52 protein-coding genes and 1 pseudogene (2 of these 53 only partly in view) are annotated in these 56,905 nt (G+C 66.1%); 29 read left to right on the forward strand and 24 right to left on the reverse strand.

Going from position 1 to position 56,905, the window contains the following annotated elements; translation table 11 throughout:
* The 4 genes from EKH81_RS09625 to EKH81_RS09640 all read right to left on the reverse strand — a co-directional run.
* Nucleotides 1-500: the 5' portion of an ornithine cyclodeaminase family protein gene (locus tag EKH81_RS09625; RefSeq protein WP_132058331.1), read on the reverse strand. Its footprint begins 499 nt before the window's first position; 500 of the gene's 999 nt are visible here — the first part of the coding sequence; it begins with the start codon at nt 498-500; its stop codon lies beyond the left edge, outside the window.
* 451 nt (nt 501-951) lie between these two features.
* Nucleotides 952-1,185, reverse strand: a complete 234-nt coding sequence (locus EKH81_RS09630; protein ID WP_132058332.1) for a DUF8015 family protein — start codon at nt 1,183-1,185, stop codon at nt 952-954.
* Nucleotides 1,186-1,563: 378 nt separating this feature from the next.
* Complete coding sequence (locus EKH81_RS09635) at nt 1,564-1,983, reverse strand: DUF3054 domain-containing protein (RefSeq protein ID WP_132058333.1); 420 nt, start codon at nt 1,981-1,983, stop codon at nt 1,564-1,566.
* Between the two features lie 23 nt (nt 1,984-2,006).
* The gene (locus EKH81_RS09640) at nt 2,007-2,591 is read right to left on the reverse strand and encodes a class I SAM-dependent methyltransferase (RefSeq protein ID WP_132058334.1); all 585 of its coding nucleotides are present in this window, start codon (nt 2,589-2,591) and stop codon (nt 2,007-2,009) included.
* Between the two features lie 68 nt (nt 2,592-2,659).
* On the opposite strand from EKH81_RS09640, the gene EKH81_RS09645 reads away from it, so the two are divergent.
* From EKH81_RS09645 to EKH81_RS09680, 8 genes are all read left to right on the forward strand, one after another.
* Entirely contained in the window at nt 2,660-3,223 is a 564-nt protein-coding gene (locus EKH81_RS09645; RefSeq protein WP_132058335.1) for a GNAT family N-acetyltransferase, read from the forward strand.
* 211 nt (nt 3,224-3,434) lie between these two features.
* Entirely contained in the window at nt 3,435-4,964 is a 1,530-nt protein-coding gene (locus tag EKH81_RS09650; RefSeq protein WP_132058336.1) for an FAD-dependent oxidoreductase, read from the forward strand.
* A 287-nt stretch (nt 4,965-5,251) separates the two neighbouring features.
* The gene (gene fen / locus EKH81_RS09655; RefSeq protein ID WP_132058337.1) at nt 5,252-6,235 is read left to right on the forward strand and encodes a flap endonuclease-1; all 984 of its coding nucleotides are present in this window, start codon (nt 5,252-5,254) and stop codon (nt 6,233-6,235) included.
* 103 nt (nt 6,236-6,338) lie between these two features.
* A complete protein-coding gene (locus tag EKH81_RS09660; RefSeq protein ID WP_132058338.1) occupies nt 6,339-7,898 on the forward strand; it encodes an alkaline phosphatase family protein in 1,560 nt (519 codons plus the stop codon).
* 45 nt (nt 7,899-7,943) lie between these two features.
* Nucleotides 7,944-9,479, forward strand: coding sequence for an alkaline phosphatase family protein (locus EKH81_RS09665; RefSeq protein ID WP_202935104.1), 1,536 nt, complete (start codon nt 7,944-7,946; stop codon nt 9,477-9,479).
* Nucleotides 9,476-10,936, forward strand: a complete 1,461-nt coding sequence (locus EKH81_RS09670; protein WP_132058340.1) for an oligosaccharide flippase family protein — start codon at nt 9,476-9,478, stop codon at nt 10,934-10,936. The genes EKH81_RS09665 and EKH81_RS09670 overlap by 4 nt, the downstream gene beginning before the upstream one ends.
* Before the next feature lie 82 nt (nt 10,937-11,018).
* Entirely contained in the window at nt 11,019-14,153 is a 3,135-nt protein-coding gene (locus EKH81_RS09675; RefSeq protein ID WP_132058341.1) for an oligosaccharyl transferase, archaeosortase A system-associated, read from the forward strand.
* Between the two features lie 68 nt (nt 14,154-14,221).
* Complete coding sequence (locus EKH81_RS09680) at nt 14,222-15,196, forward strand: DUF368 domain-containing protein (RefSeq protein ID WP_132058342.1); 975 nt, start codon at nt 14,222-14,224, stop codon at nt 15,194-15,196.
* A gap of 620 nt (nt 15,197-15,816) precedes the next feature.
* On the opposite strand, the gene EKH81_RS09685 is transcribed toward EKH81_RS09680, so the two are convergent.
* Genes EKH81_RS09685 through glpA form a run of 3 tightly spaced genes read right to left on the reverse strand, consistent with a single transcriptional unit; the run spans nt 15,817 to nt 20,281 of the window.
* The gene (locus EKH81_RS09685) at nt 15,817-17,208 is read right to left on the reverse strand and encodes an anaerobic glycerol-3-phosphate dehydrogenase subunit C (RefSeq protein WP_132058343.1); all 1,392 of its coding nucleotides are present in this window, start codon (nt 17,206-17,208) and stop codon (nt 15,817-15,819) included.
* A gap of 3 nt (nt 17,209-17,211) precedes the next feature.
* Nucleotides 17,212-18,594, reverse strand: a complete 1,383-nt coding sequence (gene glpB, locus EKH81_RS09690) for a glycerol-3-phosphate dehydrogenase subunit GlpB (RefSeq protein WP_132058344.1) — start codon at nt 18,592-18,594, stop codon at nt 17,212-17,214.
* Nucleotides 18,584-20,281, reverse strand: a complete 1,698-nt coding sequence (gene glpA / locus EKH81_RS09695) for an anaerobic glycerol-3-phosphate dehydrogenase subunit GlpA (protein WP_132058345.1) — start codon at nt 20,279-20,281, stop codon at nt 18,584-18,586. The genes glpB and glpA overlap by 11 nt, the downstream gene beginning before the upstream one ends.
* Before the next feature lie 230 nt (nt 20,282-20,511).
* Between glpA and glpK the strand changes: the two genes are divergently transcribed.
* From glpK to EKH81_RS09720, 5 genes are all read left to right on the forward strand, one after another.
* Nucleotides 20,512-22,044 carry a glycerol kinase GlpK gene (gene glpK / locus EKH81_RS09700; protein ID WP_132058346.1) on the forward strand — a complete coding sequence of 511 codons (1,533 nt, stop codon included), beginning with the start codon at nt 20,512-20,514 and terminating at the stop codon, nt 22,042-22,044.
* A gap of 3 nt (nt 22,045-22,047) precedes the next feature.
* A complete protein-coding gene (locus EKH81_RS09705) occupies nt 22,048-23,121 on the forward strand; it encodes a DUF7973 family transport facilitator (RefSeq protein ID WP_132058347.1) in 1,074 nt (357 codons plus the stop codon).
* 70 nt (nt 23,122-23,191) lie between these two features.
* Entirely contained in the window at nt 23,192-24,367 is a 1,176-nt protein-coding gene (locus EKH81_RS09710) for a Cdc6/Cdc18 family protein (protein WP_132058348.1), read from the forward strand.
* A 129-nt stretch (nt 24,368-24,496) separates the two neighbouring features.
* Nucleotides 24,497-24,892 (forward strand): ArsR/SmtB family transcription factor, encoded by a 396-nt coding sequence (locus tag EKH81_RS09715; RefSeq protein WP_132058349.1) that lies wholly within the window; start codon nt 24,497-24,499, stop codon nt 24,890-24,892.
* A gap of 80 nt (nt 24,893-24,972) precedes the next feature.
* Entirely contained in the window at nt 24,973-25,647 is a 675-nt protein-coding gene (locus EKH81_RS09720; RefSeq protein WP_132058350.1) for an HAD-IIB family hydrolase, read from the forward strand.
* A 251-nt stretch (nt 25,648-25,898) separates the two neighbouring features.
* Here EKH81_RS09720 and cutA read toward each other — a convergent pair whose 3' ends face one another.
* On the reverse strand, nt 25,899-26,201 hold the full coding sequence (cutA, locus tag EKH81_RS09725; protein WP_132058351.1) for a divalent-cation tolerance protein CutA: 303 nt from the start codon (nt 26,199-26,201) through the stop codon (nt 25,899-25,901).
* A 257-nt stretch (nt 26,202-26,458) separates the two neighbouring features.
* Between cutA and pyrB the strand changes: the two genes are divergently transcribed.
* From pyrB to EKH81_RS09745, 4 genes are all read left to right on the forward strand, one after another.
* Nucleotides 26,459-27,373 (forward strand): aspartate carbamoyltransferase, encoded by a 915-nt coding sequence (gene pyrB, locus EKH81_RS09730; RefSeq protein WP_132058352.1) that lies wholly within the window; start codon nt 26,459-26,461, stop codon nt 27,371-27,373.
* Nucleotides 27,370-27,831: an aspartate carbamoyltransferase regulatory subunit gene (pyrI, locus tag EKH81_RS09735; protein WP_132058353.1), complete on the forward strand. Its 462-nt coding sequence runs from the start codon at nt 27,370-27,372 to the stop codon at nt 27,829-27,831. The genes pyrB and pyrI overlap by 4 nt, the downstream gene beginning before the upstream one ends.
* 107 nt (nt 27,832-27,938) lie before the next feature.
* Nucleotides 27,939-28,709, forward strand: a complete 771-nt coding sequence (locus EKH81_RS09740; RefSeq protein WP_132058354.1) for a hypothetical protein — start codon at nt 27,939-27,941, stop codon at nt 28,707-28,709.
* Between the two features lie 39 nt (nt 28,710-28,748).
* The gene (locus tag EKH81_RS09745; protein WP_132058355.1) at nt 28,749-29,570 is read left to right on the forward strand and encodes a hypothetical protein; all 822 of its coding nucleotides are present in this window, start codon (nt 28,749-28,751) and stop codon (nt 29,568-29,570) included.
* 9 nt (nt 29,571-29,579) lie between these two features.
* Here EKH81_RS09745 and EKH81_RS09750 read toward each other — a convergent pair whose 3' ends face one another.
* The 3 genes from EKH81_RS09750 to EKH81_RS09760 all read right to left on the reverse strand — a co-directional run bounded on the left by EKH81_RS09750 (nt 29,580) and on the right by EKH81_RS09760 (nt 31,294).
* Nucleotides 29,580-29,900 (reverse strand): HalOD1 output domain-containing protein, encoded by a 321-nt coding sequence (locus EKH81_RS09750; RefSeq protein ID WP_132058356.1) that lies wholly within the window; start codon nt 29,898-29,900, stop codon nt 29,580-29,582.
* A 236-nt stretch (nt 29,901-30,136) separates the two neighbouring features.
* Complete coding sequence (locus tag EKH81_RS09755; protein ID WP_132058357.1) at nt 30,137-30,697, reverse strand: NUDIX domain-containing protein; 561 nt, start codon at nt 30,695-30,697, stop codon at nt 30,137-30,139.
* A 162-nt stretch (nt 30,698-30,859) separates the two neighbouring features.
* A complete protein-coding gene (locus tag EKH81_RS09760) occupies nt 30,860-31,294 on the reverse strand; it encodes a helix-turn-helix domain-containing protein (RefSeq protein ID WP_202935105.1) in 435 nt (144 codons plus the stop codon).
* A 4-nt stretch (nt 31,295-31,298) separates the two neighbouring features.
* On the opposite strand from EKH81_RS09760, the gene EKH81_RS19325 reads away from it, so the two are divergent.
* Nucleotides 31,299-31,475 (forward strand): hypothetical protein, encoded by a 177-nt coding sequence (locus tag EKH81_RS19325; protein ID WP_202935106.1) that lies wholly within the window; start codon nt 31,299-31,301, stop codon nt 31,473-31,475.
* A 131-nt stretch (nt 31,476-31,606) separates the two neighbouring features.
* The gene (locus EKH81_RS09765; RefSeq protein ID WP_132058358.1) at nt 31,607-33,061 is read left to right on the forward strand and encodes a cytochrome P450; all 1,455 of its coding nucleotides are present in this window, start codon (nt 31,607-31,609) and stop codon (nt 33,059-33,061) included.
* Nucleotides 33,062-33,065: 4 nt separating this feature from the next.
* Here EKH81_RS09765 and EKH81_RS09770 read toward each other — a convergent pair.
* The 4 genes and pseudogenes from EKH81_RS09770 to EKH81_RS09785 form a co-directional block, all read right to left on the reverse strand.
* Nucleotides 33,066-33,305 (reverse strand): annotated as a pseudogene (locus tag EKH81_RS09770) (hypothetical protein); the annotation flags it as partial.
* Nucleotides 33,306-33,327: 22 nt separating this feature from the next.
* The gene (locus EKH81_RS09775) at nt 33,328-34,872 is read right to left on the reverse strand and encodes an acyl-CoA carboxylase subunit beta (protein ID WP_132058549.1); all 1,545 of its coding nucleotides are present in this window, start codon (nt 34,870-34,872) and stop codon (nt 33,328-33,330) included.
* 173 nt (nt 34,873-35,045) lie between these two features.
* The gene (locus EKH81_RS09780; RefSeq protein WP_132058359.1) at nt 35,046-36,380 is read right to left on the reverse strand and encodes a sodium-dependent transporter; all 1,335 of its coding nucleotides are present in this window, start codon (nt 36,378-36,380) and stop codon (nt 35,046-35,048) included.
* A gap of 139 nt (nt 36,381-36,519) precedes the next feature.
* Nucleotides 36,520-37,863, reverse strand: coding sequence for a sodium-dependent transporter (locus EKH81_RS09785; RefSeq protein WP_132058360.1), 1,344 nt, complete (start codon nt 37,861-37,863; stop codon nt 36,520-36,522).
* 362 nt (nt 37,864-38,225) lie between these two features.
* On the opposite strand from EKH81_RS09785, the gene EKH81_RS09790 reads away from it, so the two are divergent.
* The 3 genes from EKH81_RS09790 (at nt 38,226) to EKH81_RS09800 (ending at nt 40,737) form a co-directional block, all read left to right on the forward strand.
* Nucleotides 38,226-39,521, forward strand: coding sequence for an ABC transporter substrate-binding protein (locus EKH81_RS09790; RefSeq protein ID WP_132058361.1), 1,296 nt, complete (start codon nt 38,226-38,228; stop codon nt 39,519-39,521).
* 176 nt (nt 39,522-39,697) lie between these two features.
* On the forward strand, nt 39,698-40,207 hold the full coding sequence (locus EKH81_RS09795) for an Lrp/AsnC family transcriptional regulator (RefSeq protein ID WP_132058362.1): 510 nt from the start codon (nt 39,698-39,700) through the stop codon (nt 40,205-40,207).
* A 236-nt stretch (nt 40,208-40,443) separates the two neighbouring features.
* Nucleotides 40,444-40,737, forward strand: coding sequence for a DUF7344 domain-containing protein (locus EKH81_RS09800; protein ID WP_132058363.1), 294 nt, complete (start codon nt 40,444-40,446; stop codon nt 40,735-40,737).
* A 114-nt stretch (nt 40,738-40,851) separates the two neighbouring features.
* On the opposite strand, the gene EKH81_RS09805 is transcribed toward EKH81_RS09800, so the two are convergent.
* From EKH81_RS09805 to EKH81_RS09830, 6 genes are all read right to left on the reverse strand, one after another.
* Complete coding sequence (locus EKH81_RS09805; protein ID WP_132058364.1) at nt 40,852-41,685, reverse strand: ABC transporter ATP-binding protein; 834 nt, start codon at nt 41,683-41,685, stop codon at nt 40,852-40,854.
* On the reverse strand, nt 41,682-43,004 hold the full coding sequence (locus EKH81_RS09810) for a branched-chain amino acid ABC transporter permease (protein WP_132058365.1): 1,323 nt from the start codon (nt 43,002-43,004) through the stop codon (nt 41,682-41,684). The genes EKH81_RS09805 and EKH81_RS09810 overlap by 4 nt, the downstream gene beginning before the upstream one ends.
* Nucleotides 43,001-44,113 carry a branched-chain amino acid ABC transporter permease gene (locus tag EKH81_RS09815; RefSeq protein ID WP_132058551.1) on the reverse strand — a complete coding sequence of 371 codons (1,113 nt, stop codon included), beginning with the start codon at nt 44,111-44,113 and terminating at the stop codon, nt 43,001-43,003. Before EKH81_RS09815 ends, EKH81_RS09810 begins: the two co-directional genes overlap by 4 nt.
* Before the next feature lie 96 nt (nt 44,114-44,209).
* Nucleotides 44,210-44,920: an SDR family oxidoreductase gene (locus tag EKH81_RS09820; protein WP_132058366.1), complete on the reverse strand. Its 711-nt coding sequence runs from the start codon at nt 44,918-44,920 to the stop codon at nt 44,210-44,212.
* Between the two features lie 77 nt (nt 44,921-44,997).
* Nucleotides 44,998-45,954 (reverse strand): NADPH:quinone reductase, encoded by a 957-nt coding sequence (locus tag EKH81_RS09825; RefSeq protein WP_132058367.1) that lies wholly within the window; start codon nt 45,952-45,954, stop codon nt 44,998-45,000.
* Nucleotides 45,955-46,026: 72 nt separating this feature from the next.
* On the reverse strand, nt 46,027-47,418 hold the full coding sequence (locus EKH81_RS09830; protein WP_132058368.1) for a cytochrome P450: 1,392 nt from the start codon (nt 47,416-47,418) through the stop codon (nt 46,027-46,029).
* Nucleotides 47,419-47,524: 106 nt separating this feature from the next.
* Here EKH81_RS09830 and yciH point away from each other — a divergent pair, with 106 nt between their 5' ends.
* Entirely contained in the window at nt 47,525-47,824 is a 300-nt protein-coding gene (gene yciH / locus EKH81_RS09835; RefSeq protein WP_132058369.1) for a stress response translation initiation inhibitor YciH, read from the forward strand.
* Nucleotides 47,825-47,952: 128 nt separating this feature from the next.
* Here the strand turns inward: yciH and EKH81_RS09840 are convergent, their stop codons facing one another.
* The 3 genes from EKH81_RS09840 to EKH81_RS09850 form a co-directional block, all read right to left on the reverse strand.
* Entirely contained in the window at nt 47,953-49,614 is a 1,662-nt protein-coding gene (locus tag EKH81_RS09840) for an acetate--CoA ligase (RefSeq protein WP_132058370.1), read from the reverse strand.
* Nucleotides 49,615-49,658: 44 nt separating this feature from the next.
* Nucleotides 49,659-49,841 (reverse strand): hypothetical protein, encoded by a 183-nt coding sequence (locus EKH81_RS09845; protein ID WP_132058371.1) that lies wholly within the window; start codon nt 49,839-49,841, stop codon nt 49,659-49,661.
* A gap of 80 nt (nt 49,842-49,921) precedes the next feature.
* Nucleotides 49,922-50,104 (reverse strand): hypothetical protein, encoded by a 183-nt coding sequence (locus EKH81_RS09850; RefSeq protein ID WP_132058372.1) that lies wholly within the window; start codon nt 50,102-50,104, stop codon nt 49,922-49,924.
* Nucleotides 50,105-50,231: 127 nt separating this feature from the next.
* Between EKH81_RS09850 and EKH81_RS09855 the strand changes: the two genes are divergently transcribed.
* The 6 genes in view from EKH81_RS09855 to EKH81_RS19850 are tightly spaced (at most 50 nt apart) and all read left to right on the forward strand, a layout consistent with a single transcriptional unit that may run on beyond the window.
* Nucleotides 50,232-51,392, forward strand: coding sequence for an alpha-1 4-glucan-protein synthase (locus EKH81_RS09855; protein WP_132058373.1), 1,161 nt, complete (start codon nt 50,232-50,234; stop codon nt 51,390-51,392).
* A 50-nt stretch (nt 51,393-51,442) separates the two neighbouring features.
* Nucleotides 51,443-52,600, forward strand: a complete 1,158-nt coding sequence (locus tag EKH81_RS09860) for an extracellular solute-binding protein (RefSeq protein WP_132058374.1) — start codon at nt 51,443-51,445, stop codon at nt 52,598-52,600.
* Nucleotides 52,601-54,235, forward strand: a complete 1,635-nt coding sequence (locus tag EKH81_RS09865) for an ABC transporter permease (RefSeq protein WP_132058375.1) — start codon at nt 52,601-52,603, stop codon at nt 54,233-54,235.
* Entirely contained in the window at nt 54,228-55,427 is a 1,200-nt protein-coding gene (locus EKH81_RS09870) for an ABC transporter ATP-binding protein (protein ID WP_394352039.1), read from the forward strand. Before EKH81_RS09865 ends, EKH81_RS09870 begins: the two co-directional genes overlap by 8 nt.
* Nucleotides 55,424-56,203, forward strand: coding sequence for an ArnT family glycosyltransferase (locus EKH81_RS19845; protein WP_368407707.1), 780 nt, complete (start codon nt 55,424-55,426; stop codon nt 56,201-56,203). The genes EKH81_RS09870 and EKH81_RS19845 overlap by 4 nt, the downstream gene beginning before the upstream one ends.
* Nucleotides 56,200-56,905 carry the 5' portion of a DUF7846 domain-containing protein gene (locus EKH81_RS19850; protein ID WP_368407708.1) on the forward strand. The gene runs 629 nt beyond the window's last position, so the window shows 706 of its 1,335 coding nt (coding positions 1-706); it begins with the start codon at nt 56,200-56,202; the stop codon falls past the right edge of the window. The genes EKH81_RS19845 and EKH81_RS19850 overlap by 4 nt, the downstream gene beginning before the upstream one ends.

Below are 56,905 nucleotides of genomic sequence, written 5' to 3' on the forward strand. Positions count from 1 at the left end.
CCGGCGAACGACTCGCGGGACTCCTTGGTCGGCGAGTACACCCAGACGCTTTGGAGGTCGCGGACGGCCGCGGCCGCCCGGAGTTGGCCCCGTGCCTGCGGACCGCTTCCGACGAGTCCGACCGTCTTGGCGTCGTCGCGGGCGAGCGCGTCGATGCCGACCGCGCCCGCCGCGCCGGTTTTGAAGGGGTTCATGCTCGCGCCGTCGAGGAGCGCGAGGGGTTCGCCGCTCTCGGCGTCGAACAGCGGCGTCATGAACCACGCGTCCTGTGCGCCGAATCCGGCGGCGTACATGTACCCGCCCATCGCGCCCGTGTCGGGCAGGAGCGTCGAGTAGGTGGTGAGCATCCCCGGCGGGTCGGGGTTGGTGAGTCGCGTTCGCGGGTAGGCGGGCGCGCCCTCGCCGCGCTGGCGGTAGCCCTCGCGGACCGCATCGACGTACTCGGCTGGCGTCGCGAGTCCGGCCACGTCCTCGCTGGTCAGAAACAGCGCATCGGTCATAAACGGCACAACACAGTCCAGCCTCAAATTTGTTGAGGCAGGGGCGAACGAGGGGTTCGGTCGCCGAGCGCGTCTCGGTGGAAAACCGACGCTTCGCCGGTGGCTGGTCCACTAGTCGAAGCTCGGTGGACCAATCTACTCGGCGCGCGCTGGCGCGGCGTGCGGTTTGCGCCGCGCCAAGGCGCGCGAGGGATGAGGACCACAAGGAAAGAGCGACCGAAGGGAGCGACTGACTGAGGACCGCAGTCGGTTGGGGAGGCGTGTGGCACTCATTTGTGACGTGCGAGAAGCCGTGATATCTGAAGAATCAGTGCTGTTGCACTCGGGGAAGTAACCGTCGTGGCGCTCGAAAAACGGAATCGAAGCAGTCGAGAGAGCAGAGCCGGGGAGTTCGAAAAATCAGAAGAGAGCGGAAAACCGAGAAAGTAGTCCAGAAAACAGAAAAACCGATTCAGTCGGCGGCTTCGAAGCCGGGCGATTCGGTCGCCGACTGGGTCGCGGGAGCCGCGGGCGTGTCGTCGACCGGACCGTTCACGAACAGCGCGTGGCCGATGAGACCGACTGGGACGGTTGCAGCGACCGGAATCGCCGTGGTCATCGAAAAGCCGACAGCACTCAGCGCGGCGGCGATACCTATCAGCGAAAGCGGGATGAGTCCGAGGATGAGGTCGTAGTACCCAGTCATAATCTATTACATTATATGCGGCATGGGTATATAATTCTTTCCCGTACCTGAAACACTCGTTTTTGATAGGCGAATTAGATGCATCTGATACCGTCTCTATAAGTTATGGGTACGGCACCAATGGGGTTTCGGAGGTACGAGGCCTACAAATAACTGTTAGCGGCGTTTCAGGCGTTCCGGAGTATTACTAATAGTAATTCGGTACTCGCGCCGAACGACGGCCACTTCGCCATTCGAGTCGGTGATTTGGCGTTTCGACCGCGACTGTCGCCCGTCGGATACGAACGGTCGGCTGACCACCTGACTCTGAATGTCTGTCTGATGCACGGCAGGAATGCGAGCCAGCAGGGCGACTCCCGCCGAACTGCTCGTCGTCGCCTACCGGAGGCCAGCGACCGCGCCGCGCCACGTCGAGAAGGAGAGGACGCCGACGCCGGTCACGACGAGCGCGAACGTCCACGGCGAACTCCCGTGGAAGTACGCGGTCGAGCGGAGCGCGAGACCGATTGGCGCGGCGACCAACCACGCGCCGACCGCCCGGAGAATCGACGTTCGAGCCGTGCGCGTCGCGCCCGGCGCGTACGCGCCGAGCGCGAGCGCCCCGACGACCCACCCCACGAGGAACGGCGCGATGGTGCCTGCGACCCGGCCCGGCATCGTAATCGGGTCCACCCCGTGGTTCAGCGACCCGAGAATGAGGAACCCGGCGAGTACCAGCAGGTCGCCGAGCGCGAGGCGGGCGGTCCCCGGCGAGCGGTCGAACCGCGACCCCAACAGCGTGGTGACGGCGTTGCTCATGCGTCGGTGTAGGGACCGGTTCGTTATGTGTTCCGCGGTACGCGCCCGACCACGGTGTACTCGTAGCCCTGCGCTCGGAATCGGGCGTCGAGTCCGGCCGCGCCCGCCCGACGCGCGAGGTCGTCGGGCGCGAAGAACGTCGAGTCGAATCCCCAGAGGTGTTCCCCGATTTCTCCGATTCGTCCCACCAGCGTCGTGGGGTCGATTTCCCGAATCACCAGCACGCCACCGGGTCGGAGGACGCGGGCGGCCTCCCGGATGGCTTCGTCGGGGTCGCCGAAGTGGTGGAGCGCGTCCATGATGAGAATCGCGTCTACGCTCTCGGGGTCGAACGGGAGGCGCGCGGCGTCGGCCCGGACCGCCTCGAACCCCTTTCGGCGAGCCTCGCGGGCCATTCCGGGCGCGGCGTCCACCACGATTCGGTCGGCGTCCTCGACGACGCCCGCGCCGCGCCCGGTGCCGCCGCCCACGTCGAGGACGCGCTCGATATCGCGCTCGGCGAACGCCAGTCCGGCCCGGATTTCCGTGGCGTCGGGCGTCGGTGCGAACCAGTCGTAGCGCCGTGCGAGTCGGTCGAACCACGCGGTGTCGCCGAGTGGGTGGCTCATGTTCGGAGCCACGGCCCGAAGCCAGAAAAAGCCGAAGGGCAGTTGTCGGCCGGGACCCAAGCCCGGGCATGGAGTACGCGCTGCTCGGGTGGCCCGACGACGGTCCACAGCTCAGGCTTGACCACCGGGAGTTCAGCTACGCCGGGAAGTTCGTGATGTCGAACACCGGGAAGGCGGTCGTCCGAGGCGACGAGCGCGACGGCGAACGTGACGGCGAATACGACGACCTCCTCGGCGCAATCGCGTTCAACGAGGACCGAACCGACTCGGCGACCGCGTGGCTCCGGTACGTCACGGTCCGGCGCGACCGCCGGGGGGAGGGCATCGGTGCGCGACTCGCCGGGTTCGCGGCCGACCGCCTCGAATCTCGGGGCTACGACCGCGTGAAAATCGCGGTCAACAACCCCTTCGCGTACCACGCGCTCCACAAGGCGGGCTTCGGCTACACGGGCGAACAGACCGGTCTCGCGGAACTGGTCCTCGCGCGACCGGCCGACCGGTCGCGCGAGGATTATCAATCGGGTCTCAACGTGTACCGAGGACGGGGCGACGACCTCGCGCCCGAGGAGCGCGATTTTCTGGACGCGAAAGCGGGCGCGGGACCGCCCGACGTGATTTCCGTGCCGAAGTAGGGAGGAGAGCGCGGTCGCCACCCAATTTGTCACCGTCAGAGCCTGACTGACGCCCGGCGCGCTCGCGGTCTCAGACCCGAGCGCGTCGGGCCTTCGAGGGGAGTAGTACCGCGAATCTCGAACGTGTCGCCGATAGTCGCGTTTCGCACCGCGGCCGACGCCGATAAGACGAGCGCGACCGAATCACGCTCACCTTCTGGGGGTTTCGAGCATGAGCCAAGGGGAAATTCCGGGCCGACACGAATCGCTGTGGACCGCCACGACGCCGCGAACGAATTTTCCGGCGCTCGACGGCGATTTACGAGTCGATACGGCGGTGGTCGGCGGCGGCATCGTGGGTGTGACTGCGGCGCTCCACTGTGCGGAGGCCGGGCGAGAGGTCGCGCTCCTCGAATCGGGTCGAATCGTCGAGGGCGTGACCGGCAAGACGACCGCGAAGGTCACCGCCCAGCACGGCCTGCGATACGCCGACCTGCTCGACCAGCACGGTCGCGGGGCGGCCCGCGACTACGCCGACGCCAATTCGGCGGCCATCGAGGAGGTCGCTCGCCGGGTCGAGGACCACGACATCGACTGCGATTTCGAGCGACTCCCGGCGTACACCTACGCCGCCGACGAGGACCAGCGCGAGCAGGTCGAGCGCGAGGCCGAGGTGGCCGAGAGTCTGGGGCTTCCGGCGTCGTTCGTGGAGGATCCGCCGTTCCCCCGGGATGCGCCCAGCGCGGTGAAGTTCGCGGAGCAGGCCCAGTTTCATCCCCGAAAGTACCTGCTCGACCTCGCCGACCGGATTCCGGGCGAGCGGTCGCACGTCTTCGAGGAAACGAAGGTGACGGGCGTCGAGGACGGCGGCGATGATGCTCCCTGCGAGGTCGAAACCGAGCGCGGGACCGTGACAGCCGAGAACGTCGTGGTGGCGACTCACTTCCCCATCGAGGACCCGGCGTTCTACTTCGCGCGCCAGCACCCCAAGCGGTCGTACGTCCTCGCGGTCCGACTCGCCGAGGAACCCCCTCGGGGAATGTTCTATCGGGACGCCGAACCGTACTTCTCGGTTCGGCCGCATCCGACCGACGACGGCACCCTGACCCTGATTGGTGGGCAGAACCACAAGACCGGGAAGGGCGGTTCGACCGCCGAGCGGTACCGAAAGTTGGTCGAGCAGGCCCGCGACCACTTCGAGGTGGAATCGGTCGAACACCGGTGGTCCACGCAGGACTACGTGACCGCCGACAAGATTCCGTTCGTCGGGGAACTCGGACCGGGCTACGAGAACGTCTACGGGGCCACTGGATTCGCCGGATGGGGCATGACCAACGGAACTGCGGCGGGGATGCTCCTCGCGGACCTCGCCAGCGACGGGACCCGACCGTGGGCCGAGACGTTCGACCCCCAGCGATTCGACCCGGGTGCGTCGGGCGCGAAACTGGTCTCGGAGAACGCCGACGCGGGCGCGCAGTTCGCCCGCGACTGGGCCACGGTCGCGCTCTCGGCGGACACCGACGAACTCGCGCCCGGCGAGGGGGAGGTCGTCCGGCGCGGCGGCAAGCCCCTCGCCGTCTCGCGCGACGAGGACGGCGAGATTCACGCGGTGTCGGCGGTCTGCACCCACATGAAGTGTCTCGTCCGGTGGAACGACGGCGAGGAGTCGTGGGACTGTCCGTGTCACGGCTCGCGGTTCTCGGTCGATGGGGAGGTGCTGGACGGGCCTGCTGTGGAGGACCTTCCGGGACGTGGGGGGTGAGACGTTCGATTTCTCGAACTTGACTTCCCGACAGTCGGCGCGCGCTGGCGCGGCGTGCGGTTTGCGCCGCGCCCAAGCGCGCGAGGGATGAAGTGAGTGAGCGGAGCGAACGAGCGAATCGGCTGGGGAGGGTGTGGCCTGCGGTCGCGGTGCGGTCTCATAGGTATCGGGAGTAGCTAGCTCCTGCTCGAATCGTCAGACCCGCTTCTCTCCGTTACGCAATTTCCCAATTCCGACCCACCCGAGACCAGTAGCTTTCAAACCCTCACACCACCTACCACCACATAATGGGAAACACCGACCTGCGCCAACTCGCGGTCATCTCCGAAGTTCCCTTCGAGGAACTCGACGGCGACACAGTCGCCGTAGACGCCCACAACTGGCTTTATAAGTACCTCACGACCACCGTCAAGTGGACGCGCGACGAGATTTACACCACCGACGACGGCACCGAAGTCGCCAACCTCGTCGGTATCGTGCAGGGACTCCCGAAGTTCTTCGAGAACGACCTCACGCCCGTCTTCGTCTTCGACGGCGCCGTCACCGACCACAAGGCCGCCGAAATCGAACAGCGCCGCGAAGACCGAAAGAAGCGCGAAGAGCAGTTAGAACGGGCCCGCGAGGAGGGCGATGCCATCGAAATCGCGCGACTCGACGCCCACACCCAGCGACTCACCGACACGATTCAGCGCACGACCCGCGACCTGCTCGACCTGCTCGACGTGCCCTACATCGAGGCTCCCGGCGAGGGCGAGTCCCAAGCCGCCTACATGAACCGGACCGGCGCAGTCGATTACTGCGGCACCGAGGACTACGACGCCCTGTTGCTCGGGGCACCCCTCACCCTCCGCCAACTGACGAGCAAGGGCGACCCCGAACTCATGGACTTCGAGGCCACCCTCGAAGAACACGACGTGACGTGGGAGCAGTTGGTGGACATCGGCATCCTCTGCGGTACGGACTTCAACGAGGGCGTCCCCGGCGTCGGCCCGAAGACCGCCTTGAAGGAGGTCAAGGAGTACGGCGACATCTGGGGCGTCCTCGAAGCTCGCAGTGCGAGCATCGACAAGGACGTGGACATCATCCGCGAACTGTTTCTCGACCCCACGGTCTCGGACGACTACGAGTTCGACGCCGAGATGGACCCCGACATCGACGCGGCCCGCGAGTACGTGGTCGGCGAGTGGAGCGTCCACGAGGACGAAGTCGAGCGCGGCTTCGAGCGCATCGAGGAGTCGGTCGTCCAGACCGGTCTCGACAAGTGGACCTGAGAAGGGGTGTTTGGCGTGAGAAGTCCGCGCGGGCGCGACCGGCCGCGGCCGGTCGCGCCCGCAGACCAAACACCTTTTCTCGGTGCCACTCGTCCCCGCGAGTATGATTATCCTCGGACTCGACGGCGCGACGTTCTCGCTCATCGAGCCGTGGGTGGCGTCCGGCGACCTCCCCAACTTCGAGCGCCTGCTGGACGAGAGCGTCCACGGCGACCTCGAAAGCACGGTGCCCGAAATCACGGTGCCCGCGTGGCCCGCGTTCGCGACGGGTCGGGACCCCACCGAACTCGACATGTACGGGTTCACCCACTTCAACCGCGAGACGCGCGAAAACGACCTGAGCCACGACGAGTTCGTCCCCGGAAAGATGTGGGACGCGGTGGACGACCAGGGCGGTTCGGCGGTCGTGTTCAACATCCCCGGGTCGTACCCGTGGCAGGCCATCGACGGCACGATAATCGCGGCGGCCCCCGAGTACAAGGAGGAGTACGCTCACCCGCCCGAGCGGTGGGACGAGGTGAACGACCTCGTGGACGGTTACAAGCTTCGAAACGACGAACGGCCCGGCTCTCGGGCCTACGTGGACCTGAGCCTCGAACTGGTGGACAAGCGGTTCGAGGCGTTCGAACACTTCATCGAGACGGAAGACCCCGACCTCGCGGTCGGTCTCGTACGCGCGACCGACCGCGTGGCTCACCACTACTGGGGCGCAGATAGCACTCCACCGGCCTCGACCGACAACGCCATCCTCGAGGTGTACCGGCGCGTGGACGACCGCCTCGGGGATTTCCTCGACGCCCACGACGACGAGGACCTCGTGGTGATGAGCGACCACGGCTTCGAGAAGGTCCGGAAGAACTTCGCGGCGAACGTCGCGCTCGAACGCGCCGGACTCGTCTCGCTGACCGACTCGGGCGACTCGACCAAGGCCGCGATGGGAACTGCCCGCGACCTCGCCAGCGACGCGCTCGGCAAGGTTGGACTGCTCACGCTCGCCCGGAAAGTCGTTCCCGAGAGCGCGCTGACCGGCGTACCGACTGGCGACCACCTCGGTCTCGACAACGCCCTGAGCACGGGCCGAATCGACTGGGACGAGACGGCCGCGCTCGCCGACGTGGGCCAGAAGACCGCGCTGGTGTACGCGCTCGCCGACGACCCCGCGGAAATCGAGCGAATCTGCGAACGCGCGGAGACGGCACTCCGAGACGGCGCCGAAGGCGAAGGTCTCGCGGTCCGATTCGAGCGACTCGACAGAGGCGGCCCCCACACGCCGGACCTCGCCATGGTAATCGAGACGCCTGAGGTCCACACGTCCTCGCGGTTCGACGCCGAGGACCTCCTGTTCGATGTCGATACGAGCGGGCACGCCCGCGAGGGGATTTTCCTCGCGCGGGGGCCGTCGTTCCGCGAGGGCCGTATCGAGGGAGCGCACATCACCGACATCGCGCCGACAGTCCTCCACGCGCTCGGCTACCGCCTGCCCGCGTCGATGACCGGTGACGTGCTCGACGTGTTCGCCGAGGGAACCGGACCCGCGGGCCGCGACCCCGAACGCTACGACTTCGTGGGCGGCGACGCCACCGCGACCGGCGGGGTCTCGGGCGACGACGAGAAGGAGGACGAGGTGAAGGGTCGCCTGCGCGAACTCGGGTATCTGGAGTGACCAAACCGATAGCTTGATACGTTTTTTAACGATTCGATGCTAACGATGGAACTGCTCGTCATCGGTCTCGACGGCCTCTCGACCAACATGCTGGACCGGTTCGGTATCGAACCGGAGTACATCTCCGGCGTCTTGGACGAAGGCGTCTCGGGTGACCTCGTGAGCGTGGACACGCCGACGACCCTCCCGGCGTGGACCTCCTTCGCGACCGGGAAAGACCCCGGTTCGCACGGTCTCACAAACATGATTCAGCAGTCGCCCGACTACGAGACGACCCCGCTGAAGACGAACACGACCGACGCCGCGGCGTACGACCTCATCGACGACGCGATGTTCGTCAATCTCCCCGCGTCGGTCGCGCGGGAGGCGACCGCCGAGAACACCCACCTCGTCTCGGCGATGCTCGCCGAAGACGAACACGACGCCGTCCCCGAACACCTCCAGGAACTCGACGCCTTCGACGGCTACCTCCTCGACCACGACAAGGCGCTCAAGAAGCGCCCGAGCGTCTACTTCGACCACGTCTGCGACATCACGCGCGCCCGCCGCGACTTCGCGAAAGAAGCGTTCGAGACGTACGACCCGAGATTCGGCTTCGTCCTCTTTTCGACGCCCGACTGGGCGGGCCACCTCCTCTCGAACTTCTCGGACGACGAGACGCGCGGCGGCTACTACCGTCAACTCCTCGATGTGGTGGACGAGTGCACCGCCGACCTCGCCGCGATGGCGGACAACGTCGTGCTGATGAGCGACCACGGCTTCGAGCGCAAGCACACCAACGTCCACGTCAACGACTACCTCCGCGACGAAGGGTATCTCCGCGAGGAGAGCGCCGACCTCTCGGCGACCCAACTCGCGGTCCAACTCGCGAAATCGGTCGGCAAGCGCTCTGACTTCCTCTACGAGCGAATCCGACAGGTGTACAACTACATCATCGCGACCGACGTGGGACAGAGCCTGCAGGAGGCCGCCGAACCCGACATCGACTACCCCGCGTCCGATGCGTGGCAGATACGATACGGCTGTCTGTACGTCAACGACGACCGGTTCGACCACCCGACGGTCGAGAACCCCGACGCGCTCCGCCGCCAACTTCGTGACGAACTCGCTGGCCTGACCGACGACGAGGGACGACCGCTGTTCCGTGACGTGCTGCTGGCCGACGAAGCCTACGCCGACCCCGGCGAGTGGGCACCCGACGTAATCGCCCGACCCGCGCAGGGCTGTTACCCGACGATGCTCGCATCGCCGACCGGCGGCTACGCCAGCCACACCAACAACTACAACCACCGGTACCGGGGTCTGTTCGCCGCGACCGGTCCCCTGTTCGCCGACGAGTCGAGCGTCGAGGCTTCTATCGTGGACGTGCTCCCGACCGTGATGGCGGCGCTCGAACTCCCGCTCTCGCCGGAGTTCGACGGTGAGGTGATTCGAGACGCGTTCGCCGACGACGTGACCGTCGCGTACCGTGACGCGAGCGACGTTCCCGAACCCCGGACGCGAACCGCCTCCGAAAGCGACCAGGCGGCCCGCGACGACGCCGTCGAGGACCGCCTCGAAGACCTCGGGTATCTCGAATGAGCGGTCAGGACGACACCACCGACCTCAGCCTCGGCCGCGAGACCGCCGTGGCAGTCGTCGCCAAACTCGTCCTCGCGGCGATGGGGTTCGTCGGCGTCGTCGTGTTCGCCCGCGTCCTCGGCACCGAGGGAGTCGGCAAGTACTACTTCCTGCTGGCGATGGCAAAGGTCACGACCCAGATTCCGGGCGGGGTCAGCAACGCCATCAAAAAGCGGGTCAGCGAGGTCGGCGTCGACCCGGCCGAGTTCTTCGGTCTCGGACTCGTCGTCAACGCCGCGTTCACGAGCGTCGTCCTCGCGGTCGCGGTCGTCGGCTACCCCTTCTTGAAGTCGCAGGTCGGCCCGTTCGCGTTCGCGCTCGGCGTGGTCGCCATCGTCGCCTCGCTCGGTCTGTTCTCGCTCGTCAATCGGCTGTACGCGGGTATCGGCCACCCCGGGGCCTCGTTCTGGACCGACACGATTCGGAGCGTCCTGACGCTGGTGGCGCAGGTCGCGTTCCTCGTCGCGGGGCTGAACGTCCTCGGTCTCATGGGTGGTCTCGTCCTCGCGACCCTCGTGACGACGGTGGGCGTGGCGGTACTGACGAACGTCCGACCTCGAATCCCGACGCGCGAGACCGCAGAGCGAGTCTCGACGTTCGCCAAGTGGAGCGTTCCGAACGCCCTGTTTCAGAACCTCTACATGCGCCTGGACGTGCTCATCCTCGGCTTCGTCGTGAGTAACGCCGCGGTCGGTCTGTACGAACCCGCGATGCGACTGACCGTTCCGGCGGCGTTCATCGCGACCGGCATCGGCGACTCGCTCACGGTGAAAGCGAGCGGCCTGAGTTCGCTCGACCGCGACGTGGGCGAAGACCTCCGAAACGCGCTCTCGTACGCCTGTCTGTTCGCGATACCGATTTTCTTCGGGGCGCTCGCGATTCCGGAGGCGCTGATGGTGGTCATCTACGGCGAGGAGTTCCGCGCGGGCTGGGTCGCGCTCGTCGGTCTCGCGCTGTTCCAATTGTTCAACACGTATCGGCTCCCGTTCGACAACGTCGTGAGCGGAATGAACCGCCCCGACCTCCGGTTCCGAGTCAGCGTCTTCACGCTCGCCATCAACGCGCCGCTCGCGATTCTGCTCGGCCTCGAATACGGTCTCGTCGGTGTCGTGGTCGCGACTGTCATCGCAGAGACGGTCAGAGTCGTCACCTACCTGCTCATCGCTCGCCGACTGTTCGACGACGTGTTGCTCCCGCGCCCGCTGTTCGAGCAGTTCGCCGCTGGCGCGGTCATGTTCGGGGTCGTCTACGGAGCGTCCGAAGCGGTCGCGATAACCGACGCGATAACGCTCGCCGCTGTCGTCGGTCTCGGCGCGGTCACGTACTTCGGCGTCCTGCTCGCGGTTAGCTCCCACTTCCGCGTGACGATTCGAGGCGTCCTCGCGGACTTCGGTATCGAGCGCGCGCCCGGCCTGTAGTGTAACGAGTCGGACACGCGGGCGAGTTCGCCCGTCCCGAGATGACAAGGCTTATGCGCGTTTTGCCAGTTCTTTCGAGTCAATGAGCCAGCAGACTGAGCAGGTCGAAGACTCGACGGACTCCGTCGAGTCGTTCCTCGACGCAGTCGAGGACTGGTATCACGTCCCCGTGCTGGTCGCCGCGTTCGCGTTCATGCTCTGGGTACGTCTCCAGTCGTACGACCGATTTATCCAGAACGGCGAGGTGTTTCTCGCCGGAAACGACGCGTGGTATCACCTCCGTCAAGTGACCTACACCGTGGCGAACTGGCCACAGACGATGCCGTTCGACCCGTGGACCTACTTCCCGTTCGGGACGAGCGTCGGACAGTACGGGACGCTGTACGACCAGCTCATGGCGACGGCCGCGCTCGTGGTCGGTCTCGGAAGCCCCTCCGAGCAGACCGTCGAGATGACTGTCTTGGTCGCGCCCGCCGTGTTCGGCGCGCTCGTTTTGATTCCGACGTATCTCATCGGCAAGCGCCTCGCCGGTCGTCTCGGCGGGGTGTTCGGCGTGGTCGTGCTCGCGCTCCTGCCGGGCACGTTCCTCCGGCGCGGCCTCGTCGGATTCGCCGACCACCACGTCGCGGAGGTCCTCTTCCAGGTAATCGCGGTTCTCGCGATGATGGTCGCGCTGACCGTCGCCGAGCGCGAGAAACCGGTGTACGAACTCCTCGTGGACCGCGACTTCGAGGCGCTTCGCAGACCGGTCGGCTACAGCGCGCTCGCGGGTCTCGCGACCGCGTTCTACCTCTGGACGTGGCCGCCGGGCGTCCTCATCGTCGGCATCTTCGGCGCGTTCTTCGCGGTCAAACTCAGCGCCGACTACGTCCGCGGGGTCAGCCCCGACCACCTCGCGCTCGTCGGCGCGGTCAGCATGGGCGTGACCGGCTTCCTCCTGCTGGTCCCGCTCGGAACGCTCGAATTCAGCCCGACGAAGTTCTCGCTGCTTCAGCCACTGCTGGCGTTCGCTGTCGCTGGCGGCTGTGTGTTCATGGCGTGGCTCGCCCGCGAGTGGGACGACCGTGACCTCGCGAAAACGCTCTATCCCGCCACTATCGGCGGTATCATCGTCGCCGTCGTGGGCGCGGTCGCGGTCGCGCTCCCGAACGTCTTCGACCTGATTCGGAACAACGTCATCCGGGTCGTCGGGTTCAGCACCGGCGCGCGAACCCGGACCATCGGCGAGGCCCAACCGTTCCTCTCCAACGCCCGGCCGCAGTGGGGAATCGAGTGGTACGACGTGATTCTGCAGGAGTACGGGCTGATGCTGTTCACCGCGATTATCGGCGCAGTCTGGCTCGTGTGGCGCACCTACCGCACCGGCGACCACCGCGCCGAGAACTTCCTCGTGTTGGTGTGGGCCGCGTTCATCTTCGCCGCGGCGTTCACCCAGGTCCGATTCAACTACTACCTCGCGGTGCCGGTCGCGGTGCTGAACGCGTATCTGGTCAGTCGGACGTTCGGCCTAGTGGACCTCACCGACCGGAAATCGGTGACTGATATCGAGGGGTACCAGGTGATGGTCGTCGTAGTGGTCGTACTGCTCGTCCTCCCGGTCCTCGTCTTCCCCGCGACGTTGGGGACGACCGGCAATCCGCAAATCGACGAGACCCGAACCGCGATGGTGGAAGGCCAGACCACCCCCGGTGCCGTGACCCAGTGGGACGGGACGCTCGACTGGATGGCGAACGAGACGCCCGAGGAAGGAACGTACGGCGGTGCAGACAACGAGATGGAGTACTACGGCACCTACGGTCCCGACGAGGGCGACGACTTCGAGTATCCTGAGGGAGCCTACGGCGTGATGTCGTGGTGGGACTACGGCCACTGGATTACCACGCAGGGCGAGCGCATTCCGAACGCGAACCCGTTCCAGGAGGGCGCGACGAGCGCCGCGAATTACCTCCTCGCGCCGAGCGAGGCCGAGGCGAATCAGGTCCTCGACAGGCGCGGCGAGGACCACGAGGAGACCCGATACGTGATGACCGACTGGCAGATGGCCGAGCCGAGTTCGAAGTTCTCGGCTCCCACGGTGTTCAACGACAACGTGAGCCAGACCGACTTCACGACCCAGATGTACCAAGAGGGTCAGAACGGGTATCAGCCCCTGTTCCAGGTGAAAGACCAGCGCTACTACGACAGTCAGGTGGCGCGACTCTACCTCTACCACGGGAGCGCGGTCGAACCGAGCCCCGTCGTGGTGGACTACGAGCGACTCGGTCAGTACTCGACCGACGAGCTAGTTAGCGCGCCGACCGGCGAGAACGCGAGTCCCGTCCAGCAGTTCGAGTCGATGGAGGAGGCCCGGGCGTACGTCGAGAACGACACGACCGGCACCGCCCAAATCGGCGGTATCGGCCCGTTCCCGAGCGAGCGCGTGCCCGCGCTCGAACACTACCGCCTCGTCAAGCAGAGCGAGGCCTCGGGCACCAACTCCCAGGACTACGTTCAGACGCTCCAGACCGAGATGCAACTCCTCCAGCAGGCTGGCATCAACCCGAACGCGCTGTTCCGCACGTCGCCGTCGTGGGTCAAGACGTTCGAGCGCGTGCCCGGCGCGACGGTCGAAGGAACCGGTCCCGCGAATACGACCGTGACCGCGACGGTCGAGATGGCACCCGCCGGAGCCAACTCGACGTTCCCCTACACCCAGCAGGCCGAGACCGACGAGAACGGTGAGTTCACGATGACCCTGCCGTACTCCTCGACCGGCTACGACGAGTGGGGCACCGACGAGGGCTACACGAACACCAGCGTCCGCGCGACCGGCCCGTATCAGTTCAACACGCCCCAGTCGTTCGAGGACGGGAACGTCACCTTCTCGAACGCCACCGCGCACGTGAGCGAGGGGCAGGTCGTCGGCGAGAACGAGTCCGCCACGCAGGTCGAACTGACCGAGCAGTCCGTGGAACTCGGACAGGACGAGAACAACTCGACCGCCGACGCGAACGAAACCGACGTGACGGACGGCAACGAGACGGCCGACGCGAACGAGACGCAGGCCGACTCGACGAACGACTCCGAGAACGCCTCCGCGCTCGACTCGCCCGAGTCGTCGGGCGTCGAGTCGGTGTCTCCCGACGAGGCGCTTCCGCCCCGCGAGCAGACGACCGCCGCGCGCGCCGGACTCGTCGGTGCGTTCGCGCTCGCGGCCGTCGGCATGAAACGAGACTGAGAACGAGCGCCCCGACGCCGAACCCAAAAGCCGAACTGTTTTCCGCGCGGTCGGTGTACGTCACATTAATGCGAGCGTGGCTCTCCGTCTACCTCAAGGGCATCTTCATGGGTGCCGCCGACGCCGTACCCGGCGTCTCCGGCGGGACCATCGCGCTGATAACCGGCATCTACGAGCGACTCGTCGGCGCTATTGCGGCGTTCGACCCGCGAGTGCTGGCCGACCTCCCGCGGGCGTACGACCCCGACGCCCGTGCCCGCGTGGTCGGCCTGCTTCGGGAGATGGACGTGGCGTTTCTCGCGGTCCTCGGCGCGGGCGTCATGACTGCGATTATCGGGGTTACGGGGGTCGTCTCCGCGCTCGAAGCGTCGAACCCCGCGGTGCTGTTCGCGTTCTTCTTCGGTCTCATCGCGGCGTCGGCGGTCGTCCTCTGGAGCGAGGTCCGACTCGACACCCACGCCGAGCGCGCGGCGGCAGTGGTCGGATTCACCGTCGCGTTCGCGCTCTCGGGCGAGGCGGCGGGGGCCGCGATTTCCCACGCGCCTCCGGTCCTCTTCGTTGCGGGGGCGATAGCCATCTGTGCGATGATTCTCCCCGGCGTGTCGGGGTCGCTTCTGCTCGTCCTGTTCGGCCAGTACGTCTTCATGTCGAACACCCTCCACGCGTTCATCGACGGCGCGGTCGGCGTGGCCCGGGGCGAATCGCTCAGCTCGCTGGTCGGGCCGGGCGTCTCGATAGTCTCGTTCGTCGCGGGTGCGGCGGTCGGCATCCTCACGTTCGCCCGCGTCGTGAAGTGGGCGCTCGCGAATCACCGCGAGGTGACGCTCACCTTCCTGGTCGCGCTGATGGTCGGCGCGCTGAGGCTCCCGGTCGAGCGCGTCGTCGGCTCGGGCGGCGCGTGGCCGTCCGAGCGCGTGGCAGCGGTGTTGGTCGCAGGCCTCGTCGGAGCGTTCGCGGTCCTGCTCATCGACTACTACACCGACGACTTGGAGTACATCGAGGACGAGTCCTCCGGGGCGTCTGTGGCGGCTCGGAACGACTAGTCGACGGCGAGAACAGTACTAATATTTGATATAACAGCACTACTGCCGGACCGTGTTCTCCTCCGTCAAATGGAGTTTCCAGTCTTCCCCGACGAGAACAGCACTACTGCCGGCACATATGAGAACCGCACAGCACCGCGACCGCGGGCCACACCCTCCCCAACCGACTGCGTTTCTCAGTCAGTCGCTCCCGTCGGTCGCTCCTTCCCTGCGATACTCATCCACTGGAAGACAAACCGCGTCTTCCAAGCCTGCGCTCGCTTCGCTCGCGCAGACCTCGCGCGATTGTGTCGCGCCACAAGAGCGCGACCGCACGCGCCACGGATTTAGTCGAATTTCGCGAAATCCGATCTTGGGTCACGGCGCGCGCTGGCGCGGCTTTATGCCGCGCCGTCGTTCGCGCGAGGGATGAGCAAACGAGCGACCGCAGGGAGCGAGTGAGCGAATCGGCTGGGGAGGGTGTGGCCTGCGGTCGCGGTGCGGTTTCATAGGTGACGTGCGAGCAGGTAGCTCACGAACTAAACAAAACAGATAGGCGGAACGCTTCACGAACCAAACAAAACGATGCCGGAGCAGGGACAGTCACAAAAACAGAGCACTCCACAAACCGCGTTCTATCTCTAATCCACCAACGCCTCTTCCAGCACCTCGAGCGGGTGGCGAATCTCGTAGCCCGTGCCGTGTTCCATCTGCATCGCGCAGGTCGGGCATTCGGTCAGTCCCGTCTCGCCCTCGACAGACTCCATGTGGTCGAACATCTCCGCGCCGATTTGCATCGAGGTATCGTACTTCTCGTCCTTCCAGCCGTAGGTGCCCGAGATTCCCGAACAGGAATCGCCAACGTCCTCGGCGTTCGCGCCCTCAAGCCGGTCGAGGAGTTCGACCGCCTGTCCCGCGAGACCCTGATTTCGGGCGTGACACGGCGCGTGGTACGCGAAGTTCTCGCTCTCGGCGTCGCCCTCACCGTCGATTTCGGCGTCGTCCAGCGCGCCTTCGAGGTCCTCGTGGACGCGGAGGTATTCGAGCGCCTCGTAGGTCCGGGCCGCCACGCTCGCGGTCCCCTCGAAGTCGAACAGTTCGGGGTACTCCTGGCGGAGCGACATCGAACAGGAGGTACACGAGGCGACGATATCAGCGCCGTCCTCGATGGCGGCCGCGAGTTCCCGGACGTTGACTTCGGCGGCGCGCTCGGCGTCGTCGAGCATCCCGTTGGCGAACATCGGCGTGCCCGAACACCGCTGTGGCGGGACCATCACCTCGTAGCCGAACCGCTCGAACACCCGGACCATCGCCTTGCCGACCGCGGGGGTGTTGTAGTTCGAGTAACACCCGTGGAAGTACGCCACGCGCTTGTCGTCGCTCTCGACGTTCGCGCCGTCTCGCTCTGCTCGCGCATCCTGCGCTCGCTTTTTCGAGGCGGCAACGCCGCCTCGCCTCTTCCACCACGTCCGAAACGTCTCGTCGGCGAACGCCGGAAAGTCGCGCTCGCTCGTGATTCCGAGGAGTTTCTCGTTGAATTTCTGGACGACCGAGTTGCCCATCACGAAGTTAGTGAGTCGGGGGACTTTGCTCCCAAGTCGGGCGAGCGCGCCGTAGTTCGCCAGAATCCGGTTCCGGACGTACTCGCGCGAGAGTTTGTCCATCTGATTCTCGACGAACGACCCCCGAGCCGTGTTGTGCATCTGCGAGAGCGGAACGTCAGAGGGGCAGGCGTCGTCACACCGCATGCAGTTCGAGCAGGACATCACCGAGTCGTCGATGTCGTGGTCGTCCTTGCGCTTGAGTCGCCACTGTTCGGGTCCTTGGAACTTCGGGCCGGGGAACTCGTCGTCCACCGCGGCGACCGGGCAGTTGGTGTCGCACGTCGAGCACTTGTAGCAGTCGTCGCTCCCCGGCCGGAGGTCCATCTCCTCGCTCTCGGGGAACACCTGTATCGGCTCGAACTCGTCGGCTTCGACGGTGTTCTCGGTCCGTACCTCGCTCGCGGTCTCGGGATTCTCTGTGTCGCTCATGAATCAGTCTCGAACCTCCTTCGCCGCGGTCCGCCCCGCAAATCGTCCCGTCGCCAGCGAGACGCCCGCGCCCGACTTCTCGGCCGCGAAATCGTGGCCGCCCAACACCGCTCCGGCCGCCCGCAGATTCGGGAACTCGGAGCCCCCGCGAGCGTCGAGCGGTCGCAACTCCCCATCAACTTCGACGCCGAATCGGGCGAACGCGTGGTCGCCGAAGGCGTCGTCTTCGAACCAGTCGTACCGGTCGCTCGGGTGGGCTACTCGGCAGTCGAAAATCGGTTCTCGGACCCCCTCGCGGTCGGAGTCGATTCCCTTCCCGACGAGGCCGCCGGTCGCCAGCACGAACTGGTCGGCGTGGAACGGAATCGCCGCGCCGTTTCGCTCGACTCGGACCGCCCGGACGCGCCCGGACGAGTCGGTCTCGTAGCCGACCGCGGGATTCCCGGTCGTGAATCGCACGCCCGCCTCGCGACAGGCCGCCACGAGCGCGCCTTCGAGTCGCATCCCCGGCAGACTCGGCGGTCCCATCGGCACCTCGAAGACGGCCGCGCCGAGTTCGGCTTCGAGGTCCGCGCGCACTTCCGCGGGCGCGTGCTGGCCGAGGAGCGCCGGGAAGCCGACGCGCTCGGCGTCCCCGAGGTGGTCTTTCACGGTCTCGGCGAGCGCCTCCCGGGCCGGAAGCGTCTCGGTGTATCCCGCCCCGCCGACGCGTTCGACGCGCTCGTTCGCGTCGAGCGCGTCGGCGAACCGCGTGAGTTTCGCGTCGGCCCGGAAGCCGCCGGGGAACCGGAGGGTGACGCCCTCCGCGTCGAAGGGCACCCCCACCGATTCGAGGTGGTCGGCGACCAGCGGCGCGTCGAAGTCCGTGACGGTCTCGAAGCCGACGAGGAGCGCGTCCCGGTCGTCGCTCGCCAGTCCGGCCGCGGCGCTCGCGGGGTAGCGGGCGGTGGGCTTGACGCGCCCGCCGTGAGTCGGGACGAGCGCGTTCCGGTCGGTGTGACCGCCGCGATACAGGTCGCCGGTCGCGTCGTCGAACAGCGCGAGGCCTTCGCGAACACCCGCCTCGCCCACGATTCTGTAGGGGTGCGAATCGGGGAGGTCGGGGATGGCGTCGAAGGGGTTCGAGAGGGGCGTCTCCGGCGCTCGATTTTCCGCGTCGTCCGCGCCGTGACTTTGGCCATCGCCAGCGCCGCGACCCGCGGCCGAAGCCGCGGGTCGCGGCGCGTACCCCAGCACGTCTATCAGTCCGCTCGCGCTCTTGAGCGTCGAGTCCTTGTGCGAGAGCACGCGGACGCGGCCGCCCGCGCCCTCGCGGGCTGCCGCGAGCGCCGCGGTCATCCCGGCGATGCCGCCGCCCACGACGAGCACGTCGTCCTCAATCGCCATGGTTCACCTCCTCGTGAAGGTCGTCCGCGCCGGAATCGAACGCCCCGAAATCCACGGTCGCGTCTCCGGGGTCGCGGTCGCGGTTCATCGTGGTCGCGTGGAGCGCGTAGTTCAAGGCGGCCTGCGAGAGCTGTTCGCCCCAGAGCGCGTGGCGCTCGCCCTTCCACCGCTCCTCGAACAGTTCGTCGAGCGCGGCGTCGGCCTGCGGCGCGTCGTACTCGGGGTGAAGTTCGGACGCCATTCGATGACAGCAGAAGCCGCCCTGACAGTTGCCCATCGAGGCTCGCGTCCGGATGCGGACCGCGTTGAGGTCGGTGCCAGACTGGTCGATTGCGTCCCGGATTTCGGCGCGGGTGACGGCCTCGCAGTCACAAAGGACGGGGTTCGGCTCGCCGGTCTTCAGCACGTCGTCGGCGCGCGAGCCGAGCCGCTGGACGCTCCGGCGACCGATTGGCGACCGGAGACCGAACTCCTCCATGTAGTCTCTGAGGACCGAGAAGTCCTCGCTCCCCGGCAGGGGTTCGTCTGCGGTCCGGCACGTCGCCGAGACGCCGAACTTCTCGCAGACGTGGTCGGAAATCTCCTCGGCCATCATCCGGTAGGTGGTGAACTTCCCGCCGACGATGCTCGTGAACCCCGCGAGGTCGTCGCGGTCGTCGTGGTCGAGCAGGAAGTAGTCGCGGGTGATGTCGGTCGGGTCGGCGGTTCCGGTCCCCGGCGGTTCGTACAGCGGGCGCACGCCCCAGAACGACCGGACGGTGCGGGCCTCCCGGAGGATGGGCACCAGCTTCGAGAGTTCGTCTATCATCAGGTCCACCTCCCACTGTTCCTCGGGGTAGTCCTCGGGGTCCTCGACCTCCACGTCGGTCGTCCCCAAAATCGCGGTCGTCTCGTGGGGAACCACGATGTCGGCGTCACCTTTCGGGACGCATCGGTTCACGACCGTATCGACCTGCCGACAGTTCATCACGACCATCGCGCCCTTCGAGGGTCGGACCGCCACGTCCACGCCCGCCATCGCACCGATTTGCCCGGCCCACGCGCCCGCGGCGTTTATCACGTAGTCGGCGTCGATTCGCTCGCGCTCGCCCGGCGTGACGTGTTCGCGCTTGCCCGGTCCGGAGTCGTGGCGCACCTCGACGCCCGTCACCTCGGTTCCGTCGGTCAGCACGTCCACGACCTCGGCGTGGGTCTCGATGCGCGCGCCGTGGCGCTGCGCGTCGGCGGCGTTCGCCACGCAGAGTCGGAAGGGGTCCACGGCACCGTCCGGCACGCGAATCGCGCGCTTCACGTCCTTCGTCAGGTACGGCTCTTCCTCGCGGGCCTCCTCCGCGGAGAGGACCTCTGCCGGGATGTCGCAGTCTCGACAGCCCTGAAGCTTCTCCTCGAAGTATTCGTCGGGGTCGTCCTCCAACTGGACGAACTGGCCGCCGGTCAGCTCGACGCAGTGGGAGGCGATGTCCCGGAGGACGCGGTTCTCCTCGATGCACTCTCTGGCGCTCGCCTGGTCGGAGACCGCGTACCGACCCCCGCTGTGGAGCAGCCCGTGCATCCGACCCGTCGTGCCGTGGGTGAGGTTTCCCTTCTCGACGAGCGACACGTCTACGCCGCGCATCGCGAGGTCGCGCGCGATACCGCAGCCGGTCGAGCCGCCCCCGACGACGACGGTGTGGGGTGTCGATGCCATCTACGCGTCCTTCGGAGTCGACGCACTTTACTTCATCGACAGGGTCGTGTCGAGAGTAAACTTCCATCGCGTTCCGGCATTGATTCCGTCGTCCGTCGTCTATCGGATTTCTCGCCGGTATATCGGCGGTATTTATCGAACCGGGGAGCAACATTTATAATGATTCACCATATTGTTTATTAGTAGGTCGGTGGCAACAGTAAACTGCCGTCACACGAACCTACAGAACAATGGTAGACAGCTATATTGGGGCGATAGACCAGGGGACGACTGGCACTCGGTTCATGGTGTTCGACCACGGCGGGCAGGTCGTCGCGAACGCGTACGAGCGTCACGAACAGATATACCCCGAACCGGGGTGGGTCGAACACGACCCGCTCGAAATTTGGGAGAACACGAAAGCGGTGGTCACGCGCGGTCTCGCCGACGCCGATTTGGACGCCGAACAGCTCGAAGCGCTCGGCATCACGAACCAACGCGAGACGACCGTCGTCTGGGACGCCGACACCGGCAGACCGGTCCACAACGCGCTCGTCTGGCAGGACCGCCGGACCACCGACCGGGTCGAGGAACTCGAAGCCGCCGACAAGGTCGAGTGGATACGCGAGACCACCGGTCTCGAAGCCGACGCCTACTTCGCGGCCACCAAGGTCGAGTGGATACTCGACAACGCCGAACCGCTGAAGCTCTCGTCGTCCCGGACCGAGAACCTCCGCGACCGCGCCCGCGACGGCGAACTCATGATGGGCACCATCGACGCGTGGCTCATCTACAATCTGACGGGCAACCACATCACCGACGTGACGAACGCCTCGCGGACGATGCTGTACGACATCGAGGACCTCTCGTGGGACGACGACCTCTTGGAGGAGTTCGGCGTCCCCGAGAGCATGCTCCCGGAGGTCCGGCCCTCCTCGGACGAGGAGACCTACGGAACGACCGACCCCGACGGCTTCCTCGGTGCTGAGGTGCCGGTCGCGGGCGCGCTCGGCGACCAGCAGGCCGCGCTGTTCGGCCAGACCTGCTTCGACGAGGGCGACGCCAAGAACACCTACGGGACCGGGTCGTTCTACCTCATGAACACCGGGTCGGAGGCCGTGAGTTCGGACCACGGTCTGCTGACGACCATCGGTTTCCAGCTCTCGGGCGAACCCGTCCAGTACGCGCTCGAAGGTTCGATATTCATCACCGGGGCTGCCATCGAGTGGCTGGAGGACGTGGACCTCATCAACAACGCGGCCCAGACCGCGGAGCTGGCCCGGTCGGTCGATTCGACCGACGGCGTCTACATGGTCCCCGCATTTACCGGACTGGGCGCGCCCCACTGGGACGGCCGCGCGCGCGGCACCATCGTCGGAATGACCCGCGGCACGAGAAAGGAACACATCGTCCGGGCCACCCTCGAATCCATCGCGTACCAGACCCGCGACATCGCCGAAGCCATGGAGGCCGATTCGGGCGTCGAGACGACGAGCCTCCGCGTCGACGGCGGGGCCGTCAAGAACAACTTCCTCTGTCAGCTTCAGTCCGACATCATCCAGACCGAAATCGTCCGCCCGCAGGTGGACGAGACGACCGCGCTCGGGTCGGCGTACGCCGCCGGTCTGGCGGTCGGCTACTGGGACACGGTGGACGAACTCCGGTCGAACTGGCAGGTAGACCGGGAGTTCGCCCCCGAGATGGCGGCGTCGAAGGCCGATACGATGTACGGTCGGTGGGACGACGCCGTCGAGCGGTCGCTCGACTGGGCCCAAGAGGAGTGACCGATGTACGGAACGATACTCCAGATTCCGGTCCTCGAACTCGGAATCGAGGAGTTTCTCGTGCTGTTCGTCACGGCGCTCGCCGGTGGCGCGTTCGGTGCCGCCATCGGCGCGCTCCCCGCGTTCATCTTCACCGGCTTCGTCGTCTTCCTCGGCGAGGGACTCGCGATTCTCCAGCGGGAAATCGCCGCACTCGATGGAGTCTCCGGAGGCGCGCTCGCGGTCGACCTCACGGGCGTCATCGGGTTCGGGATGGTTACCGGCCCGCACATCGCGTTCGCGGGCGGCGTGGCGGCGTCGGCCTTCGCCGGGAAGAAGTACCCCGAGATGGAACCCGACGGCTGGGACTACCACTTCGGGAAGGACATCCTCTACGCGTTCGGGACCAAGCCCGACGTGCTCGCGGTCGGCGCGGTCTTCGGCGCGCTCGGGATGCTGATTGCCCGCCTCGCGGGGGGTCTCGGCGTCCCGACCGACGGCATCGCGCTCTCGGTGGTCGCGACCGCGTTGCTCGCCCGAGTCGCCTTCGGCTACCCGCTCGTCGGCACCCCTCGCGGCTCGAATCTGCTCGACATGACGCCGTTCGAGCGCGAGGAGGAGCGCGTCGTGACCGACGGCGGGACCGGGGAGACCCGACTCGCGACCGAACCGTGGCTCCCCCACCAGTACCGGTGGTCCGGGGTCACGGCCATCGGTCTCGTGGGCGGCATCCTCGCGGGCTACATCTGGCTGGAGACGGGGAGCATCTTCATGGGCTACGCGATTTCGGCGATGAGCCTGCTGTTCCTCCAACTCGGCGTCGAGAAGATTCCGGTCACCCACCACATCACGCTCATCGGGTCGGTCGGGGCCGTACTCGCGCTTCCGCTCGTCGGGAGCGAACCCGCCGCCCTGCTGGTCGCGGGGGGGTTCGGCGCGCTCGCGGGGGTCGTCGGCGAGGTCAGCCAGCGAATCTTCTACGCTCACTCCGACACCCACGTGGACCCGCCAGCGATGGCAATCGCGTTCGTCATGCTCGTCGTCGGCGTCCTCTACCTGTTCGGTCTCCTCCCGAGCGCGGGGTATCTGGCAATTTAGGCGACCGCGTGACTCCCCGTTGTTTTATCGGCACGGGCCGAATTATCGACACCACTCACTGCAAACGGACATGGACATCGACGCGAGAATCAAACGACGACAGCACAGAACCGACGAACCGCGACTCGTGGAGGACTACGAATCGCTCGCGCCCGTTTCGCACGTCTCCGAACCGTCCGACCGGGGACCCGTGTTCGAGCGACTGCTCGACCACCTCGACCCGGTGTTCGACGGTCAGCTACCGCCCAACGCCTACGTCTACGGCCCGTTCGGGTCGGGGAAGTCCGCAATCGTGACGGCGCTGTTCGCGCACCTCGACCGACTCTCGACCGAAAATTCGTCCGTCATCCACACGAGCACGCGGGCTTCGACGCCGGTCTCGCCCGCGTTTGCCTACCTCGACCTGCGCGAACTCGCGAGCGAGTTCGCGCTGTATGGTGGTCTCCTCGACGCCGTCGTCGATGATTCGGTTCCGGACCACGGCGTCAGCACCGAGGAGTTACGCGAGCGCCTCCGCGACGTTCTCGGGGGGTCGCGAGCGGGCATCGTCGTCGCGGTGGACCACGTCTACGAGAGCGACGACATCGGCGCGGCCGAACTCCTCGACGTGTTCGCGGGGTTGCCGAGCAATCTGAGCTGGCTCGCGGTCGGCCGAAACCGCCCCGAAGAGGTCGCGCTCACCGAGCACACCGCGAACACGATTCGAGTCGAGCGCTACCGGCGCGAGACGCTCGTGGACGTGCTGATGACCAGAGCCTCGCTCGGTCTCACACAGCAGGCGCTCGACCACGAACTCGCCCGCCGGATTGCCGACTGGGCCGACGGGAACGCACACCACGCGCTGGCGGCGCTGTTCGTGGCGACCGACCGCGCGACCACCGCGAATCGAACCCACCTGACCGAGTCGGACGTGGCGTCCGCATTCGAGGAGTTTCCCGGGTCGTCGGTCTCGCTTGGGCGCGTGCTGGCGCTTCCCGCGAACAAACAGTTCGTCCTTCGAAAGCTCATCGACCTCGACGCCGACGAGTGTGCGTCCGTGGCCGCGACCACGGAGGCGATTAGCGCCGACCCCTCGGTGGACCTCTCGCGGGGAACCGTCAAGCGGTACCTCTACGAGATGGCAGAAACCGGGGTGGTCGAGCGCGTCGAGTCCGAGAGCGCGACCGGGAAGGGGCGGCCGCCGAGCAGGGTGGAACTCCGATTCCCTCCGACCGCGTTCCGTCGCCTCTACGACCTCAATCGGTAGCGTTCCCCGTCTGCGACTCGGCCGACCGAGACTCGTTTCGGCGGAGCGAGGGAGCGAGGGAGAGAAGGAGAGAAAGGCGATGATGCCGAGACGAAACCATTATCTGAACAGTTGTGCAATTGTCGTGAGATGGCTCACCCCGACGACCGGCTCAGGCGACTGCTCGACGACCAACTCGGCGAGTGTTCCGATGCCGACGTGGAACGCCGCAAGGACGAACTCCACGCGCTCGCCGAGGAGGCTCCCGACCGCTCGGCGGACGTGGCGGCGCTCTCGGCGCTGGCGAACGACACCCGGTACCGCATCGTGCGACTCCTCTCATCGGCCGACGGCGAACTCTGCGTCTGCGAACTCGCGCCGCTCGTCGCGGTGAGCGACAGCGCCCTGAGCCACGCGCTCTCGGACCTGACGAACGCCGGACTCCTCGCGCGCTCGAAGGACGGCAAGTGGCGCTACTACGTCACGACCGACCGCGCAGAGGCGCTCCTCGACGCGCTCGACGCGACCCGAGAGGTGGCCGAGTGACTTGCGACCGGGAGAGTGGAACCGCCGCGTCCGACACCGAGAACGACCGCTTTTTCTACCCGACTCGCCTTCGGTGAGACATGGTTCCGCCGCTCGTCCTCGACATCGACGGCACGATGACGCTTCCCGACGACTCCATCGACCCGCGATTCTTCGAAGTGCTTCCCGCGTGGGACGCCCCGGTGGTCGTGGCGACCGGGAAGTCGTTTCCCTACCCGGTCGCGCTGTGTCACTTCATGTACCTCGAACAGAACGTCGTCGCCGAGAACGGCGGCATCGTCCTCGCGCGCGAGCAGGTCACGAAGAACGGCGACGCCGCGGCCGCCCGCCGGGTCGCCGAGGCGTACCGCGAAGCGGGCTACGACCTCGGATGGGGTCCCGCCGACCTCACGAACCGGTGGCGCGAGACCGAACTCGCGGTCGCGCGCGACCAACCGCTCGGCCCGCTCGAAGAAATCGCGGCCGAACACGGCCTGGAGGTCGTGGACACCGGCTACGCCTACCACGTCAAATCGCCCGGCGTCGAGAAGGGTCGCGGGCTGAAGTCGGTCGCGCGACTTCTCGACCGCGATCCCGAGGAGTTCGTCGCCATCGGCGACTCGGAGAACGACGTGTCCACCTTCGGCGTGGCGGGCGAGTCGTACGCGGTCGCAAACGCCGATGCGAAGGCCGCGCGCGCCGCCGACGTGGTGCTGGAGCAGTCGTACTCCGAAGGCACGCTGGCGGTGCTAGACGACCTCCGGCGGCGGGGGTGATACCGGCGCTTTTCGGCGTACCGTCCTTCTATTCCGGCGCGCGCTGGCGCGACCTCGTGTCGCGCCATCAGTCGCGCGAGGGATGAGGACCGCAGGGAAGGAGCGACCGGAGGGAGCGACTGACCGAGGACCGCAATCGGTTGGGGAGGTGTGTGGCCTGCGGTCGCGGTGCTGTGCGGCCCTCATAGGTACCGGGAGTAGCTAGCTCCGCTCACCGTTCCATCAGGTCAATCAGTAGCCACTCCCGTCACTTACTCGACCGTGTCCTCCCGCCACTCCCCAAACGCATCGAGCACATCATCCTCCTCGAATCGCTCGACGCAGGGCACGTCGTAGGGATGGCTCTCCTCGACCCGCGCTTCGAGGCGGTCGTAGGCCTCCTCGGTGGTCTTCGCCAGCAGGACCACCTCCTCGTCGCGGTGGACCTCGCCGTCCCACCGGTAGACCGAGGTGCAGGGGAATCGGTTGACGCAGGCCGCGAGGCGCTCCTCTACGAGCAACTCAGCAAGGTCTTCCGCTCCATCCGGCGGTGCGGTGATGTAGGCGGTCGGCATACCCGTCACTCCGGTGTCGGGGATTGTAAGGCTCAGCCCTTGCGGGCTATTCGGACTGGTGGTTCCCATCAGACAGACCGGGCGGGAACCGATACAGAGCGTCCGTGCAGGGTTGGTCCCGGCTTGGTATTTGAAGGTTCGTGTCGGAATCGACGCTCGACGGACGACCGGCCGCAAGCCATTCGGAAACCGACGACGAACGCGATTCCGAACTCACTCCGAGAGATTCAAGGCCGACCCGATACCCCACTCTACCAATGCGGCACGACCACCTCATAACTGCAAAACAACTCTCGCGCGAGGACATCGAGGAGGTCCTCGACCGCGCGGCCGAAATCGACGCCGACCCGGCCGCGTTCGGGGACCGCCACGCCGACACGGTGCTCGGACTCTGTTTTTACGAGCCGAGTACGCGCACCAAGATGAGCTTCGAAACCGCCATCAAGCGCCTCGGCGGCGACAGCGTGGACATGGGAACCGTCGAGTCGTCGTCGGTCAAGAAGGGCGAAAGTCTGGCCGACACCGCGCGCGTCGTCGCGGGGTACGCCGACGCGCTCGTGTTGCGCCACCCGAGCGAGGGCGCGGCCAAGATGGTCGGCGACTTCGTGGACGTTCCCCTGCTCAACGCCGGGGACGGCGCGGGCCACCACCCGACTCAGACCCTGCTCGACCTCTACACGATTCGGGAGAACGCCGGACTCGACGACCTCACGATAGGCATCATGGGCGACCTGAAGTACGGCCGGACGGTCCACTCGCTCGCCCACGCCCTCACCAACTTCGACGCCCGCCAGCACTTCGTGAGTCCCGAGAGCCTGAAACTCCCGCGGAGCGTTCGCTACGACCTCCACGAGTCGGGCGCGAACGTCCGGGAACACACCGACCTCGACGACGTGCTGCCCGAACTCGACGTGCTGTACGTGACCCGGATTCAGCGCGAGCGGTTCCCCGACGAGAACGAGTACCACGCCATCGCGGGCGAGTACGGCATCGACCTCGAAACGCTGGAGGACGCGAGCGACGACCTGACCGTGATGCACCCGCTTCCGCGCGTGGACGAAATCGCCTCGGAAGTGGACGACACCGAGTACGCCGCGTACTTCGAACAGGCCCACAACGGGGTGCCGGTTCGGATGGCCCTGCTGGATTTGATGATGGAGGGACAACAATGAGCGACCACGAACTCCGCGTCAGCAAGATTCGAAACGGCACCGTCATCGACCACATCCGCGCCGGGCAGGCGCTCAACGTCCTCGCCATCCTCGGCATCGACGGGACCGGCGGCGAGACGGTCAGCGTCGGCATCAACGTCCCGAGCGACCGGATGCACCACAAGGACATCGTGAAGGTCGAGGGCAAGGAACTCAGTCAGGACGAGGTGGACGTGCTCTCGCTCGTCGCGCCCGAGGCGACCATCAACATCATCCGCGAGTACGAGGTCGCCGAGAAACAGCATCTCGAACGCCCCGACCGCGTCGTCGGCGTCCTGTCGTGTCCGAACCACAACTGCATCACGAACGCCGACGAACCGGTCGAGACCAAGTTCGAGGTGTTAGACGACGGCGTCAGGTGTGAGTACTGCGAGACGATACTCCGCGACAGCATCGCGGCCCACATCGCGGTCGAGTAGCGCCGTCGTATAAGTGGCAAGTAATCGTCTGGAAACCGCGCGTTACCCGCGAAAACGGTCAGAACGGTCGGTTTCGTTTATCTCTCGGCTCTGCATACGACCCGAGAATGAGTACACGAAGCGCGGTCGCGCTCGGTCTCTCCGTAGTGGTCCTGCTGGCTGGCGTCGGGCCGGTCGCTGGCGGCGCTCCGACCGAGCGCGCGGTCGATGGCGAGACGGCAGTGGGCGCGGACGGGACGGGCGCGGACCGAATGGGCGCAAGCGCGGACGAGACCGATTCGGACGAAGCGGTAGACGACCGAGCGGCCCAGTACGAGGTGTCGCTCAGGAACGTCACCGTCGATACGTGGCTCCTCCGAAATTCGACGGTTCGGAACGCGACGGTCCGTGAGGTCCGCATCCGGAACGCCACGACGCCCGACGGGACGAAAGAGAACGTGACGCTCCGGAACGTCACTGTCGGCGAGTTCGTCATCGACAGGGGACGACTCCGGAACGTGACCGCCCAGACGCTCGTGATTCGGAACAAATCGATACTCGACGTGCCGGGCGGCGACTTCATCGACCCCGACGTTCGGGACCGAACCCTCGAACGCCACGTGACCAGAAATCAGACCGTCTCGGGCGTCGTCATCGACACGCTCGAAGTCGAGGCGGGCATCATGGGAGACAACGCCGCGTTCGGCGTAGAAGCCGACGACGCGGCCGAGTTCTCACCCGTCGCGGCCGAGAACGACCCCGACATCACGATAGAGAACGGGGCCGTCCGCGAGGCGCTCGTCAGAAACGGGACCGCGAACGACTGGTCGGTCGAGTCGATAGACGGAGACGCCGGGGACGACTCCGGACCCGAAAAGCGCGAGTCCGACAACAGATAGAGCGAACGACTTACCCCGGTCGCTCCCGAACCGGACGGTATGTTCGGCGTCGTCACTCGAAACGAGGAGGAGTTGGAGTGGTCGGAGTTCGATTTGGGCTTCTACGAGGTCAAGGACGTGACCGGCCGGGCCGCCGAACCGGTCGAGTCCGGTGTGAACATGGTGTCGTGTTTCGGCGACAACGCCGCGGTCGATGCCAGCCCCGAACTCGCCCCACTCTCCGAAGACGGCGAGCGCGCCACCCGCGACCGACCGTACTTCGACTGGGCGTACGTCTGTCCGACCCGCGAGGACTACCGCGAGGGCGTCCTCGAAATCGTCGCCGACTGCGCCGAAGTGAACCCCGACGTGCGACTCGACGACATCGGGTTCCCGCGCGCGGAGTACTGCTACTGCGACCGGTGCAACGAGCAGTTCGAAGAGAGCGAGTACGACGACCGCTTCGAGTGGCGCGCGAGCGTCATCACCGAGTTCGTCGCCGACGCCGCCGACCGGATTCCGGGCAAGACGTATCTCACGCTCTACCCCGACCCGTATCCGGGCCACCTCTCCGAGCGTGCCGGTCTCGACCTCGACGCCCTCGCCGAGTACGTGGACGAGTTCGTGGTCCCGCTGTACGACATGGCGTACTTGACCACCTACTGGCTCGAAGTCATCGCAAGCGGCTTCGAAGACGCGCTCGACGTGCCGTTCAGCATCGAACTCTACGCGGTAGACGTGGACATCGACTCGCTGATTCAGGCGACCGAAGTCGCCGATGCCTACGCCGACGACGTGTTCTTCGGCTACGACGCGAGCAACGCCCGCGCCGCGCTCCGGCGCTTCGAGGCCGAGGCGCGGGACGGCGTCTCTCACGGGTGAGTCGCGGGGCTACTCCGGCGGGCGAATCTCGATTTCGCCGGTCGCGCTCACGGCGATTCGATGCTCGGCGAACGGGAACTCCACCGACCCCGCTCGGCGCGGGTGTCCGGTGGACGTCGGCGCGAAGATGTCGTCGAGCGCGTCGGGGTCCACCGACTCGCGCAACTGCGGGAGGTCGAGCGCGTTGGTTTTCGTGATGGTGCCGACTGCGGCCACGACCACGATACTCAGCGCCTCGTCGGCGTCCCAATCGTACTGGGCGCGATAGACGCCCGCCGCGTCGTCGTGTTCGAGTTCCAGACCGTCCGGCAACCGTGTCGTGTCATCCATTGGTATCTGTCGGTCGGTATCGACCGCCGCACTGGACGAGGACCACGACCGGACGAGAGGCCCCAATCGGGTCGGCGACCCGATTGGGGCCTCGTCCAGAGTCGTCCGGCGAATTTCACCGCTCGGGCGAGGAGTATTTCCCCGCCCGAGCGAGGAAGTCGATACCGCGCGTTGACATTGATTGTACGTCCGGCGCGTAGATAAAACCCGACCTTCGTTGCGATTTCGAGCGGGAGTCAGTCGAACGCCCGCTCGCGCCACGCCCGCAGGTCCTCGCGGTCGCGGGTGTTCTCGGGGAGGTCGTCGAACCACTGCGCGTCGGTGATTTCGCCGTCCGGGTCCGCGACGGTGGTCGCGGTCGTCTCGGCCCGCGCCTCGAACAGCGGCAGGACCCCCCACGTCGAGTAGTCGTCGCACTCGACCGCGACCCGAATCGACATCGCGAGTCCGTCGTACGTCGCCTCGATGCCGGCTTCCTCGCGGAGTTCGCGCTCGGCGGCCTCGCGGAACGACTCGCCCGACCGAATCCCGCCGCCGGGGACGACCCACATCTCGACGCCCTCGTGCCAGACCAACAGGAGTTCGCCCGAGTCGCGGTACACCACCGAGTGCGCGCCGAACGGCGCGCCCGTCTCGCTGATTCGGTCGGCGAGCGTCCGGAACCGCCGCCGGGAAACTCGGTGTCTGTGATTTCGTTCGAGGAAGTCGGCGTGCCCCTCGACGAGACTGTGATACGTCTGCTCGGCCTGCTGTTCGGCCCGCGTGGCGAGGTACCAGAGGTCGTCGAGCGTCGTCATCGCCCCGGAGTCGCGGGCGGGTCGGCCGGAAGCGATTGGAGAGCGGACAGCAGATGCGTGGGAGGGGTACTCATAATCCGAGGGTTTGTCCGGCCGTCCGAATAAGCCTTCGGTCGCACTAATCGAGTTCGGCCATCGCTGTCGGGGTTTTACTCGGGCAGCTCATCTGACGAGCGCCGCGTCCACGAGCGCCCGCTCTGCCTTCCGGAGCAACGCCGACGCCGTACTCTCGGTGCAGTCGAGTTCGGCAGCCACGTCCGCCAGTTCGGCCTCGCGCGGCACGTGGTAATACCCGAGGTTGCGGGCTACCTCGATAGCCTCGAACTGCCGCATCGTCAACCGGCCGGCGAGCGACCCCGCGAGATGTCGGTGTTCGCCCACGCGGTCAACCTCGACTTCGACCGCACTCGGGAAGTCCGCGACGACCCGCCGAAGTTCCTCAGGGTCCCCGAGAACCGTCAGCGCGATAGCTCCGTCCGGCCCGAACACCATCGGCGGGACGAGGACGATTCGCCGCCCGGCCATCGCCTCGCGCCACGCCCGGTCCTCGGGGCGAAGTTCCATAGTGACGTAGGCGTAGAAGGTGTGGTCGTCCACCGGCGTGAGGTCGAACGAACGAACGAACCGCGTCAACAGCGCCGATAGCCTCCCGGACTGCGTCGATATCGCCGACGACCAGCGAGAGGAAATAATCGACGCCTTCCTCCTCGTGAGTGTGCCACGACAGAAGTTCTTCACGCTCGAAGTCGTCGCCGGGCGCGACGCCCTTGGGGACTGACAGTCGCATTTCCGGCGGAAGCCGGATGGTCACGTCGAGAGATTTCACGCGTCAACGAGGTGACTCGATATATAAAAAGCCTCAGTGCTTCGCGGCAACGGGGAGGCGGCACCCGCCCCAACGTTCATTCGATGACACTACTCGACCGCGCTGACGGTGAGAGCGCACGGCCAAGCGAACAAACCGACGACGGAACGGTAGCCGACTTCCCGCCCGGCCCGTCCGGACTCCCGGTCGTCGGTTCGACCATCGCGGTCGGACGCGACGGAGTCGGGTTCAGCGATTCCATCGCATCACACGGCGACCTCGTCTCCTACAGCGCCTTCGGTCGGGATATCGTCGCCGTCTTCGACCCCCAGGTGGTCGAGACGGTGCTGGTCTCGAACAACGACGCGTTCGAGAAGGGCGAGTTCGAGATGGCGTTCGGCGACCTCATCGCACCGGAGGGGGTCGCGTTCACGGAGGGCGAGCGCTGGCGACGCCAACGGACCGCGCTCCAGTCGGCGTTCACTCCCGAGCGCATAGAGAGCTACGCCGACGAGATGGTCACCGGAACCGCCGCGATGGCCGACAACTGGGCCGACGGCGAAGTGGTCGAACTCAGTGACGCCTTCGCCACGCTGACGCTTCGAATTCTGACGCGAGCGCTGTTCGACCTCGACTTCGACGCCGAGCGCGGTGTCGTCGTCCGCGAAGCCACCCGAGCGCTCGGCACCGTGATGGACCGATTCGGCCTGCTCTCGTTCCTTCCGAACTGGGTTCCGACGAGGACCGAGCGCCGGTACGAGCGAGCGATGGCCGACCTCGGCGACCTCGTAGACGCGTTGATAGCGGAACGCCGCGACGATGTCGCACCCAACGCGACAGACGCTGCACCCGATGACGAACCCCGAGCGGGCGCCGACCGCGACGACTTACTCTCGTTGCTCGTCGCCGCTACGGACGCCGACGAGACCGGCATGGACCCCGAGGCGGTTCGCGACCAACTCGTGACCTTCCTCTTTGCGGGCCACGAGACGACTTCGACCGCGCTGACCTACACGTGCTGGCTTCTCGTGGGACATCCGGATGTGCGCGAGCGCCTCAACGCCGAACTCGACGCGGTGCTGGGCAGTCGGGACCCGACCTTCCGAGACGTGTCGTCGCTCGACTACACTGAGCAGGTGATTCGCGAAGCGCTGCGCCTGTACCCGCCGGTCTACTCGCTCTATCGCCAGCCGAGGGAGGATACCGTTCTTGACGGCTATCGAATCCCAGCGGACACGACGCTTCAGCTTGCAACCTACAACGTTCAGCGCGACCAGCGCTGGTGGGACGACCCTGAAGCGTTCCGGCCCGAGCGGTGGGACGCCGAGGTTCGAGGAAGCAACGAGAGCGACCGCCCCGAATACGCATACTTCCCGTTCGGCGGCGGGCCGCGTCACTGCATCGGCATGCGATTCGCGATGATGGAACTTCAATTGGTGCTGGCGACGCTCGCCCAACGAGTCGCGTTCGAACGAGTCACCGAAGCGCTGAACCCCTCGATGGGGCTGACGCTGGACCCTGGACCGGTGAAAGTACGAGTGTCGAAGAAGGGGGCGTAGCCGGTCAGAACCGGTCGGTTCGGCCCGACGCGGTCCACGCGTCCGTGGGCGCGTCCGCGGGCACCCGCCCCGCCCGCCCCTGCAAACCCCGGAGTCGCCCCGCGAACGACCACCGCTTGCCGCCCCACGATTCTTCGCGGTCGCTCTCTGCGGCGGCCGCGGCGGCCTCCTGCGCTCTCAGGTGTGCGCCGATTGCGGCCGCGATGGCGGCGGCCTCCTCGTCGGTGGCGTCGTCGGGAATCCGAATATTCGGGTCGGCCATCGGCTCAGAGCGGGATGTTGCCATGCTTCTTGTCCGGCTGTTCGTCGCGCTTGCTCGCGAGCATTTCGAGGTCGTCGATGAGTCGCGGGCGGGTGTTCTGGGGTTCGAGCACGTCGTCCACGAAACCGCGGTCCGCGGCGGTGTAGGGGTTGGCGAACTCCTCGCGGTACTCGTCGATGAGTTCCTCGCGGCGGGCCTCGGTGTCGTCGGCCGCCGCGAGTTCGTCGCTGTAGAGGATGTTGACCGCGCCCTTCGGTCCCATCACCGCGATTTCGGCGGTCGGCCACGCGTAGTTCACGTCCGCGCCGATGTGCTTGGATGCCATCACGTCGTAGGCTCCGCCGTAGGCCTTCCGGGTGATGACCGTGAGCAGGGGCACCGTGGCCTCCGAGTAGGCGTACAGAAGCTTCGCGCCGTGTCGGATGATGCCGCCGTGTTCCTGGTCGGTGCCGGGCATGAAGCCGGGCACGTCTACGAAGGTCAGAATGGGGACGTTGAACGAGTCGCAGAACCGCACGAACCGGGCGGCCTTCTCGGAGGCCTCGATGTCGAGCGTCCCGGCATTGACTCGGGGTTGGTTCGCCACGACGCCGATAGAGCGCCCGTCGAGTCGCGCGAAGCCGATGACGATGTTCTTGGCGTAGCCCTCTTGGACCTCGAAGAACGAATCTTCGTCCGCGACACCGCCGATGACCCGAGTCATGTCGTAGGGCTTTTTCGGCTGGTCGGGAACCACGGATTTCAGTTCCTCGTCGCGTCGCTCGGGGTCGTCCCACGGTTCGACGCGGGGCGGATCCTCGACGTTGTTCTGCGGGACGTACGACAGCAGGCGGCGGATGTCGTCCAGCGCCTCCTTCTCGTCGGCCTCCGAGAAGTGGGCGACTCCGCTCGTGGACTCGTGGGTCTTCGCGCCGCCCAGTTCCTCGAACGACACCTGCTCGCCCGTCACCGTCTCGATGACGTCCGGGCCGGTGATGAACATGTGGCTGGTGTCGTTCACCATGAAGATGAAGTCCGTGATGGCGGGCGAGTAAACAGCACCGCCCGCGCACGGACCCATGATGGCCGAAATCTGGGGGATAACTCCGGAGGCTTCCGTATTTCTGCGGAAGATTTCGGCGTAGCCCGCGAGCGACGAGACGCCCTCCTGAATTCTGGCTCCCGCTGAGTCGTTCAGGCCGATGACCGGTGCGCCGACCTCCATTGCCTTGTCCATCACCTTACAGACTTTCTCGGCGAACACCTCGCCGAGCGACCCGCCGAAGACGGTGAAGTCGTGGGCGAACACGAACGTCTTCCGGCCGTTGACCTCGCCGTAGCCCGTCACCACGCCGTCGCCCTTGATTTGCTTTTCCTCCATCCCGAAGTTGTGGCTCCGGTGAGTCCGGAGTTGGTCGAACTCGTTGAAGGTGTCGTCGTCGAGGAAGTAGTCGATGCGCTCGCGCGCGGTCATCTTGCCCTTGTCGTGCTGGGACTCGATGCGGTCTTCCCCGCCGCCCTTCAGCGCCTCCTCGCGGAGTTTCCGGAGTTCGTCTACTTTGTCCTCCATCGTCATGGTCGTCCGTCCCTCCGATGGCTACTCATTGAACGAGTAGAGGGCCACGAGGCGGAAAAAATTTCCTAAAATGAAGTTCGACGCGCGTCGAATTTCGACCGTTTTTGCGAGGAGCGGTCGCCGGAGGCGACCGCTCCGAGATACTGCTACCTCGGAACACCGTCGGCTCAGAACACCGACACGCCCGCGAGCGCGAGCAGATTCAGCGCGAGCGTGGCGAGTAAGAACAGCGGCAGAATCGTCCGCACGCTCCAGAGCCACGCCGGGCCGAGCGACTTCGTGGCCCGTCCCGCGCCGGAGTCGAACTCCGCGAGCGCGTCCCTGCCGAGGACCCACCCGACGAACACGAGGAACCCGGCGAGCCCGGCCGTCAGCATCAGGTCCACGAGCGGGCCGGAGACGAAGGTGAACAGGCCGGGATTCAGCGCGTTCACGCTCCCGGTCAGCAGGACGAGACCCGCGAGTCCGAGGGTCGCACTCCGTCGAGATGCACCGTGTTCGTCCACGAGGTATGCGACCGGAATTTCGAGCATGCTAATCGACGACGACAGCGCCGCGAGCGCGATGACGCCGAAGAAGAGGACCGCGAGGACCTCGCCGAACGGGACCTGCGAGAACGCGCCCGCGATGCTCACGAACAGCGCGCCGGGACCGCCGCCCGCCGCCGGGCCGGTGAGTTCGCCGAACGTCGCGAACAGGAGCGGGAAGACGACCAAGCCCGCGAGGACGCCGACGCCGGTGTTCAGCACGGCGATGGCGGCCCCGTCGAACGCGAGGTCGTGGTCGTCGCCGAGGTAGGAGGCGTAGGTAATCATCGTTCCGACGCCCAGCGAGAGCGTGAAGAGCGCCTGTCCCGCGGCCGCGCCCACCACGTCGGCGAAGTTGTCCTGCAGGTACGCGGCATCGAAGTCGAGGTAGAACGACAGGCCCGCGCCCGCGCCCGGTTGCGAGACCGCCCACGCCGCGAGCGCGACGAGCAGGACGACGATTGCTGGCATCATCACCTTCGTCGCCTTCTCGATACCGTCTCGGACCCCGCCGAGGACGATGAGCGCGGTCAGGCCGAGGAACGCGACGTGGTATCCGACTGCGGAAGCGCCGAAGTCGATAGCTTCGAAGTACGCGCCGGGCGACCCGAAGTACGACCCGGTGAAGCTCGCGAGGAAGTACCGGAGAATCCACCCGCCGACGACGCTGTAGAACGACAGCAGGACGATTCCGGTCACAACGCCGAACAGGCCGACCGCGCCCCACGACTTCGACCCGGACAGCCGATAGAGCGCGCCAGCGGGGTTTCGCTGCGAGCGCCGCCCGATGACGAACTCCGCGAGGAGTCCCGGAACCCCGACCAGCAGGATGATTGCGAGATACACCACCAGAAACGCGCTCCCGCCGTTCTCGGCGGTCATCCACGGGAAGCGCCAGATGTTGCCCAGTCCGACCGCGCTCCCGACCGCCGCGAGGATGAAGCCGACGCGGGTGTGCCACGATTCGCGTGTCATTGGAAACCACTCGCCAATCCCGGCGTAAGAGGGTTTCGAACCGAGGAACCGTCAATCGGCTACAATCACGACGTAAATCGACTGAAAGACCATTATGGACTCTCTGACGAGACGGAAAATTAGTCGGCGGCGTCGATTCTTAGACCGACGGAATCGGCGGCATCTCGTAGAGGGTGTTCACTCCGAGCAGGAGGGTGGCGAGCACCGCGACCAGCACGAACGTCCGGACCATCCAGAGCCACGCCGGGCCGACCGACGCGAGGCCGCCGGTCCCGTTTCGGAGTTCGTCGAGCGCGACCGGGCCGAGGACCCACCCGACGAAGAAGACGCCGAGCAGGACCGACACCGGGAGCAGGAACTTGTACGCCACCGTGTCGAACCACCCGAGCCACGCGGTGTCTCCGGCCGGGAGCGTGCCGACGACGAACAGCGCCCCGGCGAACCCGAACGCGGTCGTCTTCCGGTCGAAGCCGTACTTGTCCACGACGTAGGACGTGACGACTTCGAGCAGGCTGATGGCCGACGACAGCGCCGCGATGAGGACGACGCCGAAGAACAGGACACCGGCCGCTCGACCCGCCATCCCGAGGTCGGCGAACGCCCCCGCGACCGCGACGAACAGCGCGCCCGGCCCGCCGCCAGCGGCGGTCTCGGAGACCCCGCCCTGCTGGGCGAACAGGAGCGGAAGCACGACGAACCCGGCGAGCAGGCCGACAAGCGTGTTCAGCACGACGATGGTCGCGCCGTCGGCCGGGAGGCTCTCGTCGCCGTCGATGTACGACGCGTAGGTAATCATCGCGCCCATCCCGAGCGAGAGCGAGAAGAACGCTTGGCTCACCGCGAACGGAACCACGTCGCCCAGATTGGCGAACAGGTACTCGAAGTCGGGGTTGAGGTAGTACGCGTAGGCGTCGGCCGCGCCCGGCAGGGTGGCGGCGTAGATTGCGAGCGCGAGGAGGATGACGACGATGCTCGGCACCATGAGTTTGGTCGCCTTCTCGATGCCGTCCTCGATGCCGAACGCCACGATGGACGCGGTGAACAGCATGAACAGGCCGTGGAGCGCAATCGCGTCCGGTCCCATCGAGACCGCGGCGAAGTACTCGCCCGGACTCCCGAAGTACGCGCCGGTCGCGCTTCCGAAGATGTACCGGACGACCCACCCGCCGACCACGCTGTAGTACGACAGAATCCACATCCCGGTGAACAGACCGAGCGCACCCACGATGGTCCACTCGGGGCGTTTCAGCCGACCGAACGCCTCGATGGCGTTGAGTTTCGACCGGCGACCGATGACGAACTCGCCCAGAATCGCGGGCAGGCCGATAAGGACCGCCGCGAGCAGGTAGACGAACACGAACGCCGCGCCCCCGTTGGTCGCGGTTTTGAACGGGAACTGCCAGATGTTCCCCAGTCCCACTGCGCTTCCGACGGCCGCGAGGATGAATCCGGCCCTCGTCGCCCACGTCTCTCGTTGTGACATGCGTGACGGTGGCTTGCGAACTGCCGCGGATAAATACCACGATTCGACCGCTGTAGTGCAATTTCGCCCGAAATATTTTGAATATGTACACTATTACGGATTCGAATCGACGAACAGTCACTCCCGTCGGTCCGGGCGACTCGACTCGGACCCGCGCCGACCGGCATCGCGCTCACACACGGGTCGTTACGTCGCGGAAACGACCGATAAATCGGACCGACTACAGGGGTCCCGGAGTCAGCGTCGGTGACGTCCGCGTCGAGCGAAACGAGCGATTACGGTCCGTTCCACCGCGAACGCCGGGGAGTGAGTCATGTGAACGTATGTCGGTATTTATCGGCTCCGAAGTGGTGGCTCGTCGTATGGCGGGAACTGTCAACAGACGCGAAGCACTGCGACGAATCGGCGCGCTCGGGGCTCTCGGAGGTCTCACCGGATGGGTCGAACGCGATACCGGAGCGCGCGGTGCGACACAGCAAGGTCCGGACCTGCTCAACATCATCGGGTATCCGGAGAGCGGAATTCAAATCTTCCGGGACTACTACGGCAACTTCCAGCCGACCCACGACATCATCGTCCCGGACGGGCTTCAGGACTCCTCGCTCCCCGGCGAGGTAGGCGACCCCTTGCAGGAGGTCCGGGGCACCGCGCCGGGGTCCGAGGGACCCAACGAGGACGCGTTCAATCAACTGTTCGAGGACCAGTACGACCAGACGCCGGGGGTGTTCAATTCCCACACCTACGACGCGGTGGCGGTCTGCATCCTCGCGAACGTCGCGGCCGGCGAGAACGACGGCGAGGCCATCCGCGGTCAGATGCGTCGGGTCGCCAATCCGGAGGGCGAGGAGTACGGGCCGGGCGAATTCGTCGAGGCCGCCGAAGCGGTCGCCAACAGCGAGGAAATCAACTATCAGGGCGCGTCGAGCAGCGTGAACTTCGACGACGTGGGCGACCCTGCAGACACGGCGTACGACGTTTGGCAGTTCTCCGACGGCAACGTCGAGGTCATCGATACAATCGAGTTCGAGGGCGAGGGACCCGGCGGGGAGATGGCCGACGAGAGTCCCGGCGGTCTCGGCCGCGAGGTCAGAGTCGCGATACTCCTGCCCCGGACGGGCGACCTCGGTTCGGTGGGGACGCCGATGATTCAGGCCGGACAGCTTCCGGCCCAACAGATTAACGACTCCGACCTCGACCTGAGCGTGGACTTGACCGTCGAGGACACGCAGACCGACCGCGAAGCCACGCTGAGTTCGGGCGAAGCGCTCGTGAACGCGGGCTACCCGGCTATCGTCGGCGCGGCGTCCTCCGGGAACTCGGTTCCGCTCGTGGACGTGACCTCGTCGGCTGGCGTCGTCCAGTGTTCGCCAGCGAGCACCGCACTCAGCCTCTCGGAAATCGAGGACGACGACTACTTCTTCCGGACCGCGCCGAGCGACCTGCTGCAGGGGCAGGTGATGGCACAGGTCGCCGCCGAGCGCCTCGGCGCGCAGACCGCCTCGACGCTCTACGTCAACAACGACTACGGCCAACAGCTTTCGAATCAGTTCGTCGAGTCGTTCCAGAGCGACCAGGGCGGCGAGGTGTTGCGGGAGGTGTCGTTCGAAATCGGTCAGGGGTCGTACACTGCGCAGCTCGAATCCGCGCTGGCTCCGTGAGGCCGACCTGACCGGCCTCGTCGAAACTCTCGTGGCGGTCCACTTTCGGGCAGAAGCACCCGAATACAGACCGACCACCAACGGATTCGGACCGGATATGCATCGGACGAAGCAGCGACGCGGAACGGTGTCTTACGGTGAACAAGTGCTTTGGGTTTCGACCCCGACGACTCTGTATGGGACGCGACCTCGATGACGTGGACCGAAGCATCCTCTATCTGCTTCAGACAGACGCCCGAAACACGACCGCCCAAGAGATTGCCGACCAGGTCGGGGTCTCGGCCAGTACCGTCCGCAACCGTATCGACACTCTCGAAACCGACGGGATAATCCAAGGGTACCATCCGGAAATCGACTACGAAGCGGCCAACCTCCCCTTGCAAGTGTCCTTCGTCGTGACTGTGCCGCCGACCGAACTGACCGACTACTCCGAGCAGGTCCGGGGGATTCAAGGCGTGATTGACGTTCGAGAGATGCTCACCGGTCGTCGGAACATCCACGTCGATGTGGTCGGGACGAGTACGCGCGATATCACAAGAATCACTGACGCTATCCACGACATCGGCGCTGAAATCGAGAGTTCGGAGATGATGCGTCGGCGGCACGTCCAGCCGTTCAACCACTTCTTCCTGCAAGGAACGGATGATATGAGCGCGCGCGGCGACGATTCTGAAGGCGAACGATGACCGACGGGGTGAGCGCCAACTGATTGCGAGATTCCGCAGAATACGACGGCTATATTCGGAATCACTCATTTCACAATCTGAAATGCACAGGTCCCACACCAGTTTTCTGCGGAATCCATAATATACCCATTTGTGTTCACAATACCGTTATCCGTGCTTTGCGCCAACTACTACGAGAGGACGTGACCGCCGAAGGTATCGGCTGTCCTTCAGGGGCACATCTTCGGAGACACAGTATGAACGACAAATCCTTCGATGCGCTACGGAACGAACACCGCCGAGAGCTGTTGCTCGCGCTCCTCGAACACAATCCCCAGACGGTCACCAAACCAATCCCTGCGGGTGGGGAGGTAGCGCCTGCGGATGCCGACCGGCAGTTCCAGACCGCGATGTACCATCAACACCTCCCCAAACTCGAAGAGTACGGCTTCATTGGGTGGGATAGGGACTCGCACGAAATCGTCAAGGGGCCACAATTCGACGACATTCGCCCCTTGCTTGGGTGCATACACGACCACACGGAGCGCTGAGTGCCGACAGGAGTCGAACGTCTGATTCGACCGAACAGTCGCAGTTGTACACGCCCGAACGCACGTCCGAGTCCGTCGAAACCCTATTCTGTGCCAGCACAGAGCCGCCCGACTCTATATCTCGCTCCCGAGATACGCTTCGATGACCTCCTCGTCGGCCTTGATGTCGGCGGGGGTTCCCTCCGTGAGCACCCGACCCTGATACATCACGATGATGTGTTCGCAGTGGTTCATGATGAGGTCCATGTCGTGTTCGACGACGAGGAACGTCCGCCCCTCGTCGTTGAGTTCCTCGACGCGTTCGAGAAGCTTCTTCTGGAGCGTGGGGTTGACCCCCGCGAACGGTTCGTCGAGCATGAGCATCGTCGGGTCGAGCATCAGTGCCCGCGACAGTTCGAGGAGCTTTCGCTGGCCGCCCGAGAGATTGCTGGCCTTCTCCTCGGCGAGATGCGCTATCTCGAAGAATTCGAGAACCTCCCAGACGCGGTCCCGGAGCGCGCGCTCTTCGTCCACCACCCGGCGTCTGAATCCGGGGAGCACCGACCGCCAGAGCGCCTCGCCGCCCTGGGCTTTCGCCGGGAGCATCAGATTCTCGAACACGGTCAGATTCGGCAGTTCGCGCACGATTTGAAACGTCCGGACGAGACCTCGGTTGGCGACTTGGTACGGTCGTAGACCGGTGATGTCCTCGCCCTGAAACCGCACGGTGCCCGCGTCGGGGTCCTCGATACCCGTGACGAGGTTGAACACTGTCGATTTGCCCGCGCCGTTCGGACCGATGAGTCCGGTCATCGAACCTCGCTCGACGCCGAACGTCGCGCCATCGACCGCGGTGATTCCGCCGAAGTTCTTGTGGAGGTCCTCGACCCGGAGTACCGCCTCGACGCCCTCCCCGGTTCGTTCCGATTCGGCGCTCGACTCGTCCTCGTGGGCGAGCGTCTCGCTCATCGGTCGCTCGCCTCCTCGGTCTCCTCGCGGGCGAGCGCCTCTGCTGTCTCGTCGGAGCGCCTCCTGAGCGGGACGGCGGCCGCGGTCTCGGTCCGATGGCCGAGCAGTCCCTCGGGTCGGTTCTGCATCAGCCAGACGAGGACCACACCCATGAAGACGAACTGGAGCGTCAGCATGTTGTTGAACAGGTACGCGACGATGGGCTGGAAGTTGAGTGCGAACATCGGTCCGACCGCGTCGGCGAACGTGCCGGGCGGCTGGCCGACCGAAATCTGGCTTCCGATGACTCGCCGAAGGTACTGGGGACCCTCGAACAGTCCGGCGGTGAAGATGCCCGCACCGAGGATGCTCCCGGTGTTCGACCCCGCGCCGCCGATGATGAGCGCAATCCAGATGTAGAACGTGACGTGCGGGCGGAATGCGCTCGGCGTGATGCCCGCGCGGCGGAACTGCCAGAGGATGCCCGCCAACCCCATCAGCGCACACCCGAGCATGAAGGACTTGATTTTGAACGCGCTCGTGTTCTTCCCGAGCGCGTTGGTCGCCTCCTCGTCCTCGCGAATCGCCTTGAGGACCCGTCCGAACGGCGACTCGCCGGTCCGCTTCAACAGGAGGTAGTAGGCGGCGAGCACGACCACGAGGACCGCGGTGTAGAGGACCGCTTGGGCCTGTGACGGGCTGAACTCGATGAACCGATTCACGAACGCCGTCGCCCCCTCGAAAATCGGGAGTTCGTAGAGTCCCACCATCGGGTCGCGGAAATTGAACAGCAGTCCCCGGCCGCCCCCGGTTCCGGTCGTGTAGCCGAAGATGGTGAACTCCTGAAACGGGGCCGCGGTGTAGAGCAGGCGAACGATTTCGGCGAACGCGATGGTGACGATGGCGAAGTAGTCCGCCCGGAGTCGGAGCGCCGGGAGCGCGACCACGAAGCCAGCGAGCGCCGCGGCGACGACACCGCCGAGGATGGCTATCGGTATCGGGAGTCCGAGACCCGCGTACTGGGCACCGCCGGTCGGAACCGCGGGCTTTGCCAGCATCGCCATCGTGTACAGTCCAACCGCCATGAACCCGGCGACGCCGATGTTGAACAGGCCGGTGTACCCCCAGTGGAGATTGAGCGCGAGCGCGACCATCGAGTAGATGGCGACGAGAAAGGTGAGTCGGCGAAGCGTGTTCACCATCCCACCGGGCGAATAGCCGAGAATCACGCCGACGAGGATGTAGGTGACGTAGATAGCGAGCATGAGCCCCGCGATTTTCGCCGCATCGGCCGCCAGAAGGTCGCTCGCGAGCGTTCGGAGGTCGGGGCGCTCGGTCATGCTGTCGTCCTCCCGGCGAACAGCCCCTGCGGTTTGAGCAGCAAGACGAGAATCATGATGCCGAACGCGGCCACGAGGTCGAAGTCACCCGTCGGAAGCCAGACCAGCGAGAGTCGCATCGCGATGCCGATGACCAGACCACCGAAGATAGCGCCGTACACCGACCCGATGCCGCCGAGGATGACCGCCGCGAAGATGAGCAGGAGGAGGAGCCACCCGAACTGGAAGTCGATGGTGCCCGTCCAGAGCACCATCAGGTAGCCCGCCATTCCGGATAGCCCGCCGCCGATAATCCACGTCCACCGGATGACCCGCTCGGTCGGGATGCCCGTGATGAGCGCGAGGTCGCGGTTGTCCGACATCGCGCGCATCGCCTTCCCGAGTTTCGTCCGCTGCAAGAGCAGGTGGACCCCGACCATCAGCGCCACGGTGGCGACGAGCAACGTCGCGTCGTGGGCGTCCACCAACAGCGACCCGTCCACGAGTGGTATCGCGGTTCCGGGCTGTCGGAGCGTCGTCCCGCGGGTCCGCGCGGAGTAGACGAGGACGACGAGGTATCGGAGCGCGAACGCGACCCCGATACTGGCGATTAACAACGGGATGCCCCCGGCGTCGCGCATCGGGCGGTACACGATTCGGTCGAGCAGTAGCACCAAGAGAATCGTCGCGAGTCCGGCCGCGACCAAACCGACGAGAACCGCGAACGGCGTGCTCGTGATGCCGATTTCGAGCAGGCCGCCGGTCACGTTTCCCTGCGGAGCGACGAGCAGGAGGTGGCCGAAGTTCGCGGACCCCCAGCCAGCGATGACGTAGGTGATTCCCCACCCCATGAACGCGCCCGAGGTGATGTAATCCCCGTGAGCGAAGTTGGCGAACTGGAGGATACCGTAGGTCAGCGACAGACCGATGCCCGCCAGTCCGATGATTAGGCCGTACATCAGCCCGTCCCAGACGAATCGCCCGATGCGCGAGACGCTGTACCGTCCGGTCGCCATCCCGCTCACCAAGTCGAACAGGAGGAGCAGACCGGCGAGTCCGACTAGCACTTCGAACGGTCGCTCCTCGACGACGGTCCGACCCCGCGAATACGATTCCCCGATGGCCGCCATAAGCGGACCCCCCATACCTATGCTAATTGTGTACAAACACCAATACCTATCGGATACAGTCATCTCCGGGAGAGGAACGCACCGGACGAGAATCGTTCACGCCTCGCCGTACACCGGGACTGCAGCGCCGCTCGTCACTCCGGCGGCATCCGAGCAGAGGAACAGAATCACGGCCGCGATTTCGCTCGGTTCGACCCACTTGTCGTGGTCGGAGTCCGGCATCATCTCGCGGTTCGCGGGCGTGTCGATGACGCTCGGCATCACCGCGTTCGCCCGGACCTCCCCGGAGTTCTCCTCGGCGAGCGTCTCGGTCAGCAGGCGGACTCCGGCCTTCGACGCGCGGTAGGGGCCGTCGCCCTCGCCGCCTTCGAGCGACGACCGGGCCGATACGGAGACGATTGCTCCCGACTCCTCGCGGAGGTGGGGCAGGGCGTGCTTGCTCGCCAGAAACATCGTCTTGAGGTTCACGTCGAACAGGAAGTCGAAGGTGTCCACCTCAGTCTTCTCGATTGGAGTTCCGCCCTTCCACGTCCCCGCGACGTTGGCGAGGTAGTCGAGACGCCCGTGGTCGGAGACGATTTCGGAGACGACGCGCTCGACATCGGCCTCGTCGGTGAAGTCGCCCTGATAGAAGTGAATCCCCTCGTCGGCGTCGAGCAGGGCGTCATCGTCGTCGGGTTCGACCACGTCGGCGGCCGCGACGGTCGCGCCCGCGTCGGCGAATGCCTCGCAGACCGCGCTTCCGAGCGCGCCGCTCGCGCCCGTGACGAGTGCGACCGAATCGGTGAAGTCGAAGGTGACGTTCATATCTCACGCACGCGCGATTCGACCATAAAATTCGGGGGCGTATCGCGCCCGACCGTCCGGACGATGCCGCTGGCGTCTCAGAGTTCGAGAATCAGCTTTCCGAGGAAGCTGTCGTCGAGCACCGCGCGCTGTGCGTCGGCCGCCTCCGCCAAGTCGTAGCGCCGGGCGATTTCGGGACGGAGGTCGCCGTCGTCCAGCAGTCGCGCCAACTTCTCCAGCACCGCGGCCATCTCCGGCGTGTTGAACATGCTCATCAACTGCAAGCGCATCTCCGTTCCGCGGGCCGCCGCGATGTTGTCGAATCCGGCTTCGGGTTGGGTGTTTCCGATGCCGACGACTCGCACGCCCTGCGTCCCGACCTCGGCGTCGAAGTCGAGGTAGTCGTCGAGTCGGTGGTCGAGAATCGCGTCCGGGCGACCCGCCGCCACGACCGCGTCCGCGAGGTCGTCCCGGCCGTAATCGAGGGGCGCGTCGGCTCCCAACTCCGCGAGGTCGTCGTGGTACTCCGGGTCGGCGGTGGTGATGACTCGCGCGCCAGCGGCTTCCGCGATTTGGACCGCGATGTGGCCCACACCGCCGCTCCCGCCGTGGACCAGACACGTCTCGGCGGGTTCGAGCGCGGCGTGGTCCACGAGCGCGCGCCACGCGGTCACGCCCACGAGCGCGACCGCCGCGCCCTCCTCGAAGGTCGCGTTCTCGGGGAGATGTGCAACCCGGTCCGTCGGCGCGACGGCGTACTCGGCGTAGGTCCCCTGTCGGTCGTTGCCGAGGCCGGTCGCGAACACTCGGTCGCCTTGCGCGAATTTCTCGACGCCCTCGCCCACCGCGTCCACGATGCCCGCGACGTCCGACCCCGGAATCATCGGGAGTTCCGGCGGCGGATAGCTCCCCTCTCGGAAGTAGGTGTCCACCGGATTGACGCCCGCGGCCCGGACCTCGATTCGAATCTCGCCCGCGTCGGGAGCCGGTTCGTCGATGTCGTCGATTTGGAGCGTCTCGGGACCGCCGTGCTCGTGGTAGCGAACTGCGCGCATGGCGCGAGGTATACCGGGACGGCGCATAAAGTGGGCGGAAACCGGAACGGAACGCTCGGACCGTTTTCGCAATCACTCCGCCACGGAGTCGCCGACCGCGTTCGCGGTCGGCGACGAACGCTCCTCGCGGTCGTGAATCCGCATCTCGACCGGATTCCGGGGGCGGGCGGTGATGCTCGGCCGGAGGTCGAGGCTCGGCGACGACACGAGTTCGAGGTGGAATCGCGGGAGAATCGTCGCCAGCACGAGTTTGGCCTCCAGCAGCGCGAACCGGTCGCCGATACACCGGCGCGGCCCCGCGGAGAACGGGAAGTACGCGAGCCGAGGCAGGGAGTCTCGGAGGTCGTCGGTCCACCGTTCCGGCCGGAACGCCATCGGGTCGTCGTACCACCGCGGGTCGCGGTGGACGACGTGCTGGCTCATCGACACCGTGACGCCCGCGGGAATCCGGTACTCGCCCATTCGGTCGTCTGCGACCGGTTCGCGGATGATTCCGGGGACCGGCGGGTAGAGTCGCATCGACTCGGTGACGACTCGGTCGAGAAACGGGAGGTCGGGCAGGTCCGCGAACGTGGGGGTGCGGTCGCCGACCTCCTCGCGGAGTTCGGCGACCAGTTCGCGCTCGACTTCGGGATGCTGGGCGAGCAGGAAGAAGGTGAACGTGAGCGCGAGCGCGGTGGTCTCGTGGCCCGCGAGCAGGAGTGTCATCACTTCGTCGTGAATCTGTTCGTCGGTCATCCCCTCGCCAGATTCGTCCCGGGCGGCCAGCAGCATCGACACCACGTCGTCGTCGGTCGGGTTCTCGCGGCGCTCGGCCACGATTCGCTCGACCACCGATTCGAGGTCCTCGACTGCGCGCTCGAAGCGTCGGCGCTGGGGCGTCGGCACCCACACCGGAAGCACGTCGGTCAGCGAGAACTCCGAGGCCGCCATCACCACGTCGAGCGCGTCGCCGACGCGCGAGGCCGTCCCGCTCACGTCCACGCCGAACAGCGTCCGCCCCACGATTTCGAGGGTGAGCGCGCTCATCTCGGCGTGGACGTTCCGGCGGTCGCCGTGGCTCCACGGCTCGATTCGGCGCTCGGTCGCGTCGGTCATCATCCCGGCGTATGTCGAGATGCGGTCGGGACCGAACGCTGGCTGGATGAGGTGGCGCTGTCGCCGCCAGAACTCGCCCTCGCTGTTGAGGATGCCGTTGCCGGTCACCGGGCCGAGCGTCTCCTGAAACGCCTCGCCCTTGACGTAGTTCTCGTTGTTCTGGACGAGGACGCGCTCGATGTGGTCGGGGTGGGCGAGGTGGTACATCCACCCGCCGGGGACCCGCCACCGGACCACGTCGCCGTACTCGGCGACCGCGTCGCGCTCGAACGCGAACGGGTCGCTCGCGTACGCGGGGAGACTGCCGACGACCGGGAGGCCGTCGGGACCGGGCGGGTCAGCGCCGCGCTCGCTCGGAGGAGTCATGTGTCGTGCTACGAACCGTATCATCAAGAAACCCGCGTCCCGTCCGAACACGTCCCGAACCCGACCGCCCGAACGAGTCATGTGTGCGCGCGACTCACTACGGAGTATGGGGGACGACGACATCAGCTCCGTCTCGGGGCTTCCGGACGAACTGGGTATCGACGACGACCTCGGCCGGGCCGAACAACGCCTCACGGTCCGGGTCGAGAAGCGCACCTACGGCAAGGCGGTCACCATCGTCGAGGGGTTCGACCCCTCGGGGGTGGACCTGAAGGAACTCTCCTCGGAGTTGAAGCGCAAACTCGCCACCGGCGGGACGGTGGACGACGGCCGAATCGAGTTGCAGGGCGACCACGCGAATCGCGTGCCCGAGATGCTGCGCGAAGAGGGGTTCGCCGTGGAGTGAGCGGTGGGGGGGGGGGGGGGGGCCCCGCCCCCCCCCCCCCCCACCGCTCATCGGTGTAGACGGCGGCAAGACCGCTCGTGCGGAGACGGACGGCGCGACCGCTCACGCGTAGACGGACCGTGCAATCGCTACGCCCCGAACATCTGTTCTTCGCGCTCTCGAAGCTCTATCCGGCGAATCTTCCCGCTCGACGTTTTCGGGAGCTCATCCACGAACTCGATTCTGCGCGGATACTTGTAGGGGGCCGTCTCGGATTTCATGTACGCCTGTAGCTCCGCCGCGAGGTCGTCGCTTCCCTCGCGGCCGTCGGCGAGGACGACGTAGGTCTTGACAACGTTGCCGCGCTCGTCGTGGGGGCTGGCGACTGCCGCGGCCTCGGCAACCGCCTCGTGGCCGATGAGGGCGTCCTCAACCTCGAACGGGCCGATGCGGTAGCCCGCCGAGATGATGATGTCGTCGGCCCGCCCCTCGAAGAAGAAGTAGCCGTCGTCGTCGCGCGAGGCGAGGTCGCCCGTCCGGTAGTAGTCGCCGTGGAAGGTCTGTTCGTCTAGATTCGGCTTCTCGTAGTAGCCGTCGAAGATGCCGGGACAGTCGATGGGGACCGCGATTTCCCCGATTTCGCCCGGTTCGACCTCCTGCTCGTCTTGGGTGTCGATGATGGTCGTCCCCATGCCGGGCGCGGGCTTGCCCATGCTTCCGGGCTTCACGTCGATTCCGGGGTAGTTGGTGACGAGCGCGACCGTCTCGGTCTGGCCGTAGCCGTCGCGGGGCGTGACGCCGAATGACCCCTCGAACGCCTGAATCGGCTCGCGGTTGAGTGGTTCGCCAGCCGAGACGGCCTCTTCGAGCGCGAGGTCGTAGTCGGCGAGGTCGTCGCGCTGGGCGAACATCCGGTACTGGGTCGGCACCGCACAGAGCCGCGTGACCTCCTCCTCGGCCATGATGTCGAGGAACGTCCCGGCGTCGAACTCCCCTTCGTAGACGAACTGGGGCGCACCGGTGGTGAGCGCGACCCCGACCGGACTCCAGAACCACTTTGCCCACCCCGTCCCGGTGGTCGCCCAGAGGAGTTCGTCCGAAAAGTCGTCGCCCTGCTCGACGCCCCACCAGTACGGGCCGTTGACGAGTTCGAAACACCGGACCCAGCGGTGGCGGTGGAGGACGGGCTTGGGCTGGCCGGTGGTCCCGCTCGTGTAGTTAATCGACATCGGGTCGTCGGCCCCGAGGTCCGGGCCGTCGTGGTCGGCGTCGTGGGCGTCGAGCAGGTCCGCGAAGACGTGCCACCCCTCGTCGTCGGCGTGGGCGCTGTCTTCCTCGGAGTCGGCGTCTTCCCCGTCGAGGACGACCACGCGCTCGATTGGCGTCTCGTCGAAAACGGGTTCGACCATCTCGGTCAGGTCGGCGTGACACACCACGGTTTCGGCCCCGCAGTCGTTCGCGCGGAACGCGATGTCCTTCGGCTTGAGCATGGCCGAGCAGGGGACGAGGAGCGCCCCGCGAGCGAGCGCGCCCACCTGCACCGCGAACGCGTCGGGGTGGCGCGGGAACAGGTGCATCACACGGTCGCCCTTCCCCACGCCGAGGTCGGCCAGCGCGTTCGCAAACCGGTTCGCGTCGGCGTCTACGTCGTGGTACGTTCGCTCTGCTTCGCCGCCGTCCTCGTCGCGGTACCGAACCGCGAGTCGGTCGCCGAACGCTTCGGCGTGGTCGGCGACGACCGCCGGGAGATTGTACTCGTCGGGAATCATCCACTCGAAATCCGCCAGTTCGCGCTCGTAATCGAGCGACATACCGTAGATATCAACGGGCGATTATTTGGATTTATCGCCGGTTTTCACACCGCCCGCCCGCGCTGAGAGAGACCGACCAACAGCGCGCCGACCGCCAATCCCAACACTCCGATGACGAGCAACACGAAGGTGTACTCGGCCGCGATGACCAGCGGCGCGAACAGCAGAATGCCCGCGAGGACGATAATCCCGGCCCCGCCCCAGAACTCCAGTGTTTCCCGATTCATCTCTGTGGTCCTATCATCCCGGAGGCACTTAGCTCCCGTTGCCGGTCGTCGATGTGGCGGTCCGATAGTCGGGCAGACGCTCACACCGGGCGGCCCTCGGTTGAGAGTCCGACCAGCACCGCACCCGCGTACGCCGCGACCACCGAAACCGCGAGTATCGCGTCGAGGTACGGCATCGATGCGACCAGCGGTGCGAACAGCAGTGCGCCCGCGATTGCGAGCGTGGCGACACCGGCCCAGAACCGAGGTTCGTTCCCTCTCATCTCGATAGAACGGTCGTTCTCGGAAATCGTAGAGATGCTCGCGAACGTGTTCGGGCGGGCGCGACGAGGTCGTTCGAACCCGAATGAATAACTTTTTAGGCCTGCCTAAACCAATCCGGAGTAACGAATGACGAGTCCAGACATCTGCGTGGTGGTCCCGACGATTCGAGAGTACGAGTGCATGCGAGCGTACTTCGAGAACGCCCGAACCCACGGTTTCGACTTGGACCGCCTCCACGTCGTCCTCGTGACCGAGGACTTCTGTGACACCGACGCGATGGCCGAGATGCTCGCCGAGGAGGGCGTCTCGGGCGAAGTGTTCGACGGCTCCCGGCGCGAGGAGTGGTACGACGAACGCGGCATCGCGGAGTACGACCACGTCGTCCCCGCCGCGAGCCACGCCGAGACGAGTTTCGGCCTGCTCTACCTCTGGGCCAACGACTTCGAGTACGGCTTCTTCATCGACGACGACACCCTGCCCCACGACGACGCCGACTTCTTCGGCCAGCATATGCGGAACCTCGACTACGAGGGCGAAATCGAGGAGGTCTCCTCGGACGAGCAGTGGGTCAACGTCCTCTACCAGAACTACGACGAGCACGGGCTGTACCCCCGGGGCTACCCCTACTCCGCGATGGACGAGACGGTTGACACCGACACGACCGAGATATCCGACGTAGTGGCCTCCCAGGGCCTCTGGACCAACGTTCCGGACCTCGACGCGGTCCGAATCCTGATGGACGGCGACCTGCAGGGGCAGGCCCAGACCCGGACGACCGCCGACGACTACGCCGGCGACTTCGTGGCCGCGCGCGGGAACTACCTCACGGTCTGCTCGATGAATCTCGCGTTCCGCCGCGAAATCGTCCCGGCGTTCTACCAGCTTCCGATGGACGAAAATCGGTGGGACGTGGGCCGATTCGACGACATCTGGAGCGGCGTGTTCCTCAAGCGCGCGTGCGACCTGCTCGGCAAGCGAATCTACAACGGCGGCCCGCTCTGCGAACACAACAAGGCCCCGCGCTCGACGTTCGACGACCTCAACAACGAGGTGCCGGGTCTCGAACTCAACGAGCACCTCTGGGAGGTGATAGACGACGCAGGAGCCGACGCCGACTCCTACGCGGCCGTCTTCGAGGCGATGGCGACCGAACTCGCCGAGGGCGACTTCGAAGCCTACAACAACGGCGCGTTCTTCAACTACGTCGGGGAGTACATGCTCGACTGGCTCGCGGCGCTCGACGAACTTCGCACCCTCCGAACCGCGCCCGCACCCGCCGACGACTGAGACGCGGAAACCGGTAGTTATAAGAGTTTTAGGCCAGCCTAATTTTACGTATGAGCGAGCATCAGCGATGGACGAGACGCCGACTCCTCCAGAGCGGCGCAGTCGCAGGCACGATTGGACTCGCGGGCTGTGTGGACCTCGACCAACTCACGCCAGGAAACGGTGACGGCGACGGCGGAAGCCTCTCGATTTCCGATTTCCGCGGCTCCGGCCCGATGGTCGAGAGTCGCGACGCGCCGGGCGGCACCTCGATGGACGACCTCCCGGACCTCGAAGGCGAACTCAACGTCTACCTCGGCGGCGGGGAGGGCGGTATCTACGCGAATCTCATGGACCTCCTCGAACAGAAGTACTCCGACTTCACGGCCAAGACGCGGTTGGACTCCTCGTCCGCGCTGGCCAACACCATCATCGAGGAAAAGAAGGGCGGCGAGAGTCCCGCAGACGTGTTCTGGTCGATAGACAGCACCTCGCTTGGCGTTGCGGCCGACGCCGGCGTGACCGCAACCCTTCCCGACCGCGTGCTCGACCCGGTCCCGGAGGGCTTCCGGGACGGCGACGGCAACTGGGTCGGCGTGGCGGGGCGGGCCCGAGCGATTTCGTACAACACCGACGAGCTCTCGGAATCAGACATCCCGACCGATATCCACGAGTTCCCCGAGGTGGCGGCCCTGGAGGACGCAGTGGGGTGGGCACCCACTTACGGCGCGTTCAAATCGTTCGTCACCGCGATGCGACTCATCGCGGGTGAGGACGACGCCCGTCAGTGGCTCGAAGGGATGATTGATCACGGCGCGACCGACTATCAGAGCGAGTTCCTCGCGTCGAACGCTGTCGCCGACGGCGAAATCTCGGCCGCGTTCGCCAACCACTATTACGCCATTCGGGTGATGGCGTCCCGCCCCGACGCCCCCATCGACCTCGCGTTCACCGAGAACGACGCGGGTGCGCTGGTCAACGTCTCCGGTGTCGAGATGATAGAGGGTACCGACAAGTCCGAACTCGTGGCCGACTTCGCGCAGCATCTACTGTCGTCGGAGGCTCAAGAGTTCTTCGCCACTCGGGCGTTCGGATATCCGATGATTCCGGGTGTCAAGCCGGTTGGAGGTCTGCCGACGGTGGACGAACTGTCGCCGCCAGACGTGGACCTCTCGGAGCTATCGGACCTCGAACCGACCGACGAACTCCTCGACGAAGTTGGACTGTAGATGGCAACGAGTGACCGCCTCCGAAAGGTCGTCGGGGATGTTGGCGACGACGAGGCGCCGCCTCGAGTCGCGCTGATTCTGTTGGCGGGAGCCGTCGCCGCCGCGGCCAGCTTTCCGGTGGCGTGGCTCGTTATGCGGTCGCTCGAAATCGGCACGGAACAAGCACTCGAACTCCTCGTTCAGCCCTCCACGCTCGAAATCGTCACCAACAGCATCCTGCTCGTCGCGGGAGTCACCGCGGGGTCGGTCGTAATTGGCGTCCCGCTCGCGGTCCTGACGGTCCAGACCGACCTCCCGTTCCGTCGGTTCTGGACCGTCGTGGTGTCGCTCCCGCTCGTCGTGCCGAGCTACATCGGCGCGTTCGCGTTCGTCTCGGCGTTCGGGCCGCGGGGCGAACTCGCCCAACTCCTCGCGCCGCTCGGAATATCCGAGATTCCGACCATCTACGGTTTCCACGGTGCCGTGTTGGTACTGACGCTGTTTACCTACCCCTACGTCTTCCTCACGACGCGAGCCGCACTCATCTCGTTCGACGGCACTCTCATCGAGGCCGCCAGAACCCTTAATCACGGCCGGTGGGACGCGTTCAAGAAAGTGACGTTCCCGCAAATCGCGCCGGGCATCGCGGCCGGGAGCCTGCTGGTGGCGCTGTACGCGCTCTCGGACTTCGGCACGCCCGCAATCATGCAGTTCCCGGTGTTCACCCGCGAGATATACGTCAACATGTGGGACCGAAACTTCGCGGCATTGTTGTCGCTCCAGCTGCTGGCGCTCGCCGCTGTCATCCTCGCGCTCGAAAATCGGGTCAGCGCGAGCGACGAGGGCGCACACGTCTCGCGCGGGTCCGGGTCGGTCCGATTCTCGCTCGGCGTCTGGAAGTTCCCCGCGCTCGCGTTCTGTACGCTCGTCGCAGTGGTGTGTCTCGTCGTCCCGGTCGGTATCTTGTTCGTGTGGCTCACCCGACCTGGACCGGGGTACGCTGGCGGCGGCTTCGAGTTCTCGTGGCTCTACGGTCTCAGTTCGGTGTACGTGGCCGTGCTCGCCGCCGGAGTCGCTACCCTCGCGGCGCTCCCCGTGGCGTACCTCTCCGGGCGGTCGGACGCCGCACTCGCCACGCTGTTCGAGCGCGCGAGCTACGTCGGGTACGCGACCCCCGGCGTGGTGCTGGGGCTTGCGCTCGTCTACTTCGGGTCGGCAAACGTACCCGGACTCTACCAGACGATTCCGCTCCTCACGTTCGCCTACGTCGTTCGGTTCCTGCCCCAAGCGGTCGGGTCGGTCCGGTCGTCGGTGTTGCAGGTGGACCCCAAACTCACCGAGGCCGCACGGACGCTCGGCGAGACGCCCGGCCGAACCTTCCGGCGAGTGACCCTGCCGCTCATCGCGCCGGGCGTGGTCGCGGGCGCGGCGCTCGTGTTCCTCACGACGATGAAAGAGCTTCCCGCGACCCTCATGCTGCGTCCGACAGGTTTTGAAACCCTCGTCACGTACATCTGGAACGTACAGGAAGCGGGCTACTACGGACAGGCCGCCGTCCCCGCGCTCGTCCTCGTGGGCGTCTCGGCGCTCTCGATGCTCGTCCTCCTCAGACAGGACGGCAGTCTCGTGGGACAAGAAGGAAAAAACGATGGATAGCGAACTGTCGAACGACACGCAGGACATGGTACGAAAACGCGAACGAACGCCGGACGACCCCGGGGAGTCGAGTCCAGACGCCGACCGAGTGCTCGAACTCGACGGCGTCACCAAGACCTACGGCTCCGAGACCGCGGTGGACTCGCTCTCGCTGTCGGTTCACGAGGGCGAACTGCTCACCCTGCTCGGGCCGTCCGGGTGCGGGAAGACCACCACGCTCCGGATGATGGCCGGACTCGAGCGCCCGGATTCGGGGTCGGTCCGACTCGACGGCGAGGTGGTCGCCGACGGGACCACCAGCGTCTCGCCCGAGAACCGAAACGTGGGGCTGGTGTTCCAGGACTTCGCGCTGTTCCCGCACCTCACGGTTGCCGAGAACGTCGCGTTCGGACTCACCGACGCGACCGACGAGGAAATCGACGAGAAAATCACGTCCCTTCTCGACCTCGTGAATCTCTCGGCCCACCGCGAGGCCAAGCCAGACGAGTTATCGGGCGGCCAGCAACAGCGGGTCGCGCTCGCGCGGTCGCTCGCGCCCGAACCCGCCATCCTCCTGCTCGACGAACCCTTCTCGAACCTCGACGTTCGCCTCCGGGTCGAGATGCGCGAGGAGGTCCGCGCGATTCTGAAGGAGGCGGGCGTCACCGCCGTCTCGGTGACCCACGACCAGGAGGAGGCGCTCTCCATCTCCGACCGCGTGGCCGTGATGAACGACGGCGACGTCGAGCAGGCGGGCCGCCCCGAGAGCGTGTTCGAACACCCCGAATCGCGGTTCGTCGCCTCCTTCCTCGGGCAGGCAGGGTTCCTCTCGGGTCGGTACGAGGACGACGCCATCGAGACCCCAATCGGCGTGTTCACGCCCCAGCGTCTCAACGGTCTCTCCGAGGAGTACGCCGGCACCGACCTCGACGTACTGGTCCGGCCCGACGACCTTCAGGCGACCGTCGTGAGCGAGCGCGAGGCCGACGGCCACATCATTCACCGCCAGTACACCGGTCCGTCGTTCGTCTACCGCGTCGAACTCGGAAACGGCGACGTGGTCCACTGCCAGCACAACCACGTCAAGGAACTCGACATCGGTAAGCCCGTGACGGTCGAACTCGACGCCGACCACACGCTCGCGTGGTACCCGCCGCGCGAGGACGCCCCGGAAGGGACCGAACGACGCGCAGAGGCCCCGCGAACTCAATGAATCGCCGACGGTTTCGCCTGCTGGCCGGGGCGCTCGCCCTGCTCGCGGGCGGGGTCGTTCTCTTTCTGGCAACCGAACTGTTTCCGTACCACACGCCCAACCACGACGAGGGCGTCTATCTCCAGCAGGCCACGATGCTGTTGGAGGGGAAGCTGTTCGTCCGGCCGCCCGTGCCCGATGCGTTCAGACCGTGGTTCTTCGTCGAAGACGGCGCGCAGTTGTACCCGAAGTACGCGCCGATTCCGGCCGCGATGTTCGCTGTCGGGGAGCTTCTGGGCGGCTACCGAACCGCGCTCGCGCTGGTCGCCGCGGGGAACGTCGGCCTGACGACTCTGCTTGTCGCCGAGGCGTTCGACCGCCGGACCGGTCTGCTCGCGGGAGCCTTTCTGCTCGCGTCGCCGCTGTTCCTCGTGGACTCCTCTATCTTCCTCCCCTACGCGCCCACGACGTTCTGGAATCTGGTGTTCGCGGTGGCGTACGTCCGGGGCGCGCGCGCGGAATCCCGAAACACACCGAGAACCGCCTCGCGCGGGCGAGCGCCGCAGGCGCTCGCCCGCGCGAGCTACGGGTACGCCGCGCTCGCGGGCCTCGCAATCGGCATCGCGTTCTTCTCGCGACCCTACACCGCCGTACTGTTCGCGGCCCCGTTCATCGCACACGCGCTGTACTCGCTCGTCCGCGGCTTTTCGTCCCGGTCCGACTCGCCCGACTCTCGATTACCGCCGTCTTCGGCCTCGCGGGCGTCGGGACCACGCTGGCGTACAACGCCACAGTGACCGGGTCGGCGCTGACGTTCCCCTACGAGGCGTTCGCGCCGCGCGACGGTCTCGGCTTCGGCTACCGCGAGATTCTTGGCTACGGTCGGGAGTACACCCCGGCGCTCGCGCTCCGGGCGAACGCCGAGGTGGTCTCGGTGCTGTTCGCCGAGTGGGTCGTCGCCGGACCGGTCGGCGCGCTGCTCGCGCTCGTCGGTGTCGGCGCGTTCCTCCGGCGGGCCGACCCTAACTGGTCGCCCGAGTTCACCGACGCGCAGACCCGCGCCGTGCTCGCCGGACTGTTCGTCTCCGTCGTCGCGGGCAACGTCTACTTCTGGGGGAACCTCAACATCCTCGGCGACCTCGCGGACCCCGCGGACGGACTCGTGGACACGCTCGGGCCGTACTACCACTTCGACCTGCTCGTGCCGACCGCGGCGTTCGCGGCCCACGCGACCGTACTCGGATTCGACCGCGTGCGTGCGCGGACGACCCGCACGGTACGCCCGCGGGCGACCCTCGCGGCGGTCGCGGTGGTCGGAACGCTTCTCCTCGCTGGCGCGGCCGGGGGTACCCTCGCGCCGACGCTCGCCGAGAACGCCGAAATAACGGGCGCGTACGAGCAGTCCTACCAGCCGTTGGAGGACCGTGACCTCTCGAACGCGGTGGTGTTCCTCCCGACGCCGTACGGCGACTGGCTGAATCACCCGTTCCAGCACCTCC

The organism is Halorussus amylolyticus (assembly GCF_004143485.2).
In the GTDB taxonomy this organism is placed as follows: Archaea; Halobacteriota; Halobacteria; order Halobacteriales; family Haladaptataceae; genus Halorussus; species Halorussus amylolyticus.

Bases quoted from the DNA above. Each gene is read 5' to 3' on its own strand.
- EKH81_RS09630 (WP_132058332.1), bottom strand. From the start codon at position 1,185: ATGACTGGGTACTACGACCTCATCCTCGGACTCATCCCGCTTTCGCTG.
- EKH81_RS09635 (WP_132058333.1), bottom strand. From the start codon at position 1,983: ATGAGCAACGCCGTCACCACGCTGTTGGGGTCGCGGTTCGACCGCTCG.
- EKH81_RS09640 (WP_132058334.1), bottom strand. From the start codon at position 2,591: ATGAGCCACCCACTCGGCGACACCGCGTGGTTCGACCGACTCGCACGG.
- EKH81_RS09645 (WP_132058335.1), top strand. From the start codon at position 2,660: ATGGAGTACGCGCTGCTCGGGTGGCCCGACGACGGTCCACAGCTCAGG.
- EKH81_RS09650 (WP_132058336.1), top strand. From the start codon at position 3,435: ATGAGCCAAGGGGAAATTCCGGGCCGACACGAATCGCTGTGGACCGCC.
- fen (WP_132058337.1), top strand. From the start codon at position 5,252: ATGGGAAACACCGACCTGCGCCAACTCGCGGTCATCTCCGAAGTTCCC.
- EKH81_RS09660 (WP_132058338.1), top strand. From the start codon at position 6,339: ATGATTATCCTCGGACTCGACGGCGCGACGTTCTCGCTCATCGAGCCG.
- EKH81_RS09665 (WP_202935104.1), top strand. From the start codon at position 7,944: ATGGAACTGCTCGTCATCGGTCTCGACGGCCTCTCGACCAACATGCTG.
- EKH81_RS09670 (WP_132058340.1), top strand. From the start codon at position 9,476: ATGAGCGGTCAGGACGACACCACCGACCTCAGCCTCGGCCGCGAGACC.
- EKH81_RS09675 (WP_132058341.1), top strand. From the start codon at position 11,019: ATGAGCCAGCAGACTGAGCAGGTCGAAGACTCGACGGACTCCGTCGAG.
- EKH81_RS09680 (WP_132058342.1), top strand. From the start codon at position 14,222: ATGCGAGCGTGGCTCTCCGTCTACCTCAAGGGCATCTTCATGGGTGCC.
- EKH81_RS09685 (WP_132058343.1), bottom strand. From the start codon at position 17,208: ATGAGCGACACAGAGAATCCCGAGACCGCGAGCGAGGTACGGACCGAG.
- glpB (WP_132058344.1), bottom strand. From the start codon at position 18,594: ATGGCGATTGAGGACGACGTGCTCGTCGTGGGCGGCGGCATCGCCGGG.
- glpA (WP_132058345.1), bottom strand. From the start codon at position 20,281: ATGGCATCGACACCCCACACCGTCGTCGTCGGGGGCGGCTCGACCGGC.
- glpK (WP_132058346.1), top strand. From the start codon at position 20,512: ATGGTAGACAGCTATATTGGGGCGATAGACCAGGGGACGACTGGCACT.
- EKH81_RS09705 (WP_132058347.1), top strand. From the start codon at position 22,048: ATGTACGGAACGATACTCCAGATTCCGGTCCTCGAACTCGGAATCGAG.
- EKH81_RS09710 (WP_132058348.1), top strand. From the start codon at position 23,192: ATGGACATCGACGCGAGAATCAAACGACGACAGCACAGAACCGACGAA.
- EKH81_RS09715 (WP_132058349.1), top strand. From the start codon at position 24,497: ATGGCTCACCCCGACGACCGGCTCAGGCGACTGCTCGACGACCAACTC.
- EKH81_RS09720 (WP_132058350.1), top strand. From the start codon at position 24,973: ATGGTTCCGCCGCTCGTCCTCGACATCGACGGCACGATGACGCTTCCC.
- cutA (WP_132058351.1), bottom strand. From the start codon at position 26,201: ATGCCGACCGCCTACATCACCGCACCGCCGGATGGAGCGGAAGACCTT.
- pyrB (WP_132058352.1), top strand. From the start codon at position 26,459: ATGCGGCACGACCACCTCATAACTGCAAAACAACTCTCGCGCGAGGAC.
- pyrI (WP_132058353.1), top strand. From the start codon at position 27,370: ATGAGCGACCACGAACTCCGCGTCAGCAAGATTCGAAACGGCACCGTC.
- EKH81_RS09740 (WP_132058354.1), top strand. From the start codon at position 27,939: ATGAGTACACGAAGCGCGGTCGCGCTCGGTCTCTCCGTAGTGGTCCTG.
- EKH81_RS09745 (WP_132058355.1), top strand. From the start codon at position 28,749: ATGTTCGGCGTCGTCACTCGAAACGAGGAGGAGTTGGAGTGGTCGGAG.
- EKH81_RS09750 (WP_132058356.1), bottom strand. From the start codon at position 29,900: ATGGATGACACGACACGGTTGCCGGACGGTCTGGAACTCGAACACGAC.
- EKH81_RS09755 (WP_132058357.1), bottom strand. From the start codon at position 30,697: ATGACGACGCTCGACGACCTCTGGTACCTCGCCACGCGGGCCGAACAG.
- EKH81_RS09765 (WP_132058358.1), top strand. From the start codon at position 31,607: ATGACACTACTCGACCGCGCTGACGGTGAGAGCGCACGGCCAAGCGAA.
- EKH81_RS09775 (WP_132058549.1), bottom strand. From the start codon at position 34,872: ATGGAGGACAAAGTAGACGAACTCCGGAAACTCCGCGAGGAGGCGCTG.
- EKH81_RS09780 (WP_132058359.1), bottom strand. From the start codon at position 36,380: ATGACACGCGAATCGTGGCACACCCGCGTCGGCTTCATCCTCGCGGCG.
- EKH81_RS09785 (WP_132058360.1), bottom strand. From the start codon at position 37,863: ATGTCACAACGAGAGACGTGGGCGACGAGGGCCGGATTCATCCTCGCG.
- EKH81_RS09790 (WP_132058361.1), top strand. From the start codon at position 38,226: ATGGCGGGAACTGTCAACAGACGCGAAGCACTGCGACGAATCGGCGCG.
- EKH81_RS09795 (WP_132058362.1), top strand. From the start codon at position 39,698: ATGGGACGCGACCTCGATGACGTGGACCGAAGCATCCTCTATCTGCTT.
- EKH81_RS09800 (WP_132058363.1), top strand. From the start codon at position 40,444: ATGAACGACAAATCCTTCGATGCGCTACGGAACGAACACCGCCGAGAG.
- EKH81_RS09805 (WP_132058364.1), bottom strand. From the start codon at position 41,685: ATGAGCGAGACGCTCGCCCACGAGGACGAGTCGAGCGCCGAATCGGAA.
- EKH81_RS09810 (WP_132058365.1), bottom strand. From the start codon at position 43,004: ATGACCGAGCGCCCCGACCTCCGAACGCTCGCGAGCGACCTTCTGGCG.
- EKH81_RS09815 (WP_132058551.1), bottom strand. From the start codon at position 44,113: ATGGCGGCCATCGGGGAATCGTATTCGCGGGGTCGGACCGTCGTCGAG.
- EKH81_RS09820 (WP_132058366.1), bottom strand. From the start codon at position 44,920: ATGAACGTCACCTTCGACTTCACCGATTCGGTCGCACTCGTCACGGGC.
- EKH81_RS09825 (WP_132058367.1), bottom strand. From the start codon at position 45,954: ATGCGCGCAGTTCGCTACCACGAGCACGGCGGTCCCGAGACGCTCCAA.
- EKH81_RS09830 (WP_132058368.1), bottom strand. From the start codon at position 47,418: ATGACTCCTCCGAGCGAGCGCGGCGCTGACCCGCCCGGTCCCGACGGC.
- yciH (WP_132058369.1), top strand. From the start codon at position 47,525: ATGGGGGACGACGACATCAGCTCCGTCTCGGGGCTTCCGGACGAACTG.
- EKH81_RS09840 (WP_132058370.1), bottom strand. From the start codon at position 49,614: ATGTCGCTCGATTACGAGCGCGAACTGGCGGATTTCGAGTGGATGATT.
- EKH81_RS09845 (WP_132058371.1), bottom strand. From the start codon at position 49,841: ATGAATCGGGAAACACTGGAGTTCTGGGGCGGGGCCGGGATTATCGTC.
- EKH81_RS09850 (WP_132058372.1), bottom strand. From the start codon at position 50,104: ATGAGAGGGAACGAACCTCGGTTCTGGGCCGGTGTCGCCACGCTCGCA.
- EKH81_RS09855 (WP_132058373.1), top strand. From the start codon at position 50,232: ATGACGAGTCCAGACATCTGCGTGGTGGTCCCGACGATTCGAGAGTAC.
- EKH81_RS09860 (WP_132058374.1), top strand. From the start codon at position 51,443: ATGAGCGAGCATCAGCGATGGACGAGACGCCGACTCCTCCAGAGCGGC.
- EKH81_RS09865 (WP_132058375.1), top strand. From the start codon at position 52,601: ATGGCAACGAGTGACCGCCTCCGAAAGGTCGTCGGGGATGTTGGCGAC.
- EKH81_RS09870 (WP_394352039.1), top strand. From the start codon at position 54,228: ATGGATAGCGAACTGTCGAACGACACGCAGGACATGGTACGAAAACGC.
- EKH81_RS19845 (WP_368407707.1), top strand. From the start codon at position 55,424: ATGAATCGCCGACGGTTTCGCCTGCTGGCCGGGGCGCTCGCCCTGCTC.